The organism is Aureimonas ureilytica (assembly GCF_001475935.1).
GTDB lineage: Bacteria > Pseudomonadota > Alphaproteobacteria > Rhizobiales > Rhizobiaceae > Aureimonas > Aureimonas ureilytica_A.
This window is the reverse complement of record NZ_LDQA01000008.1, coordinates 114116-171786: the sequence shown is the minus strand read 5'-3', so window position 1 is coordinate 171786 and position 57671 is coordinate 114116. Positions and strand designations below refer to the sequence as shown.

Here is a 57671-nt window from a genome sequence, read left to right as displayed (position 1 = left end):
CACGACGCGCTCGCGCTCTGCGGGCGCGCCGGCGGGCATGGAGGATGCGGCCGGGTCAGTCCGGCCTTCGCCCTTTCCGTGTCGGAACGGGCTCGAACCGGATGAGCGCCGCCAGCCGAGCCGGCGGTCGGAAGGTCAGGCGGCTTCCGAAGCACTCGCGGCGGCGATGACGCGCTCGGTCGTCACCGCCTCGCCTGAGAGCTCCGCGATGATTGCGCCGCGATTGAAGACGAGCGCGCGGTGGCAGAGCGTCGCCACCTCCTCGAAATCGGTGGAGACCACGAGCACGGCGAGGCCGGCGGCAACCGCCGCTTCCACGAGGCGATAGATTTCGGCCTTGGCCCCGACATCGACGCCCGCCGTCGGGTCTTCGAGGATCAGGAGCCGGCGGCCGGTTTCCAGCCAGCGGCCGACGATGACCTTCTGCTGATTGCCGCCCGACAGGCCCTCAATGGCGAGATCCGGGTCGTTGGGGCGAAGGCCGATGCGGCGGCCCAGCTCGCGCGCGGCTTGGCTCTCGCTCGCCGGCGAACGGAAGGAGAACAGCTTGCGGCCGAACGCGCCGGGATTGAGGAAGGCGTTCTCACGCACCGAGAGGGCGGCCGCGACGGACTCCTCCGCGCGGTCCCGCGCCACGAGGCCGATGCCGCTTCGGAGCGCGGCGCGCATGGAGGAGAGGTCCGGCGCCGCGCCATCGATCGTGACCGCACCCGAATGCGCCTGCGCCCCGAACAGCGCGCGACCCACCGCCTCCTGCCCCGCACCGCGCAGGCCGACCAGCCCGAGGATCTCGCCCTGGCGGATGTCGAAACCGACCGGCCCCGCCCCCGCTGTCGTGAGGCCACGCACCGTCACGCGGGCCTTCGCTTCCGCCGGCGCGGGCAGTTTCTCGTAGAGCTTCAGCGAGCCGGTGCCGACGATCTGCGCGATGAGATCAGCCGGCGTCAGGTCGGCGATGCGCCCCTCCCCCGCCAGCGCGCCGTCGCGCAGCACCACGGCGCGGTCGGCGACGCGGAAGATTTCGTCTAGCCGGTGCGAGACATAGATCACGCCGACGCCCCCGGAGGCGAGCCGGCGCACCGCGCCCATCAGCTTCTCCACCTCGTCGGCGGGAAGGCTGGCGGTCGGCTCGTCGAGGACGAGAAATTCGCAGTCCGTGGCGAGCGCGCGGGCGATCGCCACCAGAGACTTTTCGGTGCGCGACAGGGAGGAAACGCGCGTGTCCGGGTCGAAGTCGCAGCCGAGCCGCGCCAGCGCCTCGACGGCCTGCGTCCGCACGCCCGCCCAATCCACCAGCCCGCGCTTGCCCCCGCCCCGCCTTGGATAGCCATTGGCCATGGCGACGTTCTCGGCGATGGTCATCCATTCGATCAGGCCGAGATCCTGATGCACGAAGGCGACCGAGCGCCGCGCCCCCGCCGCCCCTTCGCTCTCGTGGGTATAGGGCGTTCCGTCGATGGCGATGCGCCCGGCATCGGCCTTGTGGATGCCCCCTAAGATCTTGATGATGGTGGACTTGCCCGCGCCGTTCTCGCCGAGCAGCGCCACGACCTCGCCGGACCGGACGGAAAAGCTGACGCCCTTCAGCGCCTGCGTGCCGCCAAATCGCTTGGCGACTCCCTCGAACCGAAGCTCGCTCATGACAACCTCCCAATCATCATGTCGCGATGTTATCGATAACTTTCTTGGCTGTCAATCCATACCCCGTGTGGCGTGTCGTCTCTTATCGACGCGACCGCAAGGGGATGGACGGCGCGGCATGTCACCGGGTGGAGACTCGATCAGGGATGGACGGGTTGATGCCTAGTCTCGACTCCTCTCCGCCGTGTCGCTCGAAAGGGAGGGGCGCGCGCGAACGGCAAGGCGGACGAGGCAGCGGTGATGCGGCCCAGCCCCCTCCCCCGTTCCTCAGCGAGCCGCCGCCTTCAACGATCGGCGAGGATCATCTCGGCGGCTTTTTCCGCAATCATCACCGCAGGCGCGTGGGTGTTGCCGGAGACGATGGTGGGCATGATCGAGCAATCGGCTACGCGCAGGCCCGCGATGCCGCGAAGGCGAAGCTGCGGATCGACCACCGCGTCCGGGTCGGCCCCCATGCGCGCCGTGCCAACCGGATGGAAGATCGTGGTTGCGATATCACCGGCGGCGCGCGCCAGATCCTCGTCGCTCTGAAGATGCACGCCGGGCTTGAACTCCTGCGGGCGGTGGCGCTCCAGCCGCCTTGTCGCCATGAGACGGCGCGCGGCGCGGATCGAGGCGCTCGCCACTTCGCGGTCGCCATCGGTGGAGAGATAGTTCGGCGCGATCGCGGGCGGGGCGAAGGGATCGGGCGAAGTAATGCGCACGCTGCCGCGCGACTCCGGGCGCAGATTGCAGACCGACACGGTGATCGCGGGAAAAGCGTCGAGCGGCTGCCCGAACCGATCGAGAGACAGCGGCTGCACATGGAACTCGATATTGGCGGTCTCGAAACGCGGATCGGACTTCATGAAGATGCCGAGCTGGCTCGGGGCCATGGCCATCGGCCCGGAGCGCTTCAGCGCATATTGCAGCCCGATCTGCGCCTTGCCCCACAGCGTCGCCTGCCACTCGTTGAGCGTGCGCGCGCCCTCGATGCGAAAGGCCGTGCGGATTTGCAGGTGGTCCTGCAGGTTCTCGCCCACAGTGGGGCGGTCGAGCAGAACGTCGATCCCGTGCCGGCGTAGCAGCTCGGCGGGACCGATGCCCGACAATTGGAGAAGCTGCGGCGTGCCGATCGCGCCCGCCGCCAGAACGATCTCGCCATGCGCCCTCGCCGGTCGCCCATCGAGCCTGAGATCGAGACCGGTCGCGCGCCCTTCCTCGATGCGGATACGCTCGGCCTGAGCTTGGGTCAGAATGCGCAGGTTCTTGCGATGCCGGATCGGGGCGAGAAAAGCGCGCACGGCGTTGAAGCGGAATCCGGCTTTCTGCGTCACCTCGAAATAGGACGAGCCGAAATTGTCGCCCCTGTTGAAGTCCTCGATGGGCGGCACGCCCATCTCCTCCGCCGCCTCGCGGATCGCGTCGAGGATCGGCCAGGACAGGCGCTGCTTTTCCACGCGCAGCTCGCCGGACTGGCTGTGAAACGGGCCGCTGAGCGCGTGATGGTTCTCGGATTTCAGAAACAGCGGCAGGACATCGTCCCAGCCCCAGCCCGCATTGCCGAGTTGCCGCCAACGGTCGTAGTCGGCCGCCTGTCCGCGCATGTAGATCATGCCGTTGATGGACGAGCAGCCGCCCATGACCTTGCCACGCGGATAGGCGAGGCGTCGGCCGTTCAGCCCCGCCTCCGCCTCGGTGGCATAGCCCCAGTCCGTGCGCGGATTGCCCATGCAATAGAGGTAGCCGACCGGGATATGGACCCAGTGGTAGCGATCCGAGCCGCCGGCTTCCAGAAGCAGAACGCTGTTCTTCGGGTCGGCGCTCAGGCGGTTGGCGAGCGTGCAGCCCGCCGAGCCCGCGCCCACCACGATGTGGCTGTAGCGGCCAAGATCGAGGCGAGGATCAGGGGGAAGAGAACTCATGGTCGTCACTCCGACGCGGCGGCGCCATAGGGGGATCATCCAGGGTGCGAGGCCCTGCTTCAAGAGCTTCGCCCGCATTTCAAGCGCAGGAAGAGTCAGGCTGCGCAGCCATCCTTGGCGAGACGGCGACGGGCGAACACTTATAAACCCGCCACCCGGCCGGGCTCGACACTCTCTGGTCGAATGGCGGGTTGTCGGCTCGCTCCAGAAGGCCCCGAGTGCTGGGGTAAGAGCGCAGCCGTCCTTGTCATGGGTTTTGATCGCCGGGCTCGGCTGGTAGAAGGCCCGCGCCCGCAGGTCGATGACATGGAACGTGTCGGGATGGACGTTCCGGCATTCCAACCGGGCGCCTATCGAGAAACGGATTGCCGAGCATCAGCTCGGCCGCTGCTCCCACGAGAGAGTGCTCGTTGCCATGGTCGGCGCTGCCAATGCCCGCGATCATGGGGGTCGATTTCGGCCGCGTCGATGCAGGCGATCGGCTCGCGGGCGTTACATCAAAGCTCGTTCGGATCGCGCTCGCCATGGACGGACCGTGGCGTGGCGACTGATCGTTGAGCGCGTGCACGGTGATCGGCCGGCCTGGAATGCTGAACAGGACGGCCTTGTTCACGGTGTTGCCCGCGACGAGGCTGCGGAGAAAGCGGTCAGCCCTGGTTGTCGATGTCCCAGGTGGCCTCGCCATCCGCGCCTCGATGGGGCATCGCCATCAGCTCGGCGGTATGGTCTCCTCGCTGGAGTCGCACGTCCGCTCGTGAGCAACGTTGCGGCCATCTGTTCAAAGGCGCGCCTTGGTCGCGGCTTACGTTCGGCGATGCCACGATGGACGCATGGACAATCCTTCCCGCTCCACCACCGGCGAGGGCGGCGAACGTGCGGACGATGCCGGTCGGCTCCCGTATGCCTCTGGTGTCGCGGCCGACGATCGGTTGCTGATACGACGGGACGGCTATGCCGGGCTCATCGTTTCCGCCGGCAAGATAGCGGGGCAGTCCGATTGGGATCGGGACATGGAACACCGAGCGGCGAGCTGTCGCGCCGGCTCTGCTGCGAGGAGACCATTCGGCGGCGAAACCCCCTTCCGTCCAGCTTGGCGATCGGCAATACCGGACCATCGTAGGACGCCCGCCTCTGCGATCAGTTCGCGCGCGGGGCGATCAGCTCGCGGTAGTGATGGGGCTGGCGCATCAGCACCAGATCCTTCCGGCGCACCACATGGGTGGGATAGGGCCCGCCCAGACTGCCGGTATCCACGGTCATGAGCACATAGCTCCCGTTGCCCTGGACCACGGTTTCCTGCCGGGGAAACAGAAACGTGTCCGGCCCGAAGACGCCGGAATGGCCGGGATAACCGTCGAGAGGCGCGTGGACATTGGCGAAGGCCAGCCAGCAATTGTTCTCGCCCGCGCGCACCCGGTACTGGTGCCAGTGCAGGGGGTCCGGCCCGGTCGGGATGGGCGCGGGCTGCGCGACGCTGGTGCCCTCGTGGCCGGCGTGGAACCGGTCTCGGATCGCGGCGGGACAGGCGATGAGGTCGCAGCCCTTCAGCGCCAGAATGCGGCCGGCTTCCGGAAAGCTCATGTCGTGCCCGATCAGAAGGCCCAGCCGTCCGAAGGGCAGGTCGAACAGGGACCAAGCCTCGCCGGGCTCGGCCCAGCTCTTCTCGGCTTCGGTCAGGTGGATCTTGCGATACACCCCAAGCGCGCCCTCCGGCCCCACGAGGATCGCGCTGTTGAAGCAGAGCGCCCCGTCCCGCTCGGCAAAGCCCACGACGAGATGGAGCTTTAGGTCGGCCGCGAGGCTCTGAAGATCGATAAGGATCGGGCTGTCGGCTTCAAGCGCCGTCTCGCTCGGGCGCGCGAGGCCGGTCAGCGCGAGTTCCGGGAACACGACGAGTTCGGCCCCCTCCCCCGCCGCCACGCGAGCGATCCGGCCGATCTCGCGCAGATTGCTCCCGGCGTCGTCGCCCGGATGCATCTGCGCCGCCGCCACCTTGGCCTGCCGCCCCTCGGGCAGAGGCTGGTGGCCGTAGAGGCGGAAGAAATCGCCGGGGTTCCAGGCGAAGGTGTTGGTCATCAGCTCCCGGTACAGCTCGGGGCGGCGCTGCCTGAGGATCGGCTCGCCCCAGACGGTGCGCGCGCGCGCGATCGCAGGGTCGATCTCGGCGGTGGCGATGCCGTCGCCGCCATCCACAACACTCAAAATCGTTGCGTCCGGCGCGATGATGCAGGAGCCGCCCGAGAACTGGACGCCCCGCTCCAGCCCCCAGCGGTTCGCCTCGATCAGATAGCAGCCGTTCTCGAAGGCGCGGTTGATCCAGTAGGGCGCGGGCGTACGCTCGGCCAGCCAGTTCGACACGTGGCAGATGACATCCGCGCCCTTGAGGGAGGCCAAGCGCGCCGTTTCGATGAAATGGATGTCCATGCAGATCAGAAGCGCGATGCGCCCGATCTCCGTCTCGAACACCTCATGGCCGAGATCGCCCGAGACCGCCCATTTGGGCTCGGAAATATAGGGATGCGTCTTGCGATGCGTACCGACGACGCCTTCGGGGCCGATCAGCACGGCGGAGTTGTAGTAGAGATCGGTCGTGGGATCGACCTCCGGCATCCCGACCACGATGAAGCAGTTCTTCTCGCGCGCGAGGGCCGCGAAGCGCTCCGTGGTCGGGCCGGGGATGGGCTCGACAAAGGGCGCGACCTCGGCCCGCTCGTGCCAGCAATAGCCGGTGGTTCCCATTTCGGGCGTCACGATCAGCCGCGCGCCACCCTCGGCGGCCTCACCGACAAGGGCGAGAAGCCCCGCGATATTGCGCTCCTTCTCGAACATGGTGGGCTCGAACTGAACGGCGGCGGCCTTGAACGGGGCGGGCATGGACGGGCTCCGGGCGAAAGGAAGCTAGAAGGCGGAAGTGTGAGCCGGCCGGCCCCCAAGCGGGGCGGCCGGCCCGGGATCAGCGCGGCGTGCCGGCGATCGATTTCAGGATGGACGCGCCGACCGTGTATTTGGGATCGACCATATTGCCGAGACGGATGCGGCCGCACTGGGTGAGCAGCATGTAAGCGTCGAGTTCCTCGAAGCCGAAATCCTTGGCGAGCCAGCGGATCAGTTCGCGGTAGGCCCCGCGCGCGGCGTCCTCCATCGGGCGCGACGATCCCACCGTCATGTAGAAGCTCTCGTTTTCGAGGCGCGGCGTCTTGATCGTCCAGCCCTTGATGAGGTCGATCTGAACGGTGGTGACGGTCGGGTGCTCGACGGCGACGCCGCACAGCTCGCCATCGCCCTGCGCGGCATGGCAATCACCGAGATAAAGATAGGCCCCTTTGGTGTTAACCGGCAGATAGATCACCGCGCCCGGCGCGACATCGGGCAGGTCCATGTTGCCGCCATAGTAGTCCGGCACCAGCGAAGAGATGGCCTCGATCTCCGGCGCGGTGCCGATCGTGCCAATGAAGGGCTCGTAGGGCAGCGTGATCCGGTCGTTCCATTTGACGCCCGTCTCGGCGTCCACATGCAGCTTCTTGACCAGCTCGGGCAGCGGCTCGGTGAGAAGCGCGGTGTCGGCGGTGGGCACGAGGCCGCCGAACTCGGGCATCAGAACCGTGGTGCCGCGCGGCTGCGGCCCGCGGGGCACGATGCTCTTGATATAAACGGCGAGGCAGTCTCCCTTCTCCGCGCCGTTCACGTAGATCGGGCCGTTCTGCGGGTTGAGATAGGGAAAGTTCAGCTTCTCGCTGGGCATGTCCCGTTCGGTCTGGATCGCGCCCTCGAACGCGTCATGCGTCTCGGCCGAGACGACCGCGCCGGGATCGACGGTCAGGACCGGCTCCACGAAGGCGCCGTAGACATAATGATACTTGCCTTGGGTTTCCTCGGTGATGGCGTGTTCGCTGCGCGCTTCGCCCTTGGCGACGGCCCGGCGGGCCATGAGGGAATCCTGAAACCAGCTCATGTCAGAGCCTCCTCCTGCTTGGGTATTCTATGGGTGGGGTGATGCGCTCAGACGGCGAGGTAGCGGCGAACCGCGTCGCGGTCCTCCAGCGCGTCCGGCGCGATCTCGTTTGTGATGCGGCCCTTGTCCATCACATAGGCGCGGCTCGCCATGGCGCGGATCATGTCGATATTCTGCTCCACGAAGACCACCGTGACGCCGGTCGTGCGGTTCAGCTCCACCATGATCCTAGCGATGTCCTGCACGATATTGGGCTGGATGCCCTCGGAGGGCTCGTCCAGAAGGATCAGCGCGGGCGCGCCCATCAGGACGCGGCCGATGGCGAGCTGCTGCTGCTGGCCGCCCGACATGGTGCCGGCGCGCTGGTGCCGCCGCTCGGCAAGGATCGGGAAGAACGAGAAGATCTGGTCGAGCCGGTCTTTGGGCGCGCGCTGGCCGGCGATGGATTCGCCCACCGCCAGATTTTCCAACACGCTCATGCGCGGGAAGACGTCGCGCCCCTGCGGGACATAGCCGACGCCCAGCCGGGCGCGCTTGTGCGCCGAGAGCGCGTCGATGGCTTGGCCGCGAAACACGACCGAGCCCTTGTCGGACGGGAGAAGCCCGATCAGGCTTTTCATCAGCGTCGATTTGCCGACGCCGTTGCGCCCGATCACGGCGACGATCTCGCCTTCGCGCACCTGCATGTCCACGCCCTGAAGCACGGGCTTGCCGCCATAGCCGGACCAGAGCCCGACCGTGTTGAGGATCACCTCCTTACGCATGGACCTCTCCCAGATAGATGGCGGCCACGCGCTCGTCGGCGACGATCTCCTCGATCGAGCCTTGCGCGAAGATCTTGCCGAAGTGGAGCACGGTGACGGCCTGCGCGATCTGGCGCACGAAGGCCATGTCGTGCTCGACGGCGAGAACGCTGACGCCCTCGCGGTTCAGCGCCTGGACCATCTCGCCGGTGGCGAAGGTCTCGTCCGGCGTCATGCCGGCGGTCGGCTCGTCCAGAAGCAGGAGCCGGGGTTTGAGCGCGATCGCCATGCCGATTTCCAGCCATTGCTTCTGCCCGTGGCTGAGATTGCCGGCGAGCGTGCGCTCGGCGTCCTTCAGCTTCAGGAACTCCAGAAGCCGGTCGATCTCCTCGGCAAGCGAGTGAGCCGCCTGATGGTGCTGGAGCGCGATCTGGAGGTTCTGGCGCACGGACAGCGCCTTGAAGATGCCCGGCACCTGGAACTTGACCGAGATGCCGCGCCGGATGCGCTGGAAGGGCTTTTCGCGGGTGATCTCCGCCCCTTCGAAGAGGATCGCCCCGCTGGTCGGCAGATGCTCGCCGAGGATCAGCCGGAAGAAAGTGCTCTTGCCCGCCCCGTTCGGGCCGATCAGGCAATGGATTTCGCCGGTCTTGAGCGTGAAATTCACGCCCCCCGTCACATGCAGGCCGCCGAACCATTTGTTGAGCGCGCGAGTCTCTAAGATCGCCGTCATCACACCGCCTCCCGTTCGCGCACCCGTCGGCGCAGGCGGCCGGACAGAAGCGTGCCGAGCCCGTAGACGAGGCCGTTCGGGGCGATCAGGACCGTGAGCACGAGCAGCAGGCCCATCACCACCAGCGCATATTGGCTGCCGTAGATCGTCAGCGCCTGAAAGCCGGCCAGCACCAGAAGCGTGCCGAGCAGCGTGGTGGTCAAGTCCGCGCGTCCGCCGACCGCGACCCAGACGATGGGCAGCGAAGCCGCCGTCATGCCCATGGAGGCGGGCGTGATGTAATTGCCCCAGGACGTGTAGAGGACGCCCGAGAGCCCGGCCAGCGCCGACCCGATGACGAAGGCGGCGAGCTGATAGCGGCGGATGTCGTAGCCGAGCATTTCGGCGCGCTGCGGGTTCTCGCGGATGGCGACGAGCACATTGCCGAAGCGCGAGTTCACGAGCATCCGCAAGGCCAGATAGACGACCACGAGAAGCGCCAGCGTGACATAGTAGAGCGGCACGTCGGGAAAGAGGGCGATGTCGCCGCCCGGCCAGGGGATGGTGAGCGAGGGCATTCCGCCCATGCCGTTGAAGCCGTTGAGCCGCGCCGTGCCGACGCGCCATTCCGGCCCCGCCGTCTGCGACATGAAGCGCTCCAGCACCAGCGTCACCGACAGGGTGACGATGCCCAGAAACACGCCCGAGATGCGCCCGAAGAACAGGAAATAGCCGAGAATGGCGGCGAGCAGGCCTGAGACCGCGACGGAGGCGAGAAGCGCGAACAGCGTCAGCCCATAGGCATCGCCGAAATTGATCGAGATGATGCCGTATGTGTAGCCGGCGACGCCGAAGAAGGCGGTCTGGCCGAAGGAGAGCGCCCCGCCATAGCCCCAGATCAGGCTGAGCCCCATGGCCATGAAGGCCCAGTTGAAGAAATAGACATTGTTGCCGACATCGTATCCGTCCGCGAATTGCGGGTAGAGGCAGGCCGCGAGGAGGACGAGGGCGAAGGGCAGCCAGAACTTGGGCCCCTTGCCGAGCGTCTGCGGGCCTTCGATCAGGGCGAGCGGGCCGGGCCGCTTGGGTTTGGTGGCCATCGATCAGGCCCTTTCGCGCAGAATGAAGCCGGAAATGCCGCGCGGCAGGACGCGGATCACCACGATGACGGCGACCAGGAGGCCGATCTGCCCGAAGAGCTGACCCTGCCAGGAGGTAAGCGCGGCCTTGACGATGCCGAGGATCGCGGCGGCCGGGGCCGTGCCGAGGAAGACATCCGCCCCGCCGACGACCACCGTCACGAAGGCCTCCACCACGAAGGCCGAACCCATGGTCGGCACCAGCGTCATGGTCGGCGCATAGAGACCGCCGGCCAGCCCCGCCAGCGCCGCGCCGAGGCCGAAAGTCAGCGCGTAGACGAGATTGGTGTTGACGCCGAGCGCTTCGGCGATGTGCGGCACCTGGATCGTGGCGCGGGCCAGCGTGCCGAAGCGCGTCTTGGTGAAGAGCAGCCAGAGGCACAGAAGGAGGAGGAGCGCCGCGCCGACCAGCACGAGGCGATAGACGGAATAGGTATAGGGGCCGACGGCGAAGGAGCCGAAGGGCGTGCCCGTACCGGGCATGGAGGAGCCGAGCAGGATGAGCGTGCCCTGCGTCGCGATCATCGAGATGCCCCAGGTCGCGACGATCGTATCCAGCGGCCGGTCGTAGAGATGGCGGATGACGATGCGCTCCAGCGCCATGCCGACCAGGCCCGAGACGAGAGCGCCCAGAAGGATCGCGAGCGGCAGCGGCAGGCCCAGGCGCGCGGCGCTGGCCGACACATAGGCCCCGCAGAGGATGAACTCGCCATGGGCGAGATTGATGACGCCCATCATGCCGAAGATCACGGCGAGGCCGCAGGCGGAAAGAACCAGAAAGGCGAAGGCGTCGCCCGCTTGGTAGAGAAAGGTGAAGGCGCCGTAGAGGACGTCCATCGTGCCATCCGATGTCTGTGAGCCGTCGGGAGGAACCGGCCGGGCGTTTAAAGCCACCCGGCCGGCTTGGGTGTCACATGCGCGCCGTCAGCCCTTGGGCGGCGGGTTGGAGGGCGTGTACTGCGCGCTCGGGTCGTTCTTGGTCAGGTCGCAGCCCGCCTCGCCCAGCCAGTAGGGCTTGATGTCGTTCCAGACCTTCGGGAAGGAGATCGAATGATCGTCGCCGACCTTGGCGAGATAGATCGTGTGGGACATGTGCTGGCTCTTGGGGTCGAGGCAGACCTTGCCCTCCGGCGCGTCGAAGCAGACATCGCCCTTGGCGATCTCGGCGCGCAGCGACTCCTTGTCAGTCTTGCCGCCGGCCCGCTCGATCATCGTCTTGTAGAGATAGGTGGCAGTGTAGGAGTTCTCGGCTTCCTGGTTGATATAGGGCTCGTCCGGGAACTTCTTGTGCCACTTCTCCACGAAAGCCTTGGAGGCGGGCGTGTCGACTTCCTCGATATAGTTCACCGTCGCATACATATTGGCGAGAGAAGGCGGCTTGAAGCGCTTGTGCTCGTAGCCCTGGCCGACATTGACCGAGGAGGCCATGGGCAGCGCGAGGTTGGCCGCGCCCGCCTGCTCGTAATAGGAGGCCTGCGCCGTGCCGACGAGCAGCGTCACCACGAAGTCGGGCTTGGCCGCCTGGATGTTCTGAATGGTCTGCGAGAACTGCGACACGCCGAGCGGGATGAACTCCTCGCCCACCATCTCGCCGCCATTCTCCTTGACGATATTGCGCACCCATTCGGCCGAGATCTGGCCGAAATTATAGTCGGCCGCGATCGTGTAGACCTTCTTGCCGTAGGTCTGGAGCATATAAGGCAGAAGCGTCGAGAACTGCTGCTCGGGCACCGCGCCCGTCACAATCATATTGGCGTCGCAGACGCCGCCCTCGTACTGGTTGTTGTAGAAGGCGAGCGCGTCGAACTGGTTGACGATCGGCCGATAGGCCTCCCGCGAGGCCGAGGAAAAGCCGGCGAAAACGGCGTTCACCTTGTCGCGCTGGAGCACGCGGCGCATGAACTCCTGATAGCGCGTGTTGTCGGACTGCGTGTCGTAGACCACGAGTTCGAGCGGGCGACCGGCGATGCCGCCGGCGGCGTTGATCTCGTCGGTGGCGAGCTGGATGCCGTGCAGCTTGCCGATCGTCGCCACGGCGAAATCGCCGGACTGGTCCTCGAGCACGCCGAGCTTGATCGGGTCGGCCGCGAAGGCGGCACCGGACAATAGGAGGAGTGTTCCGAGCGCCGCGAGGGCGCCGGAGGATCGCTTCTTCATCATGTGTCTCCTGTAGGAGTGGGAGGATCAGTCCGCGGCGGCCCGCAGGGTCGGGCTCGCCGTATCGACATGCGACGATCCGGCCCGCTGGAGGGCCAGCCGTTCGCAATAGGTTTCCAGCCCGAGGCGCTCGCGCATCGCCTCGCGCCGGATGATCTGGTAGGCCGCCTCGTCGTCGATGCCGCGCGCGGCCATGAGATCGACCACGGCGCGGATGACGTGCCGGCGCAGGCGGCGGCGCGCTTCCAACTCGTCCACATCGGCCTGCAGCCGGGCGCGCCTGGTGTGCTCGTTGACGCCGAGATAAAGCGCCGAATAGACCGACCCGCCATAGATGGGCTTGGGCAGAAAGGCGGTCGCGCCCGCCGTCACCAGCGTGCGCAGGCGGCTCGGCGCTTCGACGCCCACCAGACCGATCACCGGGATCGCCGGCAGAACGGCCTCGGGCGAAGAGGTCGCGCCCATGTTCAGATCGCCGTCGAGAAACAGAATGTCGCGGGCGGGGTCGGCACCCGCCCCTCCGAGGTCGAGGCCGCTTTCGCCGGCTTCCATCAGTTCGACGCCGAGCCCGAGCTTCTGAAGCGTGCCGGTCAGCGCCTCGATGGCGCGCGTGTCGCGGGAGGCGAGAAGGGCGCGGCGCTGGCTGAAGTTCTGGACGAGACGGGCGATGCTCATGACACGACCTTCAGCATGGGGCGCAGGATCGGCTGTTCGAGGGCCGCCGAGGACCGCACGAGATAGGGGTCCGGCCGCACGGGAGCCGGGGCTTCCACGAGAATGTCGAACTGCCCGTCCGCCCGCGAGCGGCCGATGCGCGGCGTCAGATAGGCGTGCAGCGTGCCCGGATCGATGGAGACGAGGCCCTGCGGGGCGTCCAGCGTCTGCCCGCCGACAAAGGCTTTGACACGCGAGATATCGTCCGTACCTGCGGCTGCCACGGATTTGGCCAGGAGCCGCACGGCAATATAGGCCGCCTCCGCCTCGCTGGATGCGGCGGGCCCTTGCGGGAACTGGCTGGTGTAATCGGCGACGAAGGCGCGGTTGGCCGCCGTCTGGACACTGGCGAAATAGACCGACGAGGAAAGATGGCCGTCGATCGCCTCGGCGCCGATCTCGACGAGTTCGGGCTCCGACAGGTTGCAGCTGGCGATCGGCATCATCCGGATCTGGTCGATGCCGCGCGCGGCGCACTCGGCGCGCATCGCCCGAAAGAAGGCATAGGCCGACTGACCGATCAGCGAGTTGAAGACGAAGTCGGGCTTGGCGTCGAGAACGGCCGAGACGATATGGGCCATCTCGGTTTCGCCCACCGGCAGATAGCGCTCCGCCACCACCGAGCCGCCGCGCTGCATCAGCTCGTCGCGCAGGACGCGGTTGCTTTCCCAGGCCCAGATATAGTTCGAGCCGATGCAGAACGCGCGCTTGCCGTGCCGCGCGACCAGGAACTCCACCAGCGGCAGGATGTGATGGTTGGGCGCGGCCCCAGTATAGACGACGTTGTCGGAGCTTTCGAACCCCTCGTAATGGGTCGGATACCAGAGCAGCGCGTCGCGCTTCTCGAAGATCGGGATCACCTCCTTGCGCGAGGAGGACGTGTAGCAGCCGACCACATGGCGGATGCCGCGCGACAGAAGCTGTTCCATGGCGGGGGCATAGGCGTCGAGGCAGCTGCCGGGATCGATCACGGTCGGCTCGATGCTCAGCGCCCCGCCCATCTCGGCATTGATCTGGCGGCAGGCCAGAAGCGCGCCGTTCTGCATCGTCCGCCCGACCGTTCCGTAGGAGCCGGTGGCGGAGAAGACGATGCCGATCGGTATGCGCAGAGATGTCATCGAACCGCCCAACGAACAAAACCCCTCAGCAAGAATTGCTGCGGGGCGAAACTGCCAAAATTCTATGGTCCATCGTCTGTCGCATTTTTGGGCATCCTTGCCCTGCGACTAAGGTTTAGGCTGACGTCTAAATTCGAATCTGTCAACCGTCTGCGCGAAGGATTTCGCAACAGGATGTGAACCGGCTGACGAGTGGAGACCTGAGAGGATGGCTGCGTTGGGAGAGACGCGCCTGAGCCTCGCCGTCGCTTCGACCCCTCGCGCCGCGCTCCGCAGGGCATCACCAAGCAAAACGCCGCTGGAGCGCGGACCGCGCTTCCCCGTCTCGGCCGCGTGGTTGAGTCGAGGTAGAGCAGCCTCACGGCGTTCGACGGCGCGTCGATTCACCGGATCGATGGGCGACATGCTCAGGCGCGGCGATACGATGGTCTGAGGGCCGAGACTGATCTGGGCTCCAGCCAAAAGCAGCTCGACGGTCGTGTCGAGAGTTCCGAATGACGCCGGGTCCTATACCAATAGGCGCCGATCAGACGCGGTCTGCCCATCTGCTGAGCGGACCGGGATGCCGGCTCACAGCGGCGTGGACAAGCGATTGTTCGGGGATGCCATCCGGTGGATGGCAGGCAACAGGCCCCGCTGGCGTGATCTGCCGAAAGTATTCGGCAAGAGGAGCGCAGTTCACGTCAGGTTCCGAAGCTGGTCGCACGCCGACATAGGGGAGAGGCTCTTCCGTCTCGTGACGGTGATCGCGCAGGGAGATGACGGCAAGCTCTATCTGGCGCTCGTCGTCCAGTTCGATCTGTTCGACGAACACTTCTCCCTCTCATCTGGGCTGATGCCCGCGCTGCTTCTCCCTGTCGATCTCGAACCCGAACCGGGTCGGGCCTGCACAACGTCTCACGGATCATGGTGGACGGGTCGGGACCGTCCTCCATGGCGAGATCGGCCCGAGCTTCGGACATGCCGGCGAGGCGACGTCAGGCGCGGGATCGCCCCATCTCTGCTCTGGTCCGGGCGGCGCTGATCGCCCGCCGCCCTTCTCTGGAACGAACCGCCGAAGCGGACTTGCTCCGGCGGTCAGGACCTCAGGTACGATAAGCCGTCAACGCGCGATCTCCGGTGAAAGCGGCGTGATCGCGACCGCACCGCCTGCGCGCGAGCTTTCCAGCGCCGCGAGGCCGCAGAGAACCGACATGGCGCCAGCGCGAGAGCCGGCGCGCTGGCGCAGACGGTCGTTGGAGCCCGGCTTGAAGATCATGTCGCGCATCCGATTGTCGCCGCCATAATGGCCGCCCGGCTCGTGCGGCACCCAGATGTGCTCCGTGCCGCCGCCGAAGCTCTTGATCACCACGATCTCGTCGGCGGGCGGCACGCTCCAGGGCTGGCGCTCGTATTGACGCAGCTCGATGCGCCCGCGATGGCCGTTGAAGGCGATATGATGCCCCTCGATCGGCATGTAGGTGTTGAGCGAATAGGAGACCTGAACCCCGCTGCGATAGAGGATCGAGGCCGTCATCGTATCGGGAATGTCGATGTCCTCGCGGAAGACGCAGGCATCGCGCACATAGCCATCGACGCTGGAGGGCTCCTCGTAGAGCGTGTCGAGGAACTTGTCGGAGGATAGATCGAAATAATAGTCGCATTCGCCCGTGTGCGGGCAGGTGCGACAGCGCTCGCCCCGGAACGGGCCATTGGGCCCATAGTGGAGCAGCTGGCCGAAGCCCTTCACCTCCACCGGATCGCTGTCGAGATACCAGTTCAACAGATCGAAATGGTGGGTCGCCTTGTGGACGAAGAGCGAGCCCGAATGTTTCGTGAAGGCGTGCCAGCGGCGGAAATAGTCGGCTCCGTGCTGGTTGTCGAGGTACCAGTGGAAATCCACCGAGGTGACCTCCCCGATCGCGCCCTCCTCGATCAGCTCCTTGATGCGCGCGGAGGTCGGCGAGAAGCGATAGTTGAACGAGACATCCACGCGCCGCCCCGTGCGCGCCTCGGCCTCGCGGATGCGGGCGATCTTTTCGGGCGTCGTCGTCATCGGTTTTTCGCTGATGACATCCGCGCCGCTTTCCAGCGCGCGCACGATCAGGTCGTCATGCGTATCGTCGGGCGTGCAGACGATCACCAGCGAGGGGTTCAGCTCGGCGAGCATCGCGTCGAAATCGGCATAGAGCGGCGCGGTGGAGCCGATCATGGTGCGCGCCCGCTCCGCGCGCATGAGGTTGAGATCGCAGATGCCGACGAGTTCCACGAACTCGCTCCAGCCCGCCAGAAGCTCGCGCCCCCACATGGTCGTGCCGCGATTGCCGGTTCCCACCAGCGCGTAGCGGATGCGCTGTCTTGCTTGTTCCATTATTCCTCCCGACCCGCGAAAGCGCGGGCATATTCATACGAGCCAGGGGCGTCCCCTCCGGCCCTCGTCTTCAACACAACGCTTCGAATCGCTCGACGCAGGTCGCCAGAACCTCGTCGATCGGCCGGGCGCCCCAATCATGCGAGAAGATTTCGACCTCCTGCGGGCCGTGAAAGCCGGCCGCCTCGATCATCTGGCGGAAGGCTTTCAGATCGATCACCCCGTCGCCCATCATGCCGCGATCGTTGAGGATGTCCTTGGTCGGCACCAGCCAGTCGCAGATATGATGGGCGAGGATCTGCCCGTTTCGCCCGGCTCGGGCGATCTGCGCGGCGAGATCCGGGTCCCACCAGACATGATAAACGTCGATCGCGACGCCGACGCCCTCTCCCAATGTGTCGGCGAGGTCGAGTGCCTGGCCCAGCATATTGATGCAGGCCCGGTCGGCGGCATAGCAAGGATGGAGCGGCTCGATGGCGAGCGGCACGCCGGCGGCTCGCGCATAGGGCAGAAGCTCGGCCATGCCGTCCGCCACCATGGCGCGCGCGCCCGGCAGATCGCGCGAGCCCGCCGGCAAACCGCCGACCACTATGACGAGGCAGGCCGCGCCCAGCGCCGCCGCCTCGTCCACGGCGCGCCGGTTACTCTCGAAGGCGGCGCGCCGCCCGGCCTCGTCAAGGGCGGGGAAAAAGCCGCCCCGGCAATGGCCGGAAACACGCAGGCCGTTTTCGCTGATGATCCGCGCGGCCTCTGCAAGACCCGCCACTTCCACATGCTCGCGCCAAGGCGAAATAGCGGTGATGCCGTGGCGCAGGCACGCATCGACGATCGCCCCGAAGGAGCCTCCCTGGCGCACGGTCGCGAAGTTGATGGACAGGCCGGGGACGCTCATGGCGCGACACCCCGCACGGCCAGGAACTGCCCCATGCGCCGCGCCGCCTCGTCCGGGTCGGCCAAGACATTGGCGCGGTCCGCGAGGCGGAACAGCTCGGCGAAATGCAGCGTGGAGCGCGCGCTTTCCTGGCCGCCGACCATGGTGAAATGATCCTGCAAGCCGTTGAGCCAGGCGAGGAACACGACGCCCGTCTTGTAGAAGCGCGTCGGCGCGCGGAAGATGTGGCGCGAGAGCGCGACGGTCGGCTCCAGAATGTCATGGAACTCGTTGGTGCTGCCGCGTTTCAGGCTGGCAAGCGCCGCCGACGCGGCCGGCGCGATGGCGTCGAAAATGCCGAGAAGGGCGTCGGAATGGCCCGCTTCGTCGCCCGCGATCAGTTCGGCATAGTTGAAATCGTCACCCGTATACATGCGCACGCCCTCCGGCAGGCGGCGGCGCATGGTGATTTCCTTTTCCTTGGAGAGAAGCGAAATCTTGATGCCGTCGATCTTGGCGGCATTCGCCTCGATCATCCGGAGGCAGGTGTCCATCGCCGCGTCGTGATCGCCCGCGCCCCAATAGCCCGCCAGCGCCGGGTCGAACATCTCGCCCAGCCAATGGATGATGACGGGCTGGTTCACGCCGGAGAGAACGCGGGCATAGACTTCGAGATAATCGTCCGGCCCTCTAGCGCTCGCCGCCAGCGCGCGGCTGGCCATCAGGATGACGCGCCCGCCCTCGCCTTCCACGAATCCCACCTGTTCCGCATAGGTCGAGACGATCCGATCCAGCGTCAGGGAGGGGTCGGGCGCCAGATGATCGGTGCCCGCGCCGCAGGCGATCAGCGCGTCGTCGCGAGAGCGCGCCTCGCGAAGCGAGCGGCGGATCAGCTCCTGCGCGTCAGTCCAGCCGAGGCCCATGCCGCGCTGTGCGGTATCCATGGCTTCCGCGACGCCGAGGCCGAGATCCCACAGCCGATGGCGAAAGCGCAAGGTCGCGTCCCAGTCGATCGCCGGCTCCAACCAGGGATCGGAAGGCACCAGCGGATCGGCCACGACATGGGCGGCGGCATAGGCGACGCGGTTGAAATCCTTCGCGTGGCGGCGGGTGAGCGGAATAGGCGTGCCGGTCAGCCGGTAGGTCTCGACACCTCGCCCTTCGGTCGGCAGTTGAAGATCGGTCATGTCGGTTGTCTCACGCCGCCATCGACTGGCGGGTGAGCGCTGGCACGTCGAGCCAGCGCCGCTCGCGCCAGGACTGGAGCCCCAGTTCGGCGAGCTGCACGCCCTTCACGCCTTCCATCAGCCCGTAGGGCCAGGGGCCGTCCTCCGCGATATGGCGGATGAACATCTCCCACTGCGCCTTGAAGCCGTTGTCATAGGCGATGTTATCGGGCACCTCGTCCCACGTGCGCAGGAAGTCGATCGTCTGCGGCTGGTCCGGGTTCCAGACGGGTTTGGGCGTATTGACCCGGTGCTGTGTCCAGCATTTCGTGAGGCCCGCGACCGCCGAGCCATGGGTTCCGTCCACCTGGAAGGTCACGAGATCGTCGCGCCGCACGCGCACGGCCCAGGACGAGTTGATCTGCGCGATGACGCCGCCGGCCAGTTCGAAGGTCGCATAGGCCGCGTCGTCCGCGTCGGCCTCGTAGGGCTGGCCGCCTTCGTCCACGCGGCGCGGTATGTGTGTCGCGCCGAGGCACGACACCGCCTGGACCTCACCGAAGAGATTGTCGAGCACGTAGCGCCAGTGGCAGAGCATATCGAGGATGATGCCGCCGCCATCCTTGGAGCGGTAGTTCCAGGACGGGCGCTGGGCCGGCTGCCAGTCGCCTTCGAAGACCCAATAGCCGAACTCGCCGCGCACCGAGAGAATCTTGCCGAAAAAGCCGGAGTCTTTGAGCATGGCCAGTTTGCGAAGGCCGGGCAGGAAAAGCTTGTCCTGCACCACGCCATGCTTCACGCCCGAGCGGGCGGCGAGCTCCGCCACTTCGATGGCCTCCGGCATCGTGTCGGAAATCGGCTTTTCGCAATAGACGTGCTTGCCGGCGCGGATCGCCTTGGCGAGCAGGCTCCCACGCATCTGCGTCGTGCCGGCGTCGAAGAAGAGCGTGTCGTCCGGGTTGGCGAGCGCCGCGTCGAGATCGGTCGTCCAGCGCTCGATGCCGTGGCGGCGGGCGATCTCTTCGATCCTGGCACCGTTGCGCCCCACCAGAATCGGGTCGAGCATCACCTTCTCGCCGGTCGAGAGTGTGACGCCTCCTTGCGCGCGGATGGCCACGACCGAGCGGACGAGATGCTGGTTATAGCCCATGCGGCCGGTGATGCCGTGCATGATGACGCCAATACGCTTCATCGAAAGTCCTCCCTCGCGGCCCTCCCGGCCGCCGGCACGTCGCGCTGTCCCGAGCGCCGACTTGTAACCATCTGGTTATTTAGAGAGATGAGAGCCAAGCCTTGTCAACCGGCTTTCGACGCTGCCCCGCCGTTGTTGCGGCGCAACCAAGACTAGCGCCGGACGGTCGCGAGGACGGTCGTGACGATATGCTCGCCCCAGCGGTCCAACTCGGCCCGCGTCTGGAGATCCCGGCGAAAAACGGTCGAAAGCGTATAGCGATTGGACAGATAGAAGAAGCCGAGCGAGGCGATGGTGAGATAGACCGTGACGGGATCGAGGCCGGGCTTGAAGACACCCTTCTTTTCGCCGCGCCGCAGCACGTCGGAGAGTTCGCTCAGGAAGTTGGAGTGCATCTCGGCAATGCCCTCCGCCTGCCGGAGATAGCGCGCGTGGTTGAGATTCTCCGTGGCGAGAATACTCAGGAATTCAGGATGATCCTGATAGTAATGCCAAGTGAACAAGGCCAGTTCGCCGAGGCCCTCCTCCGGCTCGCGGCGTGTCAGATCCAGGCGCCGCTCGGCCTGGCGGATATGGCGATAGGTGTCCTCGAGGACGGCCAGATAGAGCGCGTCCTTGTCCCCGAAATAGTGATAGATCATCCGCTTGTTGGTGCCGGCGCGGCGCGCCACGACATCGACTCGCGCGCCCGCCAGCCCTTTTTCCGCGATTTCGCGGCGCGCCGCCTCGAGGATGGCGGCGCGCGTGCGCTCCGGGTTGCGGGTGGAGCGTTCCGCGCCGGCGCGGGAGGGTATCGGCACTTCGCCTTCAACTTCCGGGCGTCCGCTGGATGGTTCGTCCATCCGTCCTCCTGCTTGACAAGATTGCCGATCGGTGGTCAGCCTTGTAACCAAACGGTTATAAGTCGGCAATAGCAGATGGCCGGCCCGCTTGGGAGAGCGGGTTTCTTCGGGAGGAATGCGATGACGTTTTCGGTGACGCGGCGAAGCCTTCTCCAAGGCGGCGCGGCCGCTCTGGCGCTCGGAACTCTGGGCGGCGGCATGGCCTTTGCGCAGGCGCAGCGCCTGCGCTTCCTCTGGTGGGGTAGCCAGGAGCGCGCCGATCGCACGCAGGCCGCCATCACGGCCTATAAGTCGGTCGCACCCGATGTCGACATCGTGGGCGAGTTCGCGGGCTGGTCGGATTACTGGCCACGACTCGCCACGCAGGTCGCCGGTCGCAACGCGCCCGACCTGATCCAGATGGATTACCGCTACATCTTCGAATATGCCCGGCGCGTCGCCCTGAAGGATTTGAGCGGCGAGGTCGGCAAGGGCCTGAAGATCGAGGATTTCGGGCAGACCAATATCGACGCCGGCAAGGTGGACGGCAAGCTCTACGGCGTCAATCTCGGCGTCAATTCCTCCGCCATGGTCTATGACTCGGCGGTCTGGGAAAAGGCCAAGACCGAGCCACCCAAGCCCGGCATCACCTGGGAAGAGCTGGCCGATCGCGGCGAGGCCTTCGCCAAGAACAAACCCCGGCCGGGCGTCTTCGCGCTGGCCGATGCGGGCGGTGTGGAGCCGAGCTTCGAGCTTTGGCTGCGCCAGAACGGCAAGGCGCTCTACACCGCCGACGGCAAGCTCGGCTACGAGCCGGCGGATGCCGAAAAATGGTTTGCGATGTGGGAGGACATGCGCAAGCGCAAGGCCTGCGTGCCAGCCGACATCCAGGCGCTGGACCAGCTCAATATCGAGACCAACGCCATCACCACCGGCAAGGCGGCCACCGCCTTCATGCATTCCAACCAGTTCGTCGGCTATCAGAAGCTGAACAAGGGGAAGCTGGCGCTCAATCCCTATCCGCTCCTGTCCGCCAGCGCCCCGTCCGGCCAGTATCTCAAGCCCTCCATGCTGCTCAGTCTTTCGACCAATGCGCCGGAAGCGGCCATCGGCTTCGCCAATTTTCTGGTGGAGAACCCGGAAGGCGTGAAGGCACTCGGCCTGGAGCGCGGCGTGCCCGCTTCCACGGCGATGCGCGAGATCCTCGTGCCGCAACTCTCCGAGGTCGAAAAGGCGATGGTGGATTACATCGCCCTCGTCACGCCCAATGTCGGCCCGCTGCCGCCCTCCCCGCCGCCGGGCGCGGGCGAAGTCGCCTTCGTGCAGAAGCGTATCAACGAGGAAGTCGGCTTCGGGCGCAAGACACCCAAGCAAGCCGGCGAAGACCTCGTGACCGAAGCGAGCGCCATTCTCAAGCGGGGCTGAGCCATGAGCCTGCACACCGAGGTCGCGGGACTGCCGAGCGCGAAAGCGCCGGCGGCCGCCGCGCCCGGCGCGATGAAGCGCTCGTGGGCGCGCAACGGGCCGGCCTATCTCTTTCTCCTGCCTTGGCTGATCGGCTTTTTCGGCCTGACGCTCGGGCCGGCCCTCGCCTCGCTCTATCTCTCCTTCACCGACTACGATCTGATCCGCTCGCCCAATTGGGTGGGCGCGGCCAATTACGTGCGCATCGCCACGGCCGATCCGAAATTCGCCTCGGCCATGACGGTGACGTTCTTCTATGTCGCGCTTTCGGTGCCGCTGAAGCTCGGCTTCGCGCTTCTGGTGGCGCTCGCCTTCAATCGCGGCCTCAAAGGCCTGCCGATCTATCGTGCGATCTTCTACCTGCCCTCGCTGCTCGGCTCCTCGGTCGCCATCGCCGTTCTCTGGCGCCAGCTTTTCGCCTCCGACGGTCTCGTCAACATGGCGCTGTGGCAGCTCTTCGGCATCGAAGGCCCGAGCTGGATCTCGAACCCCGACTATTCGCTCTATACGCTGGTGGTGCTCGCCGTCTGGCAGTTCGGCTCACCCATGATCATCTTCCTCGCGGGCCTGCGCCAGATCCCGACCGACATGTACGAAGCCGCCGAGATCGACGGCGCATCGAAGGCGCGGCAGTTCTTCCGCATCACCCTGCCGCTGCTGACGCCGGTGATCTTCTTCAACGCGGTGATCCAGACGATCGACGCCTTCAAGGCCTTCACGCCCGCCTTCATCATCTCGGAAGGCACGGGCGGACCGATCAACTCCACGCTCTTCTACACGCTCTATCTCTATCAGGAGGCCTTCGGATTCCTGCGCATGGGCTATGCCTCGGCGCTGGCCTGGATTCTCGTCGTGATCGTCGCCGCCTTCACCGCCTTCTCCTTCCTGTCGGCTCGCTATTGGGTGCATTATGACGACTGATGCCCTGCCCCCGCCCCGGCGCCAGGGCCACCGCTCGCCGGTGCGCTCCGTGCTGACCCACGCGGCGCTGATCGCCGCCTCGCTCTTGATGCTCTATCCCATCCTCTGGATGATCTCGGGCTCGGTACGCCCCGAAGAGGAAATCTTCGGGACTTCCTCGCTCATCCCCTCGGCCGTCGACTTCAGCGCCTATGTCCGGGGCTGGACGGGGCTTCAGGTGAGCTTCGGCAAGTTCTTCTGGAACTCGCTGGTGATCTCGGTCCTCTCGACCATCGGCAATGTGGTCGGCTGTTCGCTCGCCGCCTTCGCCTTCGCTCGGCTGCGCTTTGCCGGGCGCAGTTTCTGGTTCGCGCTCATGCTGGGCACCTTGATGCTGCCCTATCATGTCGTGCTCATCCCCCAGTACATCATGTTTCTGGAGATGGGCTGGGTGAACACGCCGCTGCCTCTGATCGTGCCGAAGTTCCTGGCGACCGACGCCTTCTTCATCTTCCTGATGGTGCAGTTCTTTCGCGGCATTCCGCGCGAGCTGGACGAAGCGGCGATCATGGACGGCTGTTCTCCCTGGCGCATCTATTTCAAGATCATGCTGCCGCTCTCGCTGCCCGTCCTGGCGACCGCCGCGATCTTCTCCTTCATCTGGACCTGGGACGATTTCTTCGGCCCGCTCATCTATCTCAACGACATCAACACCTACACGGTGCAGCTCGGCCTGCGCTCCTTCGTGGACTCCACGGGGTCTTCGGACTGGAGTTCGCTCTTTGCCATGTCGAACCTGTCCCTCGTGCCGGTCTTCCTGTTCTTCCTCTTCTTCCAGCGCCTGCTCATCGAGGGCATCGCCACGACCGGCATGAAGCGCTGAAGGGTCTCGCATCATGAACATGTCCGTTCCCGCCATGCCCGCCGGCCAGACCACGAAACGCTACCGCGTCGCCGTGATCGGCTGCGGCATCGGCCGCTCGCATATCGTGGAGGGCTACTCCCCCGCGCCGGAGCAGTTCGAGGTCGCCGCGCTCTGCGATCTCGACGCCGCCCGGCTCGCCTCGGTCGGCGACGAGTTCGCGGTCGCAGACCGTTCGCGCGACTTCGACGCGCTGCTCGCGCGCGAGGATATCGACATCATCGATATCTGCACGCCGCCGGGCCTCCATCGCGAGATGATCCTGAAGGCGCTGGCGGCGGGCAAGCATGTCGTCTGCGAAAAGCCGCTCGTCGGCTCGCTCAAGCAAGTGGACGAGATCATCGAGGCGGAGGCGCGCTCGCGCGGGCGTCTCATGCCGATCTTCCAGTATCGCTATGGCGACGGCGCGGTGCAGGCCAAGCGCATCATCGACGCCGGCATCGCCGGCAAGCCCTATGTCGGCGTGGCCGAAACCTTCTGGAAGCGCGGCGCGGATTATTACGACAATCCCTGGCGCGGGCGCTGGAAGACGGAGCTGGGCGGCGTGCTCATGACCCACGCCATCCATATCCACGACCTTGCCTGCTTCCTGTTCGGGCCGGTCGAGCGCGTCTTCGCGCGCACCGCCACGCGCGTCAACGCGATCGAGGTGGAGGATTGCGTCTCGGCCTCCTGGCGCATGGCGAGCGGAGCTTTCCTCTCCTCCACCGCCACGCTCGGCAGCCAGAACGAGATCAGCCGGCTGCGCCTCCATTTCGAGAACGTCACCTTCGAGAGCGCACACGAGGCCTATTCGCCGGGGGACGGACCTTGGACGATCCTGCCCGCCAATGATGAGGTGCAGGCGCGCATCGACGACGCGCTGGACGGGTTCGAGCCGGTCGGTCGGCGCTTCCGGGGTCAGATGGCGGCTTTCCATAAGGCACTGAGCGCAGGCGAGCCGCTGCCCGTCACCAGCCGCGACGCACGCCGCTCGCTCGAACTCGTGACCGCCATCTATGCCTCGGCGGAGACGGGGACCGATGTCGAACTGCCGATCGGCCCGGCCCATCCGAAATACGCGAGCTGGCAGCCGCAGGACGCTTGAACGGGAGGAGAGACGATATGGCGACCAGCATCCAGCTCGACGGCGTGGAAAAGGTCTATGGGGGCCTGCGCGTCATCCACGGCATCGATCTTCAGATCGATCCCGGCGATTTCACCGTCTTCGTCGGCCCGTCCGGCTGCGGCAAGTCCACGCTTCTGCGCATGATCGCGGGGCTGGAGGACATCAGCGGCGGAGAGCTTCGCATCGACGGCCAGCGCATGAACGAGGTACCCGCCTCCAAGCGCGGCATCGCCATGGTGTTCCAGAGCTACGCGCTCTATCCCCATATGAGCGTCTACAAGAATCTGGCCTTCGGGCTGGAAACCGCGGGCATGAAGAAGCCCGAGATCGAGCGCCGGGTGCAGGAAGCGGCCGATGTGCTGCAGATCGGCCCGCTGCTTCAGCGCAAGCCCAAAGCCCTTTCGGGCGGCCAACGGCAGCGCGTCGCGATCGGCCGCGCCATCGTGCGCGAGCCCAAGATCTTCCTGTTCGACGAGCCGCTGTCGAACCTCGACGCGGAGCTTCGCGTACAGATGCGCGTGGAGCTGACGCGCCTGCACCAGCAGCTCGGCAACACGATGATCTACGTGACCCACGATCAGGTCGAGGCCATGACCATGGCCGACAAGATCGTGGTCCTGAAGGAAGGGCGCGTGATGCAGGCAGGCCGCCCGCTGGACCTCTACAACCACCCCGCCAACCGCTTCGTCGCGGGCTTCATCGGATCGCCGAAGATGAACTTCCTGAAGGCGCGCATGGTGGCGGGCGATCCCTCGCGGCGCACGATCGATGTCGGCGGGCTGAAGGTGCAGCTGGAAAAGCCGGTGGAAGCGCGCGGCGACGAGGAACTGACCTTCGGCGTGCGCCCCGAACATCTACGCGCGGGCGAAGCGCGCGCCGGGCTCGGCTCGGCCTCGGTGCAGTTGGTGGAGCATCTGGGCGGCTCGACGGTCGTCTATACCAGCATCTCGGGCGGCGAGCCGACCACCGTGCTTCTGGACGGCCAGCAGCCCATCCGCCCCGGCGAGACCATCCCGCTCGGCTTCGATCCCACGCAGGCCCATCTCTTCGGCGCGGACGGGCGGCGGGTTTAGGCGCACGGGTTGCCGGCTTCCGGCGGCAGACGGACCAAGCCCTGAGATGTGGACTGCCCCCGGAGAAAGCCGTTCGGCGCGTGCGTCTCTTCGACAGGGGAGTGCCCCGAAAGAGCTTCGCAATCGAAGGCGTCATGGTGAGTTGCGCGCGTCCTCAATCAGCTGGCGCAGGAACGCCCGCCCGTTCGCGTCGTTGCGCTCGCGGAAGGCTTGAAGGAGAGCCGCTTTCTTTTGGCGGCCCGCCTCGCTGGTATAGAAATCGGACAGCGCAGCGACATCGCCGTCCGGAAGACGCGAGAGGATGGTGCGCAGGTGTCCACGCATGGCCTCTCGCGCGAGATCGCCGCGCAGCGGCGGGATCGTCGGCACGCCATCGGCTGCGCGTGTGTCGGCGAGAACGCTCGCGATGCCGGCCTCCACGTCCCGCGCTGACAGAGCGCGCAGTTCGTCGCATCGTCCACCGAGGATCGATTCATAAAGCCATTTGATGCGCCGCCCGGTCACGCGGGTTTCCGCGACGAGTTCAGGGCTCGCCATGGCTGCGCTGACGGCGTCGATCCGCGCCTTATCGGATCGTGTCGTCTCGCTCGCGCCCACGCTCTCGTCGGGCGCATCAGGTCGGATGTCCAGCGCCTGCATCCGCTCCGCAATGGCGTCGATCCGTTCCGGCACGTCGGTCGGTACGACGCCGAGGGCAGATGCCATCTCTTCCATCGTGCGGACGGGATCGAAAATCGCCTCGGCAAGTTCTCGACCTCGCCGCAGCAACGCCGCGCGCTCCGGACTGTCGCGGACCTCCAGGATGGGCGGCTCCATCGCCGCGAAATCCAGCATCGCGGTCTGGATGCGCTCGACCTGCTCCAACCGGAGATACGCAAAGTCATCAGCCTCGCTCGCGCTGGCCGCGCCGACGGGCACGCACGTGAGCATGCCGAGAATGGCCATGTCGCGCAAACCGCGCGCGAGGTCGCCGAGGCCTTTGATCCTTCCCCTGTGCGATGAGAAGCAGGGCTCTGCGACGCTTCCCACCATCAGCAGGAGAAGGGTCTGTTGAGTTCGTTGATCATACTGGCGAAGTTCGATTGCAGGATGCTGAACTCGAACTGAAGGCCCACCGGTGGCGCTCCGGCATCGCGATTGAATCGCCCCTGCTCGGCGTTTTGAACGGCCTTGCGCCCACCCGCGATCACCGAATTGAAACGGCTTTGCAGTATCGCGCAGCCCTCGGGCTTTTTCGCTCGCACGGCCGCATCCCATTTCTCGACCATCCCCGCCATCTCATCGAGGTGGCTGGCGAACTGCTGGCGCGCTGCGGTGTTGGACGGCTCAGTGAAAACCGTCACGACCTCGTTCATCGCCTTCTTGCCGGAGAGAATGATGCCGGCGCGGTATCGTTCGACGCTTCCCTCGGGCGCTGCCTCGTACGCCTCGCGAACCAAGCGTTCGTCGCGCGCCTCGATCTGGTCGAGGAATTTCGTTTCGGCCTCGGCCACACGCGACAGGGAAGCCACGTAAGCGGCATCGCCCTCGCGCGCCTTGGCGCCCCCATCGGCCAGAAAGCCCTTGGACTCGGCATAATTGGCCAAGCCGTTGTTCACGGGCACGAACGCATCGATCGCCGCGGCAAAGTCCCGCGCCACCTGATCGAGTTCGGGGATCGAGCCTTTCAAGGCGATGGCTGTCTGCAGGCGCGTCTGGATCTGCGAGACCTTGAGCGGTGGAACGACCGCGTAGTCCGATAGCGCTTTCTGCTTGGCAAGCTTGGGTGCGATCGTTTGCTGATACGTGTCGAGCGCGTTGGAGAATGTCCGGCCGCCGACATTGGCGGCGGTGATATAGGCGTTGGACTTGGCGAGCTCCGCCGTGTCCGCCGTCGTTGCGGACACACCGGCCTGTGCCGAGCCCTTGCTCTCGTCTTTGCAGCCGGCCAGACTGCCCACCGCTGCAAGCGCCATACACGCCGCGACAGCCCGGCAGAAGTTTCGCATCGTCTCCACCCTCTTCGATCCCGTCACAGCGCGACGGGCCGCCCGTTCATCGCCAATCGCCGGACGCGTAGTCCCCACCCGCCCGGCGTGTTCACCGCCTCCAATCTATCGTCGGCTGACCGTTTGGCCAGACCGGGACGGCTCAACGCAGAAGATTGGTCCGGGCGAGTTCCACCACCTCGTCGCCGCGCCCGTTCATGATGGCGCGGGTGGAATAGAGGCTGAAGCCGGCGGCCTGCTGCGCCTTGATCTTGGGCGGCAGGGCGAGTTCCAGACCGTCCGTCACGACATCCAGAAGTGCCGGGCCGGAATGGGCGAAAGCCGCTTTCAGCGCGCCATCGAGCGCGGCCGAGGATGTGACGCGCTCGGCGTGAAAGCCCATCTCGCGCGCGATGGCGGCAAAGTCGGGATTCTGAAGCGAGACGTTGGTGTCGAGATAACCGGCCGCTTTCTGCTCCATTTCCACGAAGCCGAGGGTGTTGTTGTTGAAGACGACGATTTTAACCGGCAGCTTCATCTGCACCGCCGTCAGAAGATCGCCCATCAGCATGGTGAGCCCGCCATCGCCCGAGAGCGACACGACCTGCCGACCGGGAAAGGCCGATTGCGCGCCGAGTGCCTGTGGCATGGCATTGGCCATGGAGCCATGATTGAACGAGCCGATCAGCCGGCGCTGGCCGTTCATGGTGAGATAGCGCGCCGCCCAGACGGCGGGCGTGCCGACATCGGCGGTGAAGATCGCATCCTCGGCCGCCAAGGCATCGATGCGCGCGGCGACATATTGGGGATGCAGCGGCGTCTCGCCCTCGCGCGGGGTGGCGAGATCGTCCAGCCCCTCGCGCGCCTTGCGATAATGCTCGCGCGCTTTGTCCAGGAAGCTTCGGTCGCGCCCGCCTTCGATCATCGGCAGAAGCAGCGCGGCGACCTCCTTCACATCGCCGACGATGCCTTGATGGATCTGCGCGCGGCGGCCGAGCGCGGAGGGGTCGCGATCGACCTGAACGATCTCGGCCTTTTCGGGGTAGAAATTGCGATAGGGAAAGTCCGTGCCGAGCATCAGGAGCGTGTCGCACTCCATCATCGCATGATAGCCCGACGAAAAGCCGATGAGGCCGGTCATGCCGACATCGAACGGATTGTCCCACTCGATCCATTCCTTGCCGCGATAGGCGTGGACGATGGGTGCGGCCAGCGCGTCGGCCAGCGCCACCACCTCGTCATGCGCGCCTTCCACGCCCGCGCCGCAAAGCAGCGTCACCGCGCCAGAGCCGTTCAACCGGGCGGCCAGCAGGGACATCTCATGGGCGTCCGGCACGATGCGCGGGCGGGCGAGCCTGGGCATCTCGGCGCGCGCGTTGGCCGGGGCCTCCTTCATCGAGACATCGCCCGGCAGAACCAGAACCGCCACGCCGCGCTCGCCGATCGCGGTGCGGATCGCCCGATGCAGAAGCTCGGGCAATTGCGCGGGGTCCTGCACCATCTCGCAGAAATGGCTGCATTCGCGGAAGATATCGGTCGGATGCGTTTCCTGGAAATAGTTGAGCCCGATCTCGCTGGACGGGATATGCGAGGCGATGGCCAGAACCGGCACGCGGTTGCGATGGCAGTCGTAGAGCCCATTGATCAGATGGAGATGGCCCGGCCCGCAGCTTCCCGCGCAGACGGCGAGCTTACCGGAGGCCGCCGCCTCCGCCCCGGCCGCGAAAGCCCCGGCTTCCTCGTTGCGCACATGCATCCACTCGATGGCCCCCAAACGGCGCAGCGAGTCGTTGATGGCGTTGAGACTGTCGCCCGTCACGCCCCAGATGCGCTCGACGCCGGCAGCCGCCAGCGTATGCGTCACGAGGTCGGCGACGGAAAGAGTGGAGGACGATCCGAAAAGCTTCATGGGAAGAGACCTGCCGTCTGGCTGGAGCTGACATCGTAACGAAGGGTGGGCGAGACGAGGCTCCTCCCTCCGCGCTCGCATCGCCTCCGGGTTTCTAGAGCCGGCAAACGGGTTCGCCAGCCCCTTCGACCTGCATCACGGCGACAGGGCCGCCTGCGCCTGCGGCCCTTGCGACACGCGCCAGATCGTGTGGGACAGGTCATCCGCGACCAGCAGAATGCGCCGCGCGGGATCAAAGGCGACCCCGACCGGGCGGCCGCGCGTCTGCCCGTCGCCCGTCAGGAAGCCGGTCAGGAAATCCACCGGCTCGCCCGAGGGACGCCCGTTCTGGAAGGGCACGAAGGCGACTTTGTATCCCGAGAGATCCTGCCGGTTCCAGCTTCCATGCTCGCCGATGAAGGCGCCGTCCGCGAACGAGCCCCCGAAACCGCCCTCTCGCGCAAAGGACAGGCCGAGGGCCGCGACATGCGAGCCGAGCGCGTAGTCCGGCGCGATGGCTTTTGCTACAAGTTCGGGCTTCTGCGGCGATACGCGCGGGTCGAGATTCTGGCCCCAATAGCTGTAGGGCCAGCCGTAGAAGGCTCCGTCCTTCACCGAGGTGAGATAGTCGGGCACCAGCTGCGGCCCCAACTCGTCGCGCTCGTTGACGACGGCCCAGAGCGCGCCGCTCGTCGGCTCGATGGCGAGCGCGGTCGGGTTGCGGATGCCGCGCGCGATGGTGCGCGCCGCGCCCGTCTGGCGGTCGATCTCCCAGACCACGGCACGCTCTTCCTCCACGTTCATGCCGCGCTCGCCGATATTGCTGTTGGAGCCGATGCCGACATAGAGCTTGGTGCCGTCGGCGCTCGCCGTCAGCGATTTCGTCCAGTGATGGTTGATGGCGGAGGGCAGCTTCGTCACCTCCTCGCCCGGCGCGGAGATTTCGGTCTGGCCTTCTTCATAGGGAAAACGCAGGAGCGCGTCCTGAGCGGCCACGTAAAGCGAGCCGTCCACGAAGGCGAGGCCATAGGGCGCGTTCAAATTGTCGATGAAGGTGGTTCGCACCTCCGGCGTGCCGTCATTGTCGCCGTCGCGAAGGAGCGTGATGCGATTGCCGCCGCTGCCGCTCGAATTGCCGCGCTTCTTGATGATTCCAGCGATCACGTCCTTCGGGCGCATGGCCGGCGCGTTGCCGCCGCGCCCCTCCGCCACCAGCACGTCGCCATTGGGCAGAACCAGCATCTGGCGGGGGATCGACAGGTCGGAGGCGAAGGCCGACACCGTGAAGCCCTGCGGGGCCACGGGCACCTGCCCGTTCCAGCCGGCGGGCGTCGCGATCTTCATCGGCGGCACGAGCGTTTCGTTCACCGCCGGCAGGTCCGGCTGCGCGCCGGTCTGGTTGAGGCTGGGGTCGGAGGAGGAGTCGCAGCCCGCGAGCGCGACGGCGGCAAGAAGGCTCGTGCTCAGAAGGCCGGTGCGAAGGATCAGGCTCATCGGACGATCTCCCAGGATGCAGGGCGGGAATAGGTCATCCAAGCCGCGCCAAGCGCGAGAAGGGTCGTCACGATCGACAGGGCAAGTCCCGCCGTGCCGACCGAGCTCCAGGCGTCGCGCGCATGGTGGAAGGCGTTGACGAGACCGAGCGCGAACATCGCGGCGACCACCACGAGATAGGCCAGACGCCGCGCCCCGCCGGGCCGGCGCATCCGCATGAGGCAGGCGAGAAGCGCGACCGCCAGCACGATGCCGCCGAAGACGAGCGCCCCGGCGATCGCCCAGCTCGCGAAATTCGTCCACTGGATCTCGGCCGTCCGGAGATAGGCGATGTCGCAGGCGAGCCCAAGACTGAACAGCGCGACGGGAAAACTGAGCGCGATCCCGTGCAGGGCGCTGCCCGCCGACCCTCTCCGGGCCGGCATCAGGGCGGGGCTGTGACTCGTCATCGGCATGTCTCCTTCGCGAACCACGCCGCGCGGGCGTCGGCGCCCGGAGCACCAGACAGCGGCACGAGGAGCACCCGCCCGGCGAGCGGTATCAGGAGGCAACGCCGGGAGGGGAACCGGGTTCCGGGGAGAACCAGGCAAGGATCCTCAGCCGGCGGACCGATCAGAGCGTCTGAAACATCACGAACGCATCCACCGGCCCCTGTTCGGGATGCTCGAACGCGCCCGGCAGGCGGCCGACGATCTCGAAGCCCATGGCCTGCCAAAGCGCGACGGCGCGCGTGTTGGTGCTGACGACGCAGTTGAACTGCATGGCGCGAAAGCCACGCGTGCGGGCATGATCCAGCGAATGACGGCACATGGCGCGTGCCACGCCCCGCCCTGTGGCTTTGCCCGAGGTGACATAGCCGCAATTGGCGACATGCCGCCCGCCGCCGGCCTGGTTGGCGCGCAGATAGTAGGTGCCGAGCACCACACCGTCCGACTCGGCCACGAAGGTATCCTTCTCGGCGCCAAGCCAATAGTCCAGGATCGCCTCGGCACTCATGTCGCGGTCGAGCGCATAGGTTTCCCCTCCAGCGATCACGGGCTGGAGAAGGGCGAGAAGGGCGGCGCGGTCATCGGCGCGGGCGGGTCGTATCATCATGAGGGCGGGATAGCGCGTCGCAGCCGCATCGCAAAGACAGGAAGGGGTGCCGGTGGGCCGAGGACGCCTCCCGCGAGTGAATACGCGCCGGATGCGGCAAAATGTTAAGCCTGCAAGGTTTAACATGGGCGTCGACCGGGTCGGACTCGTGCTCCACGATGAGCGAAGCAAAGCATCTCACGCATGAGGCAGAGCGGATCAGTATCGGATGCCGAATTGAGCGAAAGCCCGCGTGGGCCGTTCCTTCTAAACGAAGCCGCACAGTCGATCGACGCACACGGTCTCTGGCCCGAGGTCGAGACCCAAAGCCGGATGGGTCCACGCCCACCTCGTCTTTCCGCCCCGCTCGACGCCATATGCCGCTCGCTCCTCTGGAGCGACCACCGGCGCGTCGCCGTGGAATGGTTTTACATCGCAACCCTTATCATGTGGCTGACGATCCCGCTCGATTATCTGGTCGCGCCTCAGGCCATTAGCACCGTCCTGCTGGGTCACGGTCTTTTCTCGACAGTGGCTCTGGTGATAGCCTTACGCGCGTGGGCCTCGTTCGGCTCGAACGTGTGGCAGGGACTATCGACCTGTCTTTTCGTCGGCGCGATCATGGCAGCGGCAATCCTGACCGGGCAGGCGGCCGGTGGCGCGCATTTCGAGCGCTTCGTCGTCATTGGCTTTTTCGGGATGTCGACGGGCGTCGCCTTCCTTCCCTTGACGACGCTCTGGACTGTTCTGGCCTCGCTCGTCCTGGTACTGAGCTTCCTGGCGGGGCAGATCCTCAATCCTCTTGTGGACCTGGCTTCCGGCCTCCTCTTCACCTGCTATTGCATCGCCATTGGCAGCGCTTTCGTCTGGTATCGTTGGCGTTCCACAGGCAACCAGCTTCGCGTCGCCCTTTTGCGCATGAAGGAAGCGCATAACGCCGGCCTTCTCAAAGAGAGCCACGACCGACTCCACTTCATCGCCCATACCGACGCATTGACGGGTCTTTGCAACCGGGAAGCGGTGATGGAAGCTTTGGCCCTTCACCTTCGGGAAGCGCCAGCGGACAACGTCCTGTCCGTCGCCATGATCGACATCGACGATTTCAAGCGGTTGAACGACAGTCTCGGCCATATTGCGGGCGATCAGGCGCTGCGATCGGTGGGGACCCTGTTCCTCGACTTCGAGACGTCGGATAACGCCCGCTGCGGCCGGATCGGTGGCGAGGAGTTCCTGATTCTGCTGCCCGGTATTGGCGCGGAATTGGCTCACGCGCGGATCGCGACCTTGATGGGTCGCCTCCACCAGATGGCGATCGCCCATCCTCAATCCACCGTGTCCGACCGCGTGACGTTGAGTGTGGGAATCGTCACCACCACGCTCGGCACAAACAATCGCTGCGAGTTGGAAGCGCTCGTCCGCACAGCAGATGTCGCCCTCTATGCGGCCAAGAAGGAAGGGCGAAATCGCATCGTCTCGGTCGCGCTCGGGCCGGAGAAGATGGCAGCGTAAGGTCCGCTTGCGGGCGGCTGGCCTTTTCCCCTAATCTCGCCTTTCGCGAGGGGAGCGGATAGAATGCGAGCTGTGCGACTTCTGGCAGGCGTGCTGTTGGGCGGGTTTGTGGGCCTCAGCGCGCCGGGCTCGGCGTGGGCGCAAGGCGTCGAGCGCGCCATCGTCGCCGCGCCCGGCTCCGATTATTACGGGCACGATTACGACATCCTGAAGGATGCCGACCAGAATCTGTGCGAAACCGCCTGCCTTGCCGACAACAAATGCCGCGCCTTCACCTTCAACACGGCCAAGGGCTGGTGTTTCCTGAAGGACGATGTGGGCGAGTTGCGCGCCGCGCGCGGCGTCATCTCCGGGCGCATCGCCGATGCCTCGCCCGCGCAGGCCCCGAACGAGGCGCAGGAGCGCCGGCGTCTGGCCGAGCTGAAACCCCTCACCGCGCTCGACCTCGACGCCGCCCGCCAGTTCCGCCTCGCGCTCAAGGACGAGCCGCGCGACGAGGCGATCGCCGCAGGCCCGGCGCTCTGGAGCCAAGCCGACGCCGCGTTGGAGCGCAAGGATTTCGCGAGTGCCATGGCGGCCTATCGCGAGGCCCTGCGGCGCGACCCCACCTCGTCCCGCGCCTGGTTGGGGCTGGCCCTGTCCAGCCTTTCGGTCGCGACGGACGACAGCGATCAGGCGCAGGCGGCGGCAGAAGCGCGCCAGCCCGCCGCCATCAACGCCTATCTGACCGCCACGCAGGACCGCGAGAAGACCGCAGCCCTCGATTTCGCCGCGCAGGGTTTCGCGGCCGACGAGAACTGGCGCGAGGCGATCCGCACTTGGCGGGCGGCGCTTGCTATCACCGAGCGCCCGGCCGCACGCCAAAGCCTGGAGGCCGCACTTGCCGAACATGGGTTCCGCATCACCGGCAATTCCGTCGACAACAACGCCGCCGCGCCGCGCATCTGCCTGAACTTCTCCGAGCCGCTCAGCCCCACGGTGACCTCGGGCGAGGCGGCGGGCGATTATGTGCGGGTAGAGGGGGGCGACACGCTGCCGGTTTCGGCCAGCGGTTCGCAGATTTGCGTCTCCGGCGTCCAGCACGGCGCGCGCTACCGGATCGTGGCGCGCAAGGGCATCCCGGCGGCGAGCGGTGAAACGCTGCAAAAAAATGTCGAAGCCTCGGTCTATGTGCGCGACCGCGACCCGTCCGTGCGCCTGTCCGGCAACGCTTATGTTCTGCCGGCAGGCGGCGAGGCGACCATTCCCGTCACCTCGATCAACACCGACACGATCGAGGCGCGCGTGCTGCGCATCGGCGACCGGGCCTTGGCGCGCACGATCGGCGCAAGCCGCTTCCTGTCGCAGCTCGGCGCCTACGAGATCGACGAGGTGAAGGCGCAGGACGGCGAAGAAGTCTGGACCGGCGCGGTGGACGTCCAGCGCAGCGCCAATGCGGAGGTCACCACGGCCATCCCCGTCAGCGCCCTCCTGAAGGAGCGCCAGCCCGGCGTCTATATCCTCTCGGCGAAGGCCAAGAACGCGCGCGGCAGCGACGAGGCGCCCGCCACGCAATGGTTCGTGCTGACCGATATCGGCCTCACCAGCTTCGCCGGGGCGGACGGGTTCCATGTCTTCGCCCGCTCGCTCGGCACGGCCGAGCCGATGGCGAGTGTGAGACTCGAACTCGTCGCCGCCAACAACGAAATCCTCGGCAGCGTGGAAACCGACGCCGCCGGCCACGCCCGCCTCGCACCCGGCCTTCTCAAGGGCACGGGCGGCGACCGGCCGGCGCTTCTGATGGCCAACGGCGCGGGCGGCGACTTCTCCTTTCTCGATATGTCCGGCTCGCCCTTCGACCTGACCGATCGGGGCGTGGAGGGCCGCGAGCCGGCGGGCGCGCTGGACGTGTTCCTGACCAGCGAGCGCGGCATCTACCGCGCGGGCGACACAGCGCATCTCACCGCGCTTCTGCGCGACGGTCGCGGCGTGGCCGCCGACAATCTCACCCTCACCGCCATCGTGAAGCGGCCCGATGGGGTGGAGGACCGGCGCACCGTGCTCCAGGCCAAGGATGCAGGCGGCGTCAGCTGGGATATGCCCCTTGCCCCCGGCGCGATGCGCGGCCTTTGGACAGTCGGCCTCTACACCGACCCGGAGCAGCCGGCGCTTGCCTCCACCAGCCTGCGCGTGGAGGATTTCGAGCCGGAGAAGATCGGCTTCGACCTTGCCCTGCCCGATGCGCCGATCGACCCGGCCGCGCCCCCGGCTCTCTCGCTCGACGTGCGCTATCTCTTCGGCGCGCCGGCGGCAGGTCTTGCCGTTTCCGGCGAAACGGTGCTGAGCGCCACGGACGGGCTGGAGGGGTTCAAGGGATACCGCTTCGGCTTGGAAGACGACCGGCCGACCGCGATCCGCATCCCGTTCGAGGGCGAGCCGACGGCTGAGGACGGCAAGGCCTCCGTCGCGCTCGCCCCCTTCGAGCCGCCCGTCACCACCAAGCCCCTTCAAGCCAGCATCCAGGTGCGCGTCAGCGATGCCGGTGGGCGGCCGGTGGAGCGATCGCTTATCCGCCCGCTTCAGGGCGACAAGCCGCGCATTGGCATTCGCCCGCTCTTCGACGGCGCGCTCGGTGAAAACGGCGAAGGCAGTTTCGACATCATTGCGCTCGGAGCCGATGGCGCACCCGCCGCGCGGCCGGGCGTCCAATGGGTGCTGAACAAGGTCTCGACGGATTTCCAATGGTACTCCGTCAGCGGGCGCTGGAACTACGAGCCGACGCAGCGCAAGGAGCGCGTCGGCAGCGGCACGCTCGACCTCAAACCCGGCGAGCCCGCGCGCCTCACCGTGCCGGTGCGCTGGGGCAGCTACGAACTGGTGTTGAACGATCCCAAGGGCGGGTCGCTGCCGAGTTCGGTGAGCTTCGAGGCCGGCTGGTATGTCGCCCCGAAGTCGATGGAAACGCCCGATATCCTGAAGCTCTCGCTGGACAAGCCGCGCTACAGCGTCGGCGACAAGGCCGTGGTTCATATCGAGCCGCGCTTTGCCGGCAAGGCTCAGATCCTCGTCATGGACGAGCGCGTGGTTCAAACCGTCAGCGCCGACATTCCGGCTGGCGGGGGCGATGTCACGCTGGATGTGACGCGCGATTGGGGGCCGAGCGCCTATGTCGCCGCGATCCTGTATCGGCCGATGGACATTCCCGCCAAGCAGATGCCCGGCCGCGCGCTGGGTCTCTCCCATGCCGGCGTCGAGCCGGGCGAGCGCGCGCTCGCCGTTTCGCTCACCGCGCCCGAGCGCATCGCGCCGCGCGGCAAGCTCGACGTCGATGTTCGGATAGCCAATATCCAGCCCGGCGAGACGGCCTATCTGACGCTGGCGGCGGTGGATGTCGGCATTCTCAACATCACCCATTTCACCCCGCCCTCGCCGCAGGGCTATTATTTCGGCCAGCGCCGGCTCGGCGTCGAAATCCGCGATCTCTATTCGCGGCTGATCGACCGGATGCAGGGCGCGCCGGGCTCGGTGCGCTCGGGCGGCGACGCCGGAGCGGACGGCACGCGCCCGCCGCCGATGGACGATCTCGTCGCGCTCTTCTCCGGCACGGTCACGGCCGATGCCGAAGGCCGCGCCAAGGTCTCGCTGGATGTGCCGGATTTCAACGGCACCTTGAAGCTGATGGCCGTCGCTTGGTCCAAATCGGGCGTGGGCGAAGCCAGCCGCGACGTTCTGGTGCGCGATCCCGTGGTGGCGCAGGTCAGCCGCCCCGCCTTCCTCAGCCCCGGCGACCGCTCGCGCATCCAGATCGACCTCAACCATGTGGAAGGCCCCGCCGGCCCGGTGCATCTCGCCCTGTCGGGTGGTGACGGCAGTCTCAGGATCGAGGATCAGGCCGAGGCCGACCTGACGCTCACCGAGAACGGCCGCGCCCGTCTTCTCGTGCCCGTCACCGCCCTCTCGCCCGGCGAGGGCGCGATGGAGCTTGCGCTGGTGCTGCCCGGCGGCGAGACCCTGCACAAGAACTTCGCGCTGCCGGTGCGCTCCATCCAGCCGCGCGACGTCAAGAAAAGCCGCTTCGAGATCGCGGCGGGCGCGTCGCTGCAACTGGGCGCGGACATTCTCGCCGGCTTCCAGCCGGGCACCGGCCGCGCCACGCTGTCGGTCACGCGCTTCGGCGGGTTCGACGTGGCGGGCACGCTCGCCGCGCTCGACCTTTACCCCTATGGCTGCACCGAGCAGCTGACGAGCCGCGCCCTGCCGCTCTTGTATCTCGATGAGACGGCGCTGGCGGCGGGCCTGCCGCGTGGGGCCGATGTTGCCGAGCGCGTGCGCAAGGCGATACGCTCGGTGCTCGCCAATCAGGACTCCTCGGGCAGTTTCGGCCTCTGGTCGCCCGGCTCGGGCGATCTTTGGCTGGACGCCTATGTCACGGACTTCCTGTCCCGCGCCAAGGAGGCGGGTTACGACGTGCCGGGCGAGGGGCTGACGCTGGCGCTCGACAATCTCGCCAACCAGATCGCCTATTTGCCGGACCGGCCCGATTGGTCCAAGGCGGCCTATGCCTATTACGTGCTCGCTCGCAGCGGCCGGGCCGCGATCGGCGATCTGCGCTACACCGCCGACAACGAGGCGGCGAATTTCGAGACGCCTCTCGCCAAGGCCCAACTCGCCGCCGCCCTCTCCTTCTATGGCGATGGAACGCGCGCGCAGACCCTGATGCGTCTGGCCGCAACGAGCGCGGTGTCCGGGGCCGACCAGCCCAATCGCCAGGACTATGGCACCAAGCTCAGAGACGAAGCGGCGGTGGCGACGCTGGCGCTCGAGACCGGCATCGAGGGCATCGATCTCACGCCCCTGATCCAGTCGATCGGGACGGAGCGCGAGACCAAGCGCTATACGTCGACGCAAGAAGACGTCTGGTCGCTTCTGGCCGCCCATGCCGCGCTCGCCAAGCAGCCGGTCAAGCTCGCGGTGGACGGCGCGCCGGTCGAGGGCTCCTATTCCTCGACGCTCGACAGCGCCGGCCTCGCCAAGGGCCTTCGCATCGAGAACCGTGGCTCGGCCCCGGTCTCCGTCGCAGTCACGCTGGCGGGCGTGCCCGAGGTCGCGCCCCCGGCCGAGATCTCGGGCTACGAGATCAAGCGGACCTATTACACGCTGGCGGGCGAGGAAGCGGACCCAGCCACGATCGCGCAAGGCGACCGACTCGTCGCCGTTCTCGACGTGCAGCCGGTGGACGAGAACGCCGCGCGGCTGATGATCGACGATCCGCTGCCCGCCGGCATGGCGATCGACAATCCCGCCATCCTCAAGGGCGGGGATCTTGCCGCGCTCGACTTTCTGGAACTGACCGGCGAGGCCGCTCATACCGAGTTCCGCTCGGATCGCTTCCTGGTCGCGGTGGATAAGGCCGCCAAGTCCACCGCCGCCATGCGCTTTGCCTATATCGTGCGCGCGCTTTCGCCGGGCAGCTTCGTCCACCCCGCCGCGAGCGTCGAGGATATGTATCGCCCCGAGCGGCGCGGGCGCACCGACGAAGGCCATGTCGCGATCGTCGGCCCGACGCGCTGAGGCGAGGCGCGTGGGATTGGCGGAAAACTCGCGACCCAGCCTCGCCTCGGCTGAGTGCCGCGCCAGGGCCTCGAATGAAGTTGCCGCGCCTTCGGCGCTGCGGCGCGCCCGCCTTACCGCCGGTCGAGCCCCGCACGTCCCGTTCCGGGCCGGGTCATCCAGATGGACGCGTTCGCACCGGGGCCGGGTGTGATGGGCCGGACCACGCGCCCGCTGCGCCGCCTTTGGCGGCGCGACCCACAGCCCGCCGCGCCGGAGCCCGTGCCGCCTGATGGCGTGCGAGCGGTGCGCCCCCGCCGTTCGCGACCCACCATTGCGCTCGCCGCTCTGGCGCTCCTTCTTCTCGGCCTTGGCGGCTGGGCGGCGCTGGAGCGCGCCGTGGCAAGCCGCGCCGCGAGCCTGCGCGAACCCGAGACCGGGCTGGTGGTCGAGGCGCGGGACGGCACGCTGCTGCGCGCTTTCGCCGCCTCGGATGGGCGCTGGCGGCTGGCCGCTGACGTCAGCGATGTCGATCCGCGCTTTCTTCAGATGCTTCAGGGCTGGGAAGACAAGCGCTTCGAGAGCCATGGCGGCGTCGATCTGATCGCGCTGGGGCGCTCGGTTCTGGAATCCGCGCGGCACGGGCGTATCGTATCAGGGGGCTCGACGCTGACCATGCAGGTGGCGCGCCTCGTGGAGCGTCTGCCCACCGGCAGCCTTTCGGCCAAGGGGCGGCAGGTGCTGGGCGCGCTGGCGCTGGAGCGCGCGCTCGGCAAGGATGAAATCCTCTCACTCTATCTCAAGCTCGCGCCCTATGGCGGCAATGTCGAGGGCCTGCGCGCGGCGAGCCTGACTTGGCTCGGCCATGAGCCCAAGCGCCTGACGGCGGGGGAAGCGGCGCTGCTCGTCGCACTGCCGCAAAGCCCCGAGCGGCTGCGCCCGGACCTTCATCCCGAGCGGGCGCGTGCGGCGCGCGACCGCGTGCTCGCGCGCATGGCCGCGCTCGGCATCCTGTCGCCCGGCGAAGCCGAGCGAGGCCAGCGCGAGCCCATGCCGATGCGTCGGCTCGCCATGCCAACCCTGGCCGCCCATGCGGCCGAGGGTGCGCGCCAGCGCTCGCTTCAAGCGCGCGACGGGCGCAAGCGCCTTCGCCTGACGCTGGATGCCGGCCTTCAGGCGCGGCTCGAAGCCTATGCGCGTGAGAAGGTGGCGGGGCTGCCCAAGCCCCAGAGCCTCGCCATCGTGGTCGCCGATCATACGAGCGGCGAGATCGTAGCCACGATCGGCTCGCCCGATCTCTTCGATGCCGCGCGGCAGGGCTATGTCGATCTTACGAAAGCCGAACGTTCGCCGGGCTCGACCCTCAAGCCATTGATCTACGGGCTCGCCTTCGAGCGCGGCGTCGCCCATCCCGAATCCCTGATGGACGACCGGCCGACCTCGTTTGCGGGCTACAATCCCGGCAATTTCGACGGTCGGTTCGAGGGAACGCTGACGGCGCGGCGCGCCTTGCAACTCTCGCGCAACCTACCCGCCGTGGAACTGCTCGCGGCCGTCGGCCCCTCGCGCCTCGTGGATCGCATCCGCCGCGCGGGGGCCGAACTCGAACTCGGCAACCGCTCGCTGCCGGGCCTCGCCATCGGCCTAGGAGGCCTCGGCATTTCGCTGGAAGACCTCGTGCGCCTCTATGCCGGGCTGGCGCATGGCGGGGTCGCGCGTCCGCTACGCATCGAGGCCGAGCGCAGCGGCGCACAGAACGCCGCGTTCGGCGTGCCTGAAGCTGCGTCCGGCAAGCTGGACGCGGGGCAGCGCATCCTGTCCTCGCAGGCGGCCTGGTATGTCACCTCGATCCTCTCCGGCGCGCCCTCCACCACCAAGACGTCGCCCGGCACGCTGGCCTTCAAGACCGGCACGTCCTTCGGCTATCGCGACGCCTGGACGCTCGCCTATGACGGGCGGCATGTGGTGGGCGTCTGGGTCGGGCGGCCGGACGGCGCGCCAGTGCCGGGCCTCGTCGGGCAGGACGTGGCGGTGCCCATCATGCGCGATGTCTTCGCGCGGATCGGCCCGCCGGTGCGCCTGCCAGGCCCCCCGCCGGGCATCCAGACCAGCGCCAACCGCCTGCCCCCCGCGATGCGCCATCTCGCGCCCAAGGGCCTGGGCACGCGGGGCGGCGGCCCTGAAATTCTCTTCCCTCCCAACGCCGCCCATATCGAACTGGGTCTGGGCGACGGGCCAGGTTCGGGCGCAGCGCTCAGCCTCAAGCTGCGCAACGGACGCCCGCCCTTCACGTGGTATGTGGACGGACGGGCGACGCTGTCGGGCCTGTTCGAACGCCAGGCGACGTGGCGCCCGAGGGAACCCGGCTTCGTCACGATCTCCGTGGTGGACGCAGCGGGCGCGGCCGCGACGACGCGGGTGTTTCTGGACTAAGAGCCGGGGTCGCCGTTCGGGTCACAGCGCGGCAGAGCGATCGGACGCATCTGATGGCGGTCTACGCCGCCTGCCGTCCTGTGCGGGTGGACTCGCGCCGAAGGCGGCTCGGCGCAGGCGATCATTCATATCTTCCGTAAAGGGCTGCCGTACTTATCAACGCAATCAGAAGACCGATCCCGATCCATCGGATCGTCTGTATCGTTCTGATCCGCCAATCGACCCGATCGCTGCCGCTGCGCGGATCACAGAGCAGCAACTCCAGAAGCAACCCGATCGCATCGAGAATCACACGTCCTCCAACCGCCCTTGCGCCTCTTTCCAGAGCACGAATCCGAACAATGACCCGCCGTTCTCACGTCGACAAAAGGTAGCTCACGACCACGAGCGCAATCCAGAGGAGAAGCGAGCCGACGATCCGAAGCAGCATACGATCGAACTGAACCGGCGTCATGGATTGCACCTCATGCTTTCGATCGGGTCGATGGGGCGCCGATACTGGCCCCCAATTCCGGGGGTGCTCGGTCGAAAGGGGCGCCGCCTGTAAGCGACTGGAAGCAAACCATCCATCGAGCCGGACGTCACCGCCGGACGCGATGCGTCCGAGGCCATCGATCTGACCGCCTGCATCCGAATGCCCCAGATATCCGCATCAGTCGGAACGACGCAAAGATCGTTCCCTCTTCGGTGCTGCCTTCATCAAGGTTCTCAGCCGTCGCGCGGCGGCGTGAATGCCGGATCGAAGGCGGCCAATGCGCGAGAGTTGGCCCGACTTTACGAACAAGCCTCCGCACCCCCATACGCCCGGGCATCGCCTCGATTCGAAGCCCTTAGCCTTTCGGCGCGTCCAAACCCAGTTCATGGCGGAGCCAACCGAAATCGTAGGCTGCTGCGGCCTGCTTCGGGTCGCGAGCCTTGGCCGAATGCGCCTCCAACCCTTTCAGCCAGTCGGCCAACTGGCGCTTCCCGTCTTCACTGGCGGCGGCCGCGCGGGGCGATTGATGGCCCAGGGCGGCCACGGGCCGGTCCAGCGCCCGGCGGTGAAACTCAGTGAGGAAGCCGTGGACGCGCCCGGTCCGATCGTCCTGTGACAGGTCTTCGATATCTCCAAGGCCGGCATAATGGCGTTCGATGAAGATCGTCGGCACCAGCAGAAACTCTCCCACCGCCTCTTCCAGACGCGCGGCGCCTTGCTCGGCGCGTGCCGCCGACTGGCTGAGAAGCACGACGACGCGCTCCTCCAGGGTGATCTGGACCAGAGCGATCCGCCCCTTCCCGGCGTCGATCTCGGTCGAGATTTCCAGCGGGGTGGCCGTGTCAGGGACGGTTGCGAGCGAGCCCCAGACCTTCGGGCGAAGCGGGGTCAGCCCTTCCGCCGCGTTCAGACGCGCGGCGATTTCCGACATGCGCGCACCGGGCGCGAGCGGGTATCGGAATTCGTGAAGGAGGGGTTCTTCGCCATCGGTGTTGCGGGCCGTCCGCAGCTGGTCGATGACGCGCGGCAGCATGTCGAGCAGCCAGACATGCGTGATGAACGGTGCGAGCGCATCCGGGCTATCGTCCTTCGGATGCTCCTGCGTCGGCGTGGCTTGCGCGCGGTCGGACGCGGTGTCCGGCTCCGCGAAACGATCCTGAATTCGAGCCGCGACCTCGTCGCGGCAGGGCAGGAGCCCGCTTGCCAGAACGAGCCGGTCGTTCAGCCGGACGAGGCGCGCGGCGATCCGGTCCCCCGATTGCAAGGGCATCGGCAGTTCGGCGCCGCGCTCGAACACCTGCACGGGCTCGCCACCCAGGAGGCAATCCCGAGCGCGGAAGGACTCGCCCGGCACGACCTCGCTCAGCTCGTAGAGGCCCATCCGCGACGAACGGATGCCCGCGATATAGGCTTTGGCACGCGGGCTTTCCTTCCAGCCGCGCTTCTTGAGATAGGTGTCGGTGAGATTGCGGCCGTCGTCGCCCATCTCGCGCGTCAGGAAATCCTCGAAGGCGCAGTCCCAAAGCGCGGTCCCCAGATCGGGGCCGAGCGCGGTTTCCAGATCGTCATAGTCGAGGCGCAGGGTGTCGAGCGCCGAGCCCATATGCTCTGTCAGCACTTCCTCGAACAGGCTGCCCCATTCGGGCCGGTCGATGAACCGCATCACGCCCGCGAGTTCCTGTCCTGTGGTCATGCCGGGGGCTCCCTCTTCCGCGTCACCCCGCTTTGCCAGCACAAAGCGACCTTGCGCAAGACGCGAGAGGCGCGGGGCATCGGATCGGGCCGATCCCCGCGCCCTTCCTTCAATCCAGGAGATCGGTCAGGCGGATCGGGAAGCGGCGCAGCCGCCGGCCCGTCGCATGCCAGACGGCGTTGGCGATGGCCCCGGCGGTGCCCGTGATGCCGATTTCGCCGACGCCCTTGATGCCGAGCGCGTTCACATGCGGATCGTCCTCATGCACCAGGATCGCCTCCATGGCCGGAATATCGGCCTGAACGGGTATCTGGTATTCGGCGAGATCGGCGTTCATCACCCGGCCCGTGCGCGGGTCGCTCACGCCCTCCTCGTGCAGCGCGAAGGACAGGCCCCAGATCATGCCTCCGAAAAGCTGGCTTTCCACCATGCGCGGATTGATGATGCGCCCGGCCGCGAAGGCCCCGACCAGCCGGGTGACGCGGATCTGGCCGAGATCGGGATCGACGGACACGTCCGCGAAGACCGCGCCATGGGCGTGCATGGCATAGGCCTCCTGCGCCGCGCCGTCCGGCTGCGCCGCCCCTTCCGCCTCGATATGGGTGAGACCGGCGCGCGCGAGAATATCCGAGAAGCTCTCGCCCCGGCTTTCGTCGTCGCGCCTGACGAGCCGGCCGCCGCGCGCGACCGTGCCGACATTGCCGGCCCCGAAGAGCGGCGAGGCTTCGTCGTTGACGGCAAGTTCGCCAAGCTTGGCGATGGCGTTGGCACCGGCCTGATGTAGTGCCATGCCGGCGGTCGCCGTGTGGCCCGAGCCGCCGGCAATGCCGGCATCGGGCAGGTCGGACGTGCCGGCGCGGAACTCCACGGCGTCGATGTCAAGGCCGAGCGCGTCGGCGGCGATCTGCGCCAGCGCCGTCCAGGCCCCCTGCCCCATATCGTGCGCGCCGGTTTCCATGAGGCCGCTGCCATCCCGGCGGATCGTGGCGCGCGCCTTCGCCTGGAACATCAGCGCCGGGAAGGTCGCCGTGCCGACACCCCAGCCTCTCAAGCGCCCGGCCTCGTCCCACATCGCGCGGGGCTCCAGCGGACGCGTGTCCCAGCCGAAGCGCTCCGCCCCCTGACGGTAGCATTCGCGCAGCGCCTTGGAGGAAAAGGGCTTGCCGGAGATGGGCTCGACCTCGGCATAGTTCTTCAAACGGAACGCGAGCGGGTCCATGCCCGCGGCTTGTGCCGCCTCGTCGATGGCACTTTCCAGCGCGACCGAGCCCGGCGCCTCGCCCGGCGCGCGCATGAAGAGCGGCGTGCCGGTGTCCAGCCGCACGGCCTCGTAACTCGTGCGGATGGCGGGGCTGGCATAGAGCGTGTGCGCGACATCGGCGGCGGCTTCGAAGAAGTCGTCATAGGTGCTCGACGCCGTGCGCGTATGGTTCTCGATGGCGGTAAGGCTCCCTGTCTCGTCCATCCCGATGCGGATGCGCTGACGCGTCGGCGCGCGGTGGCCAACGGGGCCGAACATCTGCTCGCGCTTCACCACCAGCTTCACCGGCCGCCCGGTCAGCTTCGCGGCCATGATGCCGAGCACCTGCGGCCCGGCCGGGAAGCCCTTGGAGCCGAACCCGCCGCCGAGATACGGACTGCGGATATGGATATTCTCCGGCGGAATGCCGAAGAGCCCGGCGAGCCGTCCCTGCGCCATGACGAGCGCCTGGCTCGGCATGTCGAGCGAGAGCCGGTCGCCCTCCCAGACGGCCACGACGCCGTGCGGCTCCATCGGATTGTGATATTGGGCCGGGGTTTCATAGGTCGCCTCGACACGATGCGCGGCAGCGCTGAGGCCCGCCTCGACATCGCCCTTCTCGGCCTTGGGCGGGTTGCCGACGCCGACCGTAGAGGGCGCGAAGACCTCCGCCCCATTCAGCCCGACGCGGGCCGTCTCTGCCTCGAAGCGCGGGGCGAGAAGCGCCGCGCCCTCCGTCGCCGCTTCCAGCGTTTCGGCGATCACGACCGCGACCGGCTGGCCGGCATAGCGGACGCGATCGTTCTGCAGGAGATCCAGCCGGAACATGAACGGGTTGGACTTCTCGTCCGGGTCCGAGGCCAGCGCCGGGCGGTTCTCGTGCGTCATCACATCGACCACGCCGGGATGGGCCTTGGCGGCGGCAAGGTCCAGCGACACTAGCCGCCCGCGCGCCACGGTCGAGACGGCGAGCACGGCATAGAGAATTCCCGGCGGATGGTTGTCGGCGGCAAAGCGCGCCGCGCCCGTCACCTTCAGCACGCCCTCGCGCCGCGTCATGGGCTGGCCGATACTGGAGCCGTGCCGCGTGTGGCGGGCTTCGCGGGTCGGAGCGATCTCAGACATGGGACACCTCGGAGGACGAGCTGGCGAAGGCGGAGGCCGGCAGCGCGGGTAGGCGCTCTGGCGTGCCGGCTGCGGCAAGTTGCAGCGCGCGGGTGAGCGTGCGGCGCGCGAGCGTGATCTTGGCCGCATTGTCGCCGGAGGGGCGGGCTTCGCGGAGCGCCAGTTCGGCCGCGCGCTCGAACGTCTCACGGTTCGGCTCCTGGCCCACGAGAAGCGCTTCGGCCTCCGGCGCGCGCCAAGGCTTCAGCGCGACACCGCCGAGCGCAACGCGCGCCTCCGTGATCCGCCCACAGTCGAGCCGTAGCATGGCGGCAGCGGAGACGAGCGCAAAGGCGTAGGACGTGCGCTCGCGGACCTTCAGATAGCGCGAATGCGCGGCGAAAGCGGCGGCCTCGGGCGGCAGACGCACCGCCACGATCATTTCGCCCGGCTCCAGCACCGTTTCGCGATCCGGCCTGTCGCCGGGCAGCAGGTGGAACTCGGTGAGCGGCACCTCGCGCCGCCCGCCCCGGCCTTCGATCTCGACCACCGCCCCAAGCGCTGCCAGCGGCACGCAGAAATCGGAAGGATGGGTCGCGATGCAATGGTCGCTCCAACCGAGCACCGCATGGGCGCGGTTCTCGCCACCCAGCGCGTCGCAGCCCGTTCCGGGCTCGCGCTTGTTGCAGGCGCTCGCCGTATCGTAGAAATAGCGGCAGCGCGTGCGTTGCAGAAGATTGCCGCCTGCCGTGGCGACATTGCGCAGCTGGGCCGACGCGCCCGAAAGAAGCGCCTCGGCCACGGCCGGATAGCGCGCGGCGAAGGCGCGGTCATGGGCAAGATCGGCATTGCGCACCAGCGCGCCGATGCGCGTGGCTCCGTCGCTCAGCGTCTCGACCTCGGAGAGATTCGGCAGGCGCGTGATGTCCACGACGCGCGCGGGCCAGGACACGCCGCCTTTCATGAGGTCGAGAAGATTGGTGCCGGCGGCGAGATAGGCCGCGCCGGGCTCGGACGCGGCCGCCACGGCCTCCGCGATGGTCTGCGGCCTGATATAATCGAAGCGGTTCATTCGGCAGCCTCCCGCGCGGGCGCGCTCATCGCGCGTTGCGCCTCGATCACCGCCTCGGCGATGCCCGCATAGGCCCCGCAGCGGCAGAGATTGCCGCTCATGCCCTCGCGCACGCGCTCGGGATCGTCGCCCGCCTGCCCCTCCAAAATGAGACCGACCGCGCTCATGATCTGGCCGGGCGTGCAATAGCCGCACTGGAACCCGTCATGCGCTATGAAGGCCGCCTGCACGGGATGCAGCGCGCCGTTCACCGCCAGCCCCTCGATCGTCGTGATCTCGGCCCCGTCGAGGCTGATCGCCAGCGCAAGGCAGCTGTTCACCCGCTTGCCGTCCACCAGCACCGTGCAGGCGCCGCACTGGCCCCGGTCGCAGCCTTTCTTGGTGCCGGTGAGATCCAGCCGCTCGCGCAGGAGATCGAGCAGCGTCACGCGCGGATCGTCCAGCGCGATCTCGCGCCGCTCGCCATTGATGGTGAGTTGAAGTGTCGGGTTCATGCCGTCACCTTTTCAGTGATATGTCGAACCGAAGAACGGGGCCGCGCCCCGAGACCGGACACGCAGCGAAGGCGACGACGGGCGAAGAGCGACTCGAGGCTCGGTCCTTCGTCTCCCTGAATATTATACGGAGGCACCCTCCGCTTTCAAGGCTGGAGGCGTTCTAGATTCGACATGGCCCAAGATCGTCCGTTGACAACTCCTCCCGCCCGCAAGCCGCGCGCCGACAGCGTGAAGAACCGCGAGCGTCTGCTGCTGGCGGCGGCGGAGGTGTTTCGCGCCGGGGGGCCGGAGGCGAGCCTGGAAGCCGTGGCGCGGCGCGCGGGTGTCGGCATCGGCACGCTCTACCGGCATTTCCCGACGCGCGAGGCGCTGTTCGAGGCCGTCTATCGGCGCGAGGTCGAGCAACTGGTGGACCTCGCCGCCCAGCTTTGCGAGCGCGAGCCGCCGATCCAAGCGCTTCGCCTCTGGCTCCACGCCGGCGTCGGCATGGCGGCGACCAAGCGCGGGATGCTGACGGCGCTGGCGCTTGCGATCGACAGTTCCAGCGAAATCTACGCCTACTCCTTCGCGCATCTGACACGCGCGCTGGAGGCGCTTCTGTCGCGCGCCTCGGCGGCCGGTGCGATCCGGGCCGATGTCGGGCCGGAAGATGTGCTCCAAGCCATGGTGGGCCTGTCCATGATGGGTCGTCAGCCCGGCTGGGAAGCCAATGCGATCCGGCTTCTCGACATTTTCGTGGATGGGCTCGGGGCATCGGCCATCGGGGAGATGCCCGAGAGCTGACGAGCGGATCGAGACGAGGCGGTCGCTGGCGCATTCGCGCCCGAGCCTCCCGGTCTCGGCCACTCAGTCTTCCAACGGATAACGCGCGCGTGATGGTTGCCAAGTCCTTTCGATAGCGCGAGCATCTGCGCGCGGCCGCACGGGGGTTGTCGGCTGGCCGCGACCATGCAAGGAGGACCAGACGTGCACCCCATTCCAAATGCTTCACCCGACCTCATCAACGAGGATCTGGCGCCCGCGCGGGAGCGCAATTGGGGGGCCTTCTCGATCTTCAACGTCTGGACGTCGGACGTTCACAGCCTCTGGGGCTATTATCTCGCCGCCAGCCTGTTTCTCTTCTGCGGCAGCTTCGTCAACTTCCTGCTGGCGATCGGCATCGGCTCGCTGATCATCTTCTGCCTGATGCATATGGTGGGCATCGCGGGTGTTCGAACCGGCGTTCCCTTCCCGGTTCTGGCGCGCGCCTCCTTCGGCATCTGGGGCGCGAACTTCCCGGCCATCGTGCGCGCCATCGTCGCCTGCTTCTGGTACGGCGCGCAGACGGCAGCCGCCTCCGGCGCCATCGTCGCGCTTCTGATCCGCAACGAAAGCCTCCTCCAGTTCCACCAGTCGAGCCACATGCTCGGCCATTCGACGCTGGAACTCATCTGTTACGTCGTGATCTGGGGCCTCCAGCTCCTCATCATTCAGAACGGCATGGAGACCGTGCGCAAGTTCCAGGACTGGGCCGGCCCCGCCGTCTGGGTCATGATGCTGCTGCTGGCGGTCTATCTGGTGGTGAAGTCCGGCGGCTTTTCCTTCCATCACACGATCCCGATGGACGTGCTTCTGGAGAAGACCAAGGATGCGGGCGTGCCCGGCGTGCCAGGCTCATTCGCCGCGCTCGCCGCCGTCGCCGCGATCTGGGTCACCTACTTTTCGGCGCTCTATCTCAATTTCTGCGACTTCTCTCGCTATTGCCCGAGCGAGCGTTCGCTGACGATCGGCAATCTCTGGGGCCTGCCGGTCAATCTCATTCTCTTCTCGCTGGTGGCGGGCGTCACCACCATCGCGGCCTTCAACGTCTATGGCGAGGTGCTGCTGCATCCCGACCAGATCTCGGCCAAGTTCGACAGCTGGGTTCTGGCGCTGCTCGCCGCCATCACCTTCGCGGTGGCGACGCTCGGCATCAATGTCGTGGCGAATTTCGTCTCGCCGGCCTTCGACTTCGCCAATGTCTTCCCGCGCCAGATCGACTTCAAGAAGGGCGGCTATATCGCGGCCTTCATCGCCTTGGTGCTCTATCCCTTCGCCCCGTGGGAAGGGGGCGCGGCGCATTTCGTCAACATGATCGGCAACACGATGGGCCCGATCTTCGGCGTCATGATGGTGGATTATTACCTGATCCGTCGGGGCCTGATCGACGTCGCCGCGCTCTACCAGGAGCATGGCGAATTCCGCTTCGGCAATGGCTGGCACGGCAACGCCCTTCTGGCCGCGGGCGTCGGCATTCTCTTCTCCTCCATCCTGCCGGGCCTGACCTCGATCATGCCGAGCTGGTGGGGTGTCTATGGTTGGTTCTTCGGCGTCGCCATCTCGGGCGCGCTCTACTACGCGCTGCGGACCGCGCGCGGCGCCAAGCCCGTTCCGGCCTGACGCGAAAAGGGTTCACCCTTTCCTCGCGATGACGACAGTCGTCGGCCCGCCCCTGCGGGCCGATGTCTTTCGAAGGCAACTGTTCCCTCAATCCATCGCCATGGCCGGCTTATGAGCGGACCCGGCGTCGGGCACCTTGAGCAGAAGCAGAAGCGGCAGCGCCACGAGGCTCGCTGCCATCATCAACCGGAAGCAATCGGCATAGGCGATCACTTCCGCCTGCTGCCCAACCAGCGCGTTCACCGCAGCGCGCCCCTGCTCCGTCGTCAGGTCCAGCGTATCGCCCAGCCATTGTACGCCGCGCGCATAGGGCGAGACATGTTCGCCGAGCGAGGCGTGCAGGATCTGGCCGTTGCGCGTCAGAAGAAAGGTCATCATCGAAATGCCGACGCTGGAGCCGATATTGCGCATCAGGCTGTAGAAGCCCGTGCCCTGCGTGCGCAGCTCGGACGGCAGTGTGGCGAAGGCGACCGTGGACAGCGGCACGAAGACGAAGCCGATCCCGAAGCCCTGGATGATCCCCGTGCGGATGATCGTCGCCTCCGACACATCCAGCGTATAAAGGCTCATCTCGTAGAGCGCATAGGCGGTCAGCCCGAAGCCGAAGCCCAGAAGCACGCGCGCATCGACCCGCGCGATCAGCCTGCCCACCACCACCATGGCGATCATCGTGCCGATGCCGCGCGGCGCCAGAACCAGCCCGGCCGTGAGCACGGGATAGTCCAGAAGGTTTTCCAGATAGGGGCTGAGCAGAGCCAGCGTCGCCAGAAGCACCGCGCCCACAATGAAGACGAGCAACTGACTGACGACGAAGGTCCGGTCGGTGAAGAGGCGACGATCCACGAAGGTCGCGCGACGCGCCGTCACCGTATGCACCACGAAGAGATAAAGCCCCAGAAGGAAGAGCGCGAGTTCGACCTGGATTTCGAGCGACGAGAACCAGTCGAGCTGTTCGCCCCGATCGAGGAAGAGCTGAAGCGCGGCGATCGCCAGACCCAGCGTCGCAAAGCCGAACAGATCGATCCGGGCCGAAGGATCTGTGCCACGCTTGGGCAGGAAGCCGAGCGCCAGCACCAGCGCCGCCACGCCGATCGGCACGTTGACATAGAAGACCCAGCGCCAGTCGTAATATTCGGTCAGCCAGCCGCCCAGCGTCGGCCCGATGATCGGCCCGAGCATGACGCCCAGGCCGAACACGGCCATGGCCTGTCCGCGCGTCGAGACGGGATAGGTGTCGAGAAGGGTCGACTGCGCGATCGGCACGAGCGGCGCGCCGAAGATGCCCTGCACGAGGCGAAACAGCACCATTTCCGTGAGGCTCGTCGCCGTGCCGCAGAGCATGGACGCTGCGACGAATCCGATGATGCAGATGATGAAGACGCGACGCCGACCGAAGCGGCGCTCCAGCCAGCCCGTGGTCGGCGTCATGATCGCCGCCGCCACGATATAGGAGGTCAGCACCCAGTTGATCTGGTCGCTCGTGGCCGAGAGCGAGCCCTGCATATAGGGCAGCGCGACATTGGCGATGGTGGAATCGAGCGCCTGCATCAGGGTCGCGATCATGACGCAGGCCGTGATCGCCGCGCGCTCGCCCGGCGTGATGTCCTCCGGCGCCGGGGCGACGGGCGCGCTCATAGGCCGACCACGCCCTTGATATCCTCCCAGAGGGTTCCCGCCGTGCGATGGTAGCCGGTCTGGATCGAGACCGTGGCGCTCGCGCCGACGCGCAGCACGATATTGTCCGGCACGTTCTCCAGCGCGACGCGCACGGGAATGCGCTGAACGACCTTCACCCAGTTGCCGCTGGCGTTCTGCGCCGGGAGCAGCGAGAAGACCGAGCCGGATGCGGGCGCGATGCTCTGCACGCGGCCCTTCAAAACGAGATCGGGGTAATTGTCCACCACGACATCGACGGCGTCGCCGACCTTGACGTGAACGAGGTCGGTTTCCTTCAGGTTGGCGTCCACCCAGGCCTCGGTCGAGACCAGCGTGAAGGCGGGCTTGCCGCCCGTGAGGTAGGAGCCGACGGCGATATTGTCGACCTGCGTGGCGATCCCGGCGAAGGGGGCTGTGACGGTGGCCAGACGCAGGTTGCGTTCCGCGCTTTCGAGCGCCGCCTTGGCTTCCAGATAGGTCGCCTGCGCCTCGAGCGGCGTGTCGGCCGAGCCGCCAAGCTGGGCCAGCGTGGAGCTGGCGGAGGCTTGCGCGGCCACCAGCTGATCCTTGGCGACGCGCAGGTCGCGCCGCGCGGAATCGGCCTCCTGGCGTGTGCCGACGCCCGTTTGCGCGAGATTGGTCGCTCGGTCGAACTGCTGCTGCGCGTAGGTGACATCGGCCTGGGTCTGCTGCACCTCGGCCTCGGCCTGTTTGTAGGTGAGCACGAGCCCCTTCAACTTCTCTTCCGTCTGCTGAAGCTGCGCCTTGGCCTGATCCACGGCGATCTGGTAGGGCTCCGGGTCGAGCCGGAACAGGACCGCCCCGTCGGCCACGCGCTGGTTCTCCGACACGTCGACCTCGACCACCTGACCCGCGACTTCAGGGGTGATCGCGACATTGGGCGCACCGATATAGGAATCGGCCTCGCTCACCGTGCCGCCGCCCCGGAAGTAGAGGAGAAGCGCGACGGCGATCAGAACGATCGGGCCGGCGAGAAGAAGAACGCGGCGCAGCGTGTTCGAGCGCTGGCGCGGCGCGGCGCCGGACCCGCTGTCTCCGCTCGAAGCCAAATTGTCACTCCGGTTGATCTGATCCATGGCGGTCTCTGAGCTTGCGTCCCGTCGCTTCGCGGGGAAGCACGAGTGACATTTTGCCGCCTATTTTTCGCCGATGCCGAAAATGTCAACGCTTTGAGATGCAACAAAAGCGGGCTCGAAACGAGGCGCGCGATCACGCGAAGAAACGCGCCCCTTTGGCAATGCACGGCAGATCGCCGAACCGGCCGCGTCAGGGCCGCAATGCGTCGCTGGCATTGAGGATACGCTCTTCCGCGCCGCGCCGGACGGTGACACGGCGCGGCTCGATCTCGACCACATGCCAGCCGAAAGCGTCCGCTCCCTCGGGCAGCCAAGTGTCCATGCCGGCGAATAGCGCTTTGCGCGTGTCGCCGCTCGATAGAATGCCTGCCAGAACCAGCGGCGGGGCGGCGGGTGGCGCTTCGGCTTGCACCGGCGCTTCGCTGGGCAGGCGACCCGGCCCATCAAGCGCACGGCGCTCGGGGTCGAACGGAGGCGCGGCCATGAACGGCCCGCCGACGAGCGGCGGCCTCTGGCGGAGCAGCGCCGGCGCTTGGCCTTCACCACTGCTGGAAGCCGGGTCGGTCAGCGCGAGCGTCGCTAGAGCGAGCGCGGTGCAGAGCGCCAGCGCGGCGCTGCGCTCGGCCGCGCCCATGCCGGCGAAGCGCCCGAGCGTCTTCGGCGCAGGGTCGGCAAATGCGCCCGCGCCGTCCGTTTCGTCCACCACCGAACTCATGGCTGCTTCCCCGCCGGCGCGGGCCGGATCAGCGCGACGCCGGACAGGCTGGCCGTGCCTGACAGAAGGATCGTCCCGTCCGCTTCGCGCCGCGAGGCCAACGCGAGATCATCCACTCGCAAGACGGGCGGGCGGGTTTCGATGGCGGCGAGGAAGGTTTGCAGCCCGCCTTGCGTCGCCGTGAAGGCGATGCGCGCGCGCATCAGCGCGCCGGGGCGCTCGTCCACCGGGTCCATCTCGATGCGCTCCAACCGCATCGCCTCGGGCGGCACCGCCTCGAACACCCGGCCGCTGAAGCGGCCGCCGGCCGAGGCCGTGTCCGCCGCCACGAGAAGCGGCGCATCGGGGCGCGCTGCGAGCGCGCTCACCGCCGCACGGCGCGCTTCGAGCCGCTGGAGGCGTTCGGTCAGTAGCCGCTCGGTTTCCAGCGCCGCGCGGTTGTCCCGCCAGCGGTCGAGCGGGCCGGAAAAGATCGGCGCGACGATCCAGACAAGAATGAGAAGGATCAGGAGCGCGAGGCCACGCCGCGCCAGCGGCGATGCGGGAAGACGAAGCGCGGTCATGGCTGGGAGCCCTCACCGCCGGACGCATCCAGCGCCCGAAGCGTGAAGGCGAGTTGGCCCGGCGCGGCGTCGCCCGGCGCGGGAGCCAAGAGCGCGCTGTCGCGCAGTGCCGCGCGCGCCCTCTCCGCGCCCTGCAGGCCGATGGTCAGCCGATCGCCTTCGAGCTTAAGATCGCTCAGGACGGCGTCGCGTGGCAGCGTGCGGGCGAGATCATCGAGGACCTGGGCCACCGGCGGGCGCAAAGCGCGCGCATCCAGAAAATCCGCGACGGCCCCGGCCGACAGCGCGGCGACGGCGGGCTTGGGCGACGCGGCGCGGGCGGCGCGAAGCGCGTCCAGTTCGGCCTCCTGCTGCCCGATCGCCAGAAAGGGCGTCGCGAGAAGGATCAGAAGCGCCGCGCCGCCCGCGAGCTTGGCGAAGGGCGAAAGCGCGGCCACGCCGGCGAGCAGGCTCGGATCGTCCACGGAGAGAAGGTCCACCGGCACCGGCCGGCCTTCCCCATGGCCGACGCCGATCCGCACCAGCGTCAAACCCGCTTCCGCAATGGCCTCTTCCAGCGCGCGGATGCGCGGGCGGGCCAGCACGACATGCACGATGTTGAGTTCGCGCGCGTCCGTGTCCTCGGTCTCGACATACCAATCGCCGAGAATCTCGGCCGGGGCGAAGGGCATCAGCCCTTCCGCCTCGTGGCGCAGGATCGCGCCGGCATGACCGAGGGCGCGCGCCGGCAGGCGCGTGCGGCGCATGAAGCAGAGATCGCGCGGCACCGAAAGTCGAACGGTGCGCTCCGGGGCAAGTTCGGCCAAAGCGCGCAACCGGGCGACAAGCGTAGGGCCGCTCGCCAGCGCCTCGGCCGGGTCGGGCAGCGCGCCTTTGCGCGGCTCGGCCAGCGCTACGGCCGCGCGCCCGTCGGGCAGGAGCACGCAGTCGATCGCCGCGCGCCGACCGGCCTTTCGCGCCCGCAGGGCGTTCGGCACCATCGCGGCCAGCTCGTCCCGCCACCAGCCGAGCGCCTCGCGCGCGCGCTCCGCGAGCGACGTCCCGGCCAGCGCCTCGTGCTTGCTCTCCTGTGCGACCACTTGCGCTTCGCCTTCGCCTGCCTGGCTTCCCTTCGGTTCGATCCGCAGTCTATCCGGCAGCCGTCTACGGATTGTTAAGCAAACTCCTGTTGTGTCGAAGGGGCCGGCGCCTCTGACCCGCCCCGCTCCCTTTCGAGCGGGCCGGTCTTTGCCGGCGGCACGGGACGGAACGGCCATGCTGGTTTGGGGATCGAAGAAAAGGCCCGGCTCGCCCGCGCCCGACAAGCGCAAGGCCGGCCGCGCGGCCGATGCCTTGAGCGCGCTCGGCTTTCTGGAGCACCTTCAGGGCACGGGCCGGCTTGAACCCATCAGCGCGGACCGCGCGCGCGCCGCCCTCGCCACGCAGACCTCGCTCCCCATCGTGCTCACCGAACTCGGCCTTCTATCCGAAGCCGATCTGATCGAGGCGCTCTCCGCCTATACCGGCCTGCCCGCCGTGGACGCCGACGACCTGCCCGCCGAGCCCGTTCTGCCCGAGCAGCTGCCGGGCGACTACTGCCGCCGCGCGCGGGTTCTGGCCGTGAAAGGCGGCCCGCCCGTTTGCCTCGCGCTGGTCGATCCATTTCAGGCCGACCTCACCGGCGCGCTCGCCTATGGCTTGGGCGGTGCGGATTTCCGGCTGATCGGCCCGAGCCAGTTCGAAGCGGCGCTGCGTCGTCTCTTCGGCGAGGACGGGGCCGAGGCGCTGGACGACGGGGCGGAAGGCGGTCTCGGCAGCGACACGGAGCGCCTGGAGGACGCCGCGCGCCAGGCACCCATCATCCGCCTTGCGCAGTCTCTACTGCGCACGGCCTTCGAGCTGGGCGCGTCCGACATTCATATCGAGCCGGGCGAGACCGATCTCACTGCGCGCTTCCGGGTGGACGGTGTTCTGGTGCGCCCCGAAACCCTGCCGAAAAGCGTTCATGCCGGCCTTTCGACGCGTATCAAGATCCTCGCCGAACTCAACATCGCCGAGCGCCGCCTGCCGCAGGACGGGCGCATGAAGGTGGTGGATCGCGGGCGCGAGGTGGACGTTCGCGTGTCGGTTCTCCCCACGGCCCATGGCGAAGGACTGGTGCTGCGTCTTCTCGGCCAGTCCCGCAAGGAGGGCGGCACGGACGCGCTCGGCTTCTCGCCGGCCTTGAGCGCGCGCATCCGCGCTATGGCCGACCGGCCGAACGGCATCTTCCTGATCACCGGCCCGACCGGCTCGGGCAAGACCACGACGCTCTACACGCTGCTTCAGGGGCTCAACACGACCGCCACCAAGATCGTGACGGTGGAAGACCCCGTGGAATATCGCATGTCGGGCATCACGCAGGTTCAGACCCATGCGGCCATCGGGCTGGATTTCGCCGCCGCGCTGCGCTCCATTCTGCGCCAGGACCCCGACATCGTGATGGTCGGCGAAATCCGCGACGGCGAAACCGCGCGCATCGCCGTGCAGGCCGCGCTGACCGGGCATCTGGTGCTCTCCACGCTGCACACCAACTCCGCCGCCGCCGCCGTCACGCGTCTCGTGGATATGGGCGTCGAGCCCTATCTTCTAGCCGCCGTGTTGAACGGCGTCGTCGCCCAGCGTCTGCTTCGGCTTCTCTGCACGGATTGCCGCCAAATAGGCCCGGCAAGCCTCGCCGAGCGCGTCGTTCTGGAGCGCGCGCGCCCGGCCTTGAAAGGCGCAGGCCCGATCGCGCTCGCCCATCCCGTCGGCTGCCCCGCCTGCAACGGCACGGGCTATCGCGGGCGAACCGTGGTGGCCGAAGGGCTGGAGATCGATCGCGCCGTGTCGGCCATGATCGCGGCCGAGCGTCCCGAACGCGAAATCGAGACGGCTGCCTGCGAGCGCGGCATGCAGACGCTTCTGGACAATGGCATCGACAAGGCGCTGGCGCTGGAAACGAGCCTGGAAGAAGTGCTGCGACATCTGGGCGGCGGGGACGCGCTGTGACCTGGTTCCGCTTCGAGGCGCTGGACGAGCGCGGGATGAAGCGCAGTGGCCGCGTCGAGGCCGATAGCCGCGCGCGGGCCACCGCCTTGGCCGGTGCGGGCGGCCTACGCGTTCTCAAAGTCGAGCCCGTCGCCCAGAAGGACAGCATCTGGCAGCGCGATCTCTTCGGCACCGGCGGCGTGAAGCGCGGCGAGCTTCTGGCCTTCGTCAAGGATCTGGCGACGTTGCTCGGCGCGGAGCTGACGGTGGACCGCGCGCTGCGCCTCGCCATCCGCCAATCGCCCAAAGCCC

General features: G+C 67.2%; 44 protein-coding genes (1 of these 44 cut by a window edge). 13 read left to right on the top strand and 31 right to left on the bottom strand.

The window, feature by feature from the left end:
* Window positions 1-135: 135 nt before the first annotated feature.
* The 11 genes from NS365_RS03020 to NS365_RS02970 form a co-directional block, all read right to left on the bottom strand.
* Entirely contained in the window at window positions 136-1641 is a 1506-nt protein-coding gene (locus NS365_RS03020; RefSeq protein WP_058598793.1) for a sugar ABC transporter ATP-binding protein, read from the bottom strand.
* 284 nt (window positions 1642-1925) lie between these two features.
* Window positions 1926-3545: a GMC family oxidoreductase gene (locus NS365_RS03015; RefSeq protein WP_058598817.1), complete on the bottom strand. Its 1620-nt coding sequence runs from the start codon at window positions 3543-3545 to the stop codon at window positions 1926-1928.
* A gap of 1137 nt (window positions 3546-4682) precedes the next feature.
* A complete protein-coding gene (locus tag NS365_RS03010; protein WP_058598792.1) occupies window positions 4683-6419 on the bottom strand; it encodes a nitrilase-related carbon-nitrogen hydrolase in 1737 nt (578 codons plus the stop codon).
* A gap of 79 nt (window positions 6420-6498) precedes the next feature.
* Entirely contained in the window at window positions 6499-7497 is a 999-nt protein-coding gene (locus NS365_RS03005; protein ID WP_058598791.1) for an acetamidase/formamidase family protein, read from the bottom strand.
* Window positions 7498-7544: 47 nt separating this feature from the next.
* Window positions 7545-8261 carry an ABC transporter ATP-binding protein gene (locus tag NS365_RS03000; protein ID WP_058598790.1) on the bottom strand — a complete coding sequence of 239 codons (717 nt, stop codon included), beginning with the start codon at window positions 8259-8261 and terminating at the stop codon, window positions 7545-7547.
* Window positions 8254-8973, bottom strand: a complete 720-nt coding sequence (locus tag NS365_RS02995) for an ABC transporter ATP-binding protein (RefSeq protein ID WP_058598789.1) — start codon at window positions 8971-8973, stop codon at window positions 8254-8256. The genes NS365_RS03000 and NS365_RS02995 overlap by 8 nt, the downstream gene beginning before the upstream one ends.
* The gene (locus NS365_RS02990; protein ID WP_058598788.1) at window positions 8973-10052 is read right to left on the bottom strand and encodes a branched-chain amino acid ABC transporter permease; all 1080 of its coding nucleotides are present in this window, start codon (window positions 10050-10052) and stop codon (window positions 8973-8975) included. Before NS365_RS02990 ends, NS365_RS02995 begins: the two co-directional genes overlap by 1 nt.
* Before the next feature lie 3 nt (window positions 10053-10055).
* Window positions 10056-10928: an ABC transporter permease subunit gene (locus NS365_RS02985; RefSeq protein ID WP_058598787.1), complete on the bottom strand. Its 873-nt coding sequence runs from the start codon at window positions 10926-10928 to the stop codon at window positions 10056-10058.
* Window positions 10929-11015: 87 nt separating this feature from the next.
* Window positions 11016-12251 carry an urea ABC transporter substrate-binding protein gene (locus NS365_RS02980; protein ID WP_058598786.1) on the bottom strand — a complete coding sequence of 412 codons (1236 nt, stop codon included), beginning with the start codon at window positions 12249-12251 and terminating at the stop codon, window positions 11016-11018.
* 24 nt (window positions 12252-12275) lie between these two features.
* Window positions 12276-12923: an ANTAR domain-containing response regulator gene (locus NS365_RS02975; RefSeq protein ID WP_193753370.1), complete on the bottom strand. Its 648-nt coding sequence runs from the start codon at window positions 12921-12923 to the stop codon at window positions 12276-12278.
* Entirely contained in the window at window positions 12920-14080 is a 1161-nt protein-coding gene (locus NS365_RS02970; RefSeq protein WP_058598816.1) for a transporter substrate-binding domain-containing protein, read from the bottom strand. The genes NS365_RS02975 and NS365_RS02970 overlap by 4 nt, the downstream gene beginning before the upstream one ends.
* Before the next feature lie 562 nt (window positions 14081-14642).
* Here NS365_RS02970 and NS365_RS25285 point away from each other — a divergent pair.
* Window positions 14643-15104 carry a transposase gene (locus NS365_RS25285; RefSeq protein ID WP_058598785.1) on the top strand — a complete coding sequence of 154 codons (462 nt, stop codon included), beginning with the start codon at window positions 14643-14645 and terminating at the stop codon, window positions 15102-15104.
* A gap of 78 nt (window positions 15105-15182) precedes the next feature.
* On the opposite strand, the gene NS365_RS02960 is transcribed toward NS365_RS25285, so the two are convergent.
* From NS365_RS02960 to NS365_RS02940, 5 genes are all read right to left on the bottom strand, one after another.
* Window positions 15183-16430 carry a Gfo/Idh/MocA family protein gene (locus NS365_RS02960; protein ID WP_058598784.1) on the bottom strand — a complete coding sequence of 416 codons (1248 nt, stop codon included), beginning with the start codon at window positions 16428-16430 and terminating at the stop codon, window positions 15183-15185.
* Window positions 16431-16500: 70 nt separating this feature from the next.
* Window positions 16501-17322: a sugar phosphate isomerase/epimerase family protein gene (locus NS365_RS02955; protein WP_058598783.1), complete on the bottom strand. Its 822-nt coding sequence runs from the start codon at window positions 17320-17322 to the stop codon at window positions 16501-16503.
* Window positions 17319-18488 (bottom strand): dihydrodipicolinate synthase family protein, encoded by a 1170-nt coding sequence (locus NS365_RS02950; RefSeq protein ID WP_058598782.1) that lies wholly within the window; start codon window positions 18486-18488, stop codon window positions 17319-17321. The genes NS365_RS02955 and NS365_RS02950 overlap by 4 nt, the downstream gene beginning before the upstream one ends.
* Before the next feature lie 10 nt (window positions 18489-18498).
* On the bottom strand, window positions 18499-19659 hold the full coding sequence (locus NS365_RS02945) for a Gfo/Idh/MocA family protein (RefSeq protein ID WP_058598781.1): 1161 nt from the start codon (window positions 19657-19659) through the stop codon (window positions 18499-18501).
* 152 nt (window positions 19660-19811) lie between these two features.
* On the bottom strand, window positions 19812-20501 hold the full coding sequence (locus tag NS365_RS02940; protein WP_058598780.1) for a TetR/AcrR family transcriptional regulator: 690 nt from the start codon (window positions 20499-20501) through the stop codon (window positions 19812-19814).
* 120 nt (window positions 20502-20621) lie between these two features.
* On the opposite strand from NS365_RS02940, the gene NS365_RS02935 reads away from it, so the two are divergent.
* The 5 genes from NS365_RS02935 (at window position 20622) to NS365_RS02915 (ending at window position 25947) form a co-directional block, all read left to right on the top strand.
* Window positions 20622-21905 carry an ABC transporter substrate-binding protein gene (locus tag NS365_RS02935; RefSeq protein ID WP_058598779.1) on the top strand — a complete coding sequence of 428 codons (1284 nt, stop codon included), beginning with the start codon at window positions 20622-20624 and terminating at the stop codon, window positions 21903-21905.
* A 72-nt stretch (window positions 21906-21977) separates the two neighbouring features.
* Window positions 21978-22865 (top strand): carbohydrate ABC transporter permease, encoded by an 888-nt coding sequence (locus tag NS365_RS02930; protein WP_153003631.1) that lies wholly within the window; start codon window positions 21978-21980, stop codon window positions 22863-22865.
* Window positions 22855-23727, top strand: a complete 873-nt coding sequence (locus NS365_RS02925) for a carbohydrate ABC transporter permease (protein ID WP_058598777.1) — start codon at window positions 22855-22857, stop codon at window positions 23725-23727. The genes NS365_RS02930 and NS365_RS02925 overlap by 11 nt, the downstream gene beginning before the upstream one ends.
* Window positions 23728-23740: 13 nt before the next feature.
* Entirely contained in the window at window positions 23741-24853 is a 1113-nt protein-coding gene (locus tag NS365_RS02920; protein WP_082684372.1) for a Gfo/Idh/MocA family protein, read from the top strand.
* 17 nt (window positions 24854-24870) lie between these two features.
* The gene (locus tag NS365_RS02915) at window positions 24871-25947 is read left to right on the top strand and encodes an ABC transporter ATP-binding protein (RefSeq protein WP_058598776.1); all 1077 of its coding nucleotides are present in this window, start codon (window positions 24871-24873) and stop codon (window positions 25945-25947) included.
* Between the two features lie 132 nt (window positions 25948-26079).
* Here the strand turns inward: NS365_RS02915 and NS365_RS02910 are convergent, their stop codons facing one another.
* The 6 genes from NS365_RS02910 to NS365_RS02885 form a co-directional block, all read right to left on the bottom strand.
* A complete protein-coding gene (locus NS365_RS02910; RefSeq protein ID WP_153003627.1) occupies window positions 26080-26892 on the bottom strand; it encodes a hypothetical protein in 813 nt (270 codons plus the stop codon).
* Window positions 26893-26978: 86 nt separating this feature from the next.
* On the bottom strand, window positions 26979-27902 hold the full coding sequence (locus NS365_RS02905) for a DUF3829 domain-containing protein (RefSeq protein WP_058598774.1): 924 nt from the start codon (window positions 27900-27902) through the stop codon (window positions 26979-26981).
* Between the two features lie 175 nt (window positions 27903-28077).
* A complete protein-coding gene (poxB, locus tag NS365_RS02900; protein WP_058598773.1) occupies window positions 28078-29823 on the bottom strand; it encodes a ubiquinone-dependent pyruvate dehydrogenase in 1746 nt (581 codons plus the stop codon).
* Between the two features lie 135 nt (window positions 29824-29958).
* On the bottom strand, window positions 29959-31296 hold the full coding sequence (locus NS365_RS02895) for a PQQ-dependent sugar dehydrogenase (RefSeq protein WP_193753369.1): 1338 nt from the start codon (window positions 31294-31296) through the stop codon (window positions 29959-29961).
* Entirely contained in the window at window positions 31293-31745 is a 453-nt protein-coding gene (locus NS365_RS02890; protein WP_244498341.1) for a DUF2231 domain-containing protein, read from the bottom strand. Before NS365_RS02890 ends, NS365_RS02895 begins: the two co-directional genes overlap by 4 nt.
* A gap of 163 nt (window positions 31746-31908) precedes the next feature.
* Window positions 31909-32391 carry a GNAT family N-acetyltransferase gene (locus NS365_RS02885; RefSeq protein ID WP_058598772.1) on the bottom strand — a complete coding sequence of 161 codons (483 nt, stop codon included), beginning with the start codon at window positions 32389-32391 and terminating at the stop codon, window positions 31909-31911.
* 396 nt (window positions 32392-32787) lie between these two features.
* Between NS365_RS02885 and NS365_RS02880 the strand changes: the two genes are divergently transcribed.
* From NS365_RS02880 to pbpC, 3 genes are all read left to right on the top strand, one after another.
* Window positions 32788-33879 (top strand): GGDEF domain-containing protein, encoded by a 1092-nt coding sequence (locus NS365_RS02880; RefSeq protein ID WP_193753368.1) that lies wholly within the window; start codon window positions 32788-32790, stop codon window positions 33877-33879.
* 63 nt (window positions 33880-33942) lie between these two features.
* Complete coding sequence (locus tag NS365_RS02875; protein WP_058598770.1) at window positions 33943-39429, top strand: alpha-2-macroglobulin family protein; 5487 nt, start codon at window positions 33943-33945, stop codon at window positions 39427-39429.
* Between the two features lie 162 nt (window positions 39430-39591).
* Window positions 39592-41841: a penicillin-binding protein 1C gene (pbpC, locus tag NS365_RS02870; RefSeq protein WP_244498340.1), complete on the top strand. Its 2250-nt coding sequence runs from the start codon at window positions 39592-39594 to the stop codon at window positions 41839-41841.
* Window positions 41842-42671: 830 nt separating this feature from the next.
* Here pbpC and NS365_RS02865 read toward each other — a convergent pair.
* The 4 genes from NS365_RS02865 to NS365_RS02850 form a co-directional block, all read right to left on the bottom strand.
* Complete coding sequence (locus tag NS365_RS02865; protein WP_058598769.1) at window positions 42672-44009, bottom strand: hypothetical protein; 1338 nt, start codon at window positions 44007-44009, stop codon at window positions 42672-42674.
* Window positions 44010-44118: 109 nt separating this feature from the next.
* The gene (locus NS365_RS02860) at window positions 44119-46374 is read right to left on the bottom strand and encodes a xanthine dehydrogenase family protein molybdopterin-binding subunit (protein WP_058598768.1); all 2256 of its coding nucleotides are present in this window, start codon (window positions 46372-46374) and stop codon (window positions 44119-44121) included.
* The gene (locus NS365_RS02855) at window positions 46367-47425 is read right to left on the bottom strand and encodes an FAD binding domain-containing protein (protein WP_058598767.1); all 1059 of its coding nucleotides are present in this window, start codon (window positions 47423-47425) and stop codon (window positions 46367-46369) included. The genes NS365_RS02860 and NS365_RS02855 overlap by 8 nt, the downstream gene beginning before the upstream one ends.
* Complete coding sequence (locus NS365_RS02850; protein ID WP_058598766.1) at window positions 47422-47919, bottom strand: (2Fe-2S)-binding protein; 498 nt, start codon at window positions 47917-47919, stop codon at window positions 47422-47424. Before NS365_RS02850 ends, NS365_RS02855 begins: the two co-directional genes overlap by 4 nt.
* A gap of 192 nt (window positions 47920-48111) precedes the next feature.
* On the opposite strand from NS365_RS02850, the gene NS365_RS02845 reads away from it, so the two are divergent.
* Both NS365_RS02845 and NS365_RS02840 read left to right on the top strand, forming a co-directional pair.
* Window positions 48112-48705 (top strand): TetR/AcrR family transcriptional regulator, encoded by a 594-nt coding sequence (locus NS365_RS02845; protein ID WP_244498339.1) that lies wholly within the window; start codon window positions 48112-48114, stop codon window positions 48703-48705.
* 183 nt (window positions 48706-48888) lie between these two features.
* A complete protein-coding gene (locus NS365_RS02840) occupies window positions 48889-50340 on the top strand; it encodes an NCS1 family nucleobase:cation symporter-1 (protein WP_244498338.1) in 1452 nt (483 codons plus the stop codon).
* 87 nt (window positions 50341-50427) lie between these two features.
* On the opposite strand, the gene NS365_RS02835 is transcribed toward NS365_RS02840, so the two are convergent.
* The 5 genes from NS365_RS02835 to NS365_RS02815 form a co-directional block, all read right to left on the bottom strand.
* Window positions 50428-51975, bottom strand: coding sequence for a DHA2 family efflux MFS transporter permease subunit (locus NS365_RS02835; protein WP_058598763.1), 1548 nt, complete (start codon window positions 51973-51975; stop codon window positions 50428-50430).
* The gene (locus NS365_RS02830) at window positions 51972-53093 is read right to left on the bottom strand and encodes an HlyD family secretion protein (protein WP_058598762.1); all 1122 of its coding nucleotides are present in this window, start codon (window positions 53091-53093) and stop codon (window positions 51972-51974) included. Before NS365_RS02830 ends, NS365_RS02835 begins: the two co-directional genes overlap by 4 nt.
* A gap of 190 nt (window positions 53094-53283) precedes the next feature.
* Window positions 53284-53808: a hypothetical protein gene (locus NS365_RS02825; protein WP_058598761.1), complete on the bottom strand. Its 525-nt coding sequence runs from the start codon at window positions 53806-53808 to the stop codon at window positions 53284-53286.
* Window positions 53805-54371, bottom strand: a complete 567-nt coding sequence (gspM, locus tag NS365_RS02820) for a type II secretion system protein GspM (protein ID WP_058598760.1) — start codon at window positions 54369-54371, stop codon at window positions 53805-53807. The genes NS365_RS02825 and gspM overlap by 4 nt, the downstream gene beginning before the upstream one ends.
* Window positions 54368-55450, bottom strand: a complete 1083-nt coding sequence (locus NS365_RS02815) for a hypothetical protein (protein ID WP_058598759.1) — start codon at window positions 55448-55450, stop codon at window positions 54368-54370. Before NS365_RS02815 ends, gspM begins: the two co-directional genes overlap by 4 nt.
* Window positions 55451-55625: 175 nt before the next feature.
* Here NS365_RS02815 and NS365_RS02810 point away from each other — a divergent pair, with 175 nt between their 5' ends.
* Together NS365_RS02810 and NS365_RS02805 are read left to right on the top strand one after the other, a co-directional pair.
* Window positions 55626-57380 carry a GspE/PulE family protein gene (locus tag NS365_RS02810; RefSeq protein WP_058598758.1) on the top strand — a complete coding sequence of 585 codons (1755 nt, stop codon included), beginning with the start codon at window positions 55626-55628 and terminating at the stop codon, window positions 57378-57380.
* Window positions 57377-57671, top strand: partial view of a type II secretion system F family protein gene (locus tag NS365_RS02805; RefSeq protein ID WP_244498337.1) — the start only. The gene runs 920 nt beyond the window's last position; only the first 295 of its 1215 coding nucleotides appear in the window; the start codon lies at window positions 57377-57379; its stop codon lies beyond the right edge, outside the window. Before NS365_RS02810 ends, NS365_RS02805 begins: the two co-directional genes overlap by 4 nt.

Coding starts and splice junctions, on each gene's coding strand:
- NS365_RS03000 (WP_058598790.1), bottom strand. CDS start 8,261: ATGCGTAAGGAGGTGATCCTCAACACGGTCGGGCTCTGGTCCGGCTAT.
- NS365_RS02925 (WP_058598777.1), top strand. CDS start 22,855: ATGACGACTGATGCCCTGCCCCCGCCCCGGCGCCAGGGCCACCGCTCG.
- NS365_RS02860 (WP_058598768.1), bottom strand. CDS start 46,374: ATGTCTGAGATCGCTCCGACCCGCGAAGCCCGCCACACGCGGCACGGC.
- NS365_RS02915 (WP_058598776.1), top strand. CDS start 24,871: ATGGCGACCAGCATCCAGCTCGACGGCGTGGAAAAGGTCTATGGGGGC.
- pbpC (WP_244498340.1), top strand. CDS start 39,592: ATGGACGCGTTCGCACCGGGGCCGGGTGTGATGGGCCGGACCACGCGC.
- NS365_RS03020 (WP_058598793.1), bottom strand. CDS start 1,641: ATGAGCGAGCTTCGGTTCGAGGGAGTCGCCAAGCGATTTGGCGGCACG.
- NS365_RS02960 (WP_058598784.1), bottom strand. CDS start 16,430: ATGGAACAAGCAAGACAGCGCATCCGCTACGCGCTGGTGGGAACCGGC.
- NS365_RS03010 (WP_058598792.1), bottom strand. CDS start 6,419: ATGCCCGCCCCGTTCAAGGCCGCCGCCGTTCAGTTCGAGCCCACCATG.
- poxB (WP_058598773.1), bottom strand. CDS start 29,823: ATGAAGCTTTTCGGATCGTCCTCCACTCTTTCCGTCGCCGACCTCGTG.
- NS365_RS03005 (WP_058598791.1), bottom strand. CDS start 7,497: ATGAGCTGGTTTCAGGATTCCCTCATGGCCCGCCGGGCCGTCGCCAAG.
- NS365_RS02955 (WP_058598783.1), bottom strand. CDS start 17,322: ATGAGCGTCCCCGGCCTGTCCATCAACTTCGCGACCGTGCGCCAGGGA.
- NS365_RS02975 (WP_193753370.1), bottom strand. CDS start 12,923: ATGAGCATCGCCCGTCTCGTCCAGAACTTCAGCCAGCGCCGCGCCCTT.
- NS365_RS02810 (WP_058598758.1), top strand. CDS start 55,626: ATGCTGGTTTGGGGATCGAAGAAAAGGCCCGGCTCGCCCGCGCCCGAC.
- NS365_RS02995 (WP_058598789.1), bottom strand. CDS start 8,973: ATGACGGCGATCTTAGAGACTCGCGCGCTCAACAAATGGTTCGGCGGC.
- NS365_RS02920 (WP_082684372.1), top strand. CDS start 23,741: ATGAACATGTCCGTTCCCGCCATGCCCGCCGGCCAGACCACGAAACGC.
- NS365_RS02825 (WP_058598761.1), bottom strand. CDS start 53,808: ATGAGTTCGGTGGTGGACGAAACGGACGGCGCGGGCGCATTTGCCGAC.
- NS365_RS02885 (WP_058598772.1), bottom strand. CDS start 32,391: ATGATGATACGACCCGCCCGCGCCGATGACCGCGCCGCCCTTCTCGCC.
- NS365_RS02830 (WP_058598762.1), bottom strand. CDS start 53,093: ATGGATCAGATCAACCGGAGTGACAATTTGGCTTCGAGCGGAGACAGC.
- NS365_RS02990 (WP_058598788.1), bottom strand. CDS start 10,052: ATGGCCACCAAACCCAAGCGGCCCGGCCCGCTCGCCCTGATCGAAGGC.
- NS365_RS25285 (WP_058598785.1), top strand. CDS start 14,643: ATGCCGGCTCACAGCGGCGTGGACAAGCGATTGTTCGGGGATGCCATC.
- gspM (WP_058598760.1), bottom strand. CDS start 54,371: ATGACCGCGCTTCGTCTTCCCGCATCGCCGCTGGCGCGGCGTGGCCTC.
- NS365_RS03015 (WP_058598817.1), bottom strand. CDS start 3,545: ATGAGTTCTCTTCCCCCTGATCCTCGCCTCGATCTTGGCCGCTACAGC.
- NS365_RS02940 (WP_058598780.1), bottom strand. CDS start 20,501: ATGGACGAACCATCCAGCGGACGCCCGGAAGTTGAAGGCGAAGTGCCG.
- NS365_RS02950 (WP_058598782.1), bottom strand. CDS start 18,488: ATGACCGATCTTCAACTGCCGACCGAAGGGCGAGGTGTCGAGACCTAC.
- NS365_RS02945 (WP_058598781.1), bottom strand. CDS start 19,659: ATGAAGCGTATTGGCGTCATCATGCACGGCATCACCGGCCGCATGGGC.
- NS365_RS02855 (WP_058598767.1), bottom strand. CDS start 47,425: ATGAACCGCTTCGATTATATCAGGCCGCAGACCATCGCGGAGGCCGTG.
- NS365_RS02875 (WP_058598770.1), top strand. CDS start 33,943: ATGCGAGCTGTGCGACTTCTGGCAGGCGTGCTGTTGGGCGGGTTTGTG.
- NS365_RS02895 (WP_193753369.1), bottom strand. CDS start 31,296: ATGAGCCTGATCCTTCGCACCGGCCTTCTGAGCACGAGCCTTCTTGCC.
- NS365_RS02890 (WP_244498341.1), bottom strand. CDS start 31,745: ATGACGAGTCACAGCCCCGCCCTGATGCCGGCCCGGAGAGGGTCGGCG.
- NS365_RS02980 (WP_058598786.1), bottom strand. CDS start 12,251: ATGATGAAGAAGCGATCCTCCGGCGCCCTCGCGGCGCTCGGAACACTC.
- NS365_RS02910 (WP_153003627.1), bottom strand. CDS start 26,892: ATGGCCATTCTCGGCATGCTCACGTGCGTGCCCGTCGGCGCGGCCAGC.
- NS365_RS02935 (WP_058598779.1), top strand. CDS start 20,622: ATGACGTTTTCGGTGACGCGGCGAAGCCTTCTCCAAGGCGGCGCGGCC.
- NS365_RS02865 (WP_058598769.1), bottom strand. CDS start 44,009: ATGACCACAGGACAGGAACTCGCGGGCGTGATGCGGTTCATCGACCGG.
- NS365_RS02985 (WP_058598787.1), bottom strand. CDS start 10,928: ATGGACGTCCTCTACGGCGCCTTCACCTTTCTCTACCAAGCGGGCGAC.
- NS365_RS02835 (WP_058598763.1), bottom strand. CDS start 51,975: ATGAGCGCGCCCGTCGCCCCGGCGCCGGAGGACATCACGCCGGGCGAG.
- NS365_RS02905 (WP_058598774.1), bottom strand. CDS start 27,902: ATGGCGCTTGCAGCGGTGGGCAGTCTGGCCGGCTGCAAAGACGAGAGC.
- NS365_RS02970 (WP_058598816.1), bottom strand. CDS start 14,080: ATGACATCTCTGCGCATACCGATCGGCATCGTCTTCTCCGCCACCGGC.
- NS365_RS02850 (WP_058598766.1), bottom strand. CDS start 47,919: ATGAACCCGACACTTCAACTCACCATCAATGGCGAGCGGCGCGAGATC.
- NS365_RS02930 (WP_153003631.1), top strand. CDS start 21,978: ATGAAGCGCTCGTGGGCGCGCAACGGGCCGGCCTATCTCTTTCTCCTG.